General features: G+C 69.5%; 51 protein-coding genes and 1 pseudogene (2 of these 52 only partly in view). 24 read left to right on the top strand and 28 right to left on the bottom strand.

Annotated elements, in window-relative coordinates:
- From coaA to AC27L4_RS08275, 9 genes are all read right to left on the bottom strand, one after another.
- Positions 1–753 carry the 5' portion of a type I pantothenate kinase gene (gene coaA, locus AC27L4_RS08315; protein ID WP_487141613.1) on the bottom strand. Its footprint begins 201 nt before the window's first position, so only the first 753 of its 954 coding nucleotides appear in the window; its start codon is at positions 751–753; its stop codon lies beyond the left edge, outside the window.
- Between the two features lie 79 nt (positions 754–832).
- A complete protein-coding gene (locus AC27L4_RS08310; protein ID WP_487141612.1) occupies positions 833–1,153 on the bottom strand; it encodes a phosphoribosyl-ATP diphosphatase in 321 nt (106 codons plus the stop codon).
- A complete protein-coding gene (hisF, locus tag AC27L4_RS08305; RefSeq protein ID WP_487141611.1) occupies positions 1,150–1,932 on the bottom strand; it encodes an imidazole glycerol phosphate synthase subunit HisF in 783 nt (260 codons plus the stop codon). The genes AC27L4_RS08310 and hisF overlap by 4 nt, the downstream gene beginning before the upstream one ends.
- A gap of 119 nt (positions 1,933–2,051) precedes the next feature.
- Complete coding sequence (locus AC27L4_RS08300; RefSeq protein ID WP_487141610.1) at positions 2,052–2,915, bottom strand: arginase family protein; 864 nt, start codon at positions 2,913–2,915, stop codon at positions 2,052–2,054.
- Positions 2,912–3,667, bottom strand: a complete 756-nt coding sequence (gene hisA, locus AC27L4_RS08295; protein WP_487141609.1) for a 1-(5-phosphoribosyl)-5-[(5-phosphoribosylamino)methylideneamino]imidazole-4-carboxamide isomerase — start codon at positions 3,665–3,667, stop codon at positions 2,912–2,914. Before hisA ends, AC27L4_RS08300 begins: the two co-directional genes overlap by 4 nt.
- Positions 3,655–4,305, bottom strand: a complete 651-nt coding sequence (gene hisH / locus AC27L4_RS08290) for an imidazole glycerol phosphate synthase subunit HisH (protein WP_487141608.1) — start codon at positions 4,303–4,305, stop codon at positions 3,655–3,657. The genes hisA and hisH overlap by 13 nt, the downstream gene beginning before the upstream one ends.
- Complete coding sequence (locus tag AC27L4_RS08285; protein ID WP_487141607.1) at positions 4,302–4,775, bottom strand: DUF2628 domain-containing protein; 474 nt, start codon at positions 4,773–4,775, stop codon at positions 4,302–4,304. Before AC27L4_RS08285 ends, hisH begins: the two co-directional genes overlap by 4 nt.
- A 1-nt stretch (position 4,776) precedes the next feature.
- On the bottom strand, positions 4,777–5,370 hold the full coding sequence (gene hisB, locus AC27L4_RS08280) for an imidazoleglycerol-phosphate dehydratase HisB (protein WP_487141606.1): 594 nt from the start codon (positions 5,368–5,370) through the stop codon (positions 4,777–4,779).
- Positions 5,371–5,504: 134 nt separating this feature from the next.
- Positions 5,505–5,717: a hypothetical protein gene (locus AC27L4_RS08275; RefSeq protein WP_487141605.1), complete on the bottom strand. Its 213-nt coding sequence runs from the start codon at positions 5,715–5,717 to the stop codon at positions 5,505–5,507.
- 127 nt (positions 5,718–5,844) lie between these two features.
- Between AC27L4_RS08275 and AC27L4_RS08270 the strand changes: the two genes are divergently transcribed.
- The 10 genes from AC27L4_RS08270 to AC27L4_RS08225 all read left to right on the top strand — a co-directional run bounded on the left by AC27L4_RS08270 (position 5,845) and on the right by AC27L4_RS08225 (position 17,017).
- Positions 5,845–6,714 carry a LysR family transcriptional regulator gene (locus AC27L4_RS08270; protein WP_487141604.1) on the top strand — a complete coding sequence of 290 codons (870 nt, stop codon included), beginning with the start codon at positions 5,845–5,847 and terminating at the stop codon, positions 6,712–6,714.
- A gap of 169 nt (positions 6,715–6,883) precedes the next feature.
- Positions 6,884–8,134, top strand: coding sequence for a serpin family protein (locus tag AC27L4_RS08265; RefSeq protein WP_487141603.1), 1,251 nt, complete (start codon positions 6,884–6,886; stop codon positions 8,132–8,134).
- 138 nt (positions 8,135–8,272) lie between these two features.
- Positions 8,273–9,478 carry a multidrug effflux MFS transporter gene (locus AC27L4_RS08260; RefSeq protein WP_487141602.1) on the top strand — a complete coding sequence of 402 codons (1,206 nt, stop codon included), beginning with the start codon at positions 8,273–8,275 and terminating at the stop codon, positions 9,476–9,478.
- A 47-nt stretch (positions 9,479–9,525) separates the two neighbouring features.
- Complete coding sequence (gshB, locus tag AC27L4_RS08255) at positions 9,526–10,467, top strand: glutathione synthase (RefSeq protein WP_487141601.1); 942 nt, start codon at positions 9,526–9,528, stop codon at positions 10,465–10,467.
- Positions 10,468–10,635: 168 nt separating this feature from the next.
- Positions 10,636–10,956 carry a DUF2853 family protein gene (locus AC27L4_RS08250; protein WP_487141932.1) on the top strand — a complete coding sequence of 107 codons (321 nt, stop codon included), beginning with the start codon at positions 10,636–10,638 and terminating at the stop codon, positions 10,954–10,956.
- Positions 10,957–11,202: 246 nt separating this feature from the next.
- Complete coding sequence (locus AC27L4_RS08245; RefSeq protein ID WP_487141600.1) at positions 11,203–12,795, top strand: ABC transporter substrate-binding protein; 1,593 nt, start codon at positions 11,203–11,205, stop codon at positions 12,793–12,795.
- Positions 12,796–13,003: 208 nt separating this feature from the next.
- Positions 13,004–14,014, top strand: coding sequence for an ABC transporter permease subunit (locus AC27L4_RS08240; protein ID WP_487141599.1), 1,011 nt, complete (start codon positions 13,004–13,006; stop codon positions 14,012–14,014).
- Positions 14,004–14,909: an ABC transporter permease subunit gene (locus AC27L4_RS08235; RefSeq protein ID WP_487141598.1), complete on the top strand. Its 906-nt coding sequence runs from the start codon at positions 14,004–14,006 to the stop codon at positions 14,907–14,909. The genes AC27L4_RS08240 and AC27L4_RS08235 overlap by 11 nt, the downstream gene beginning before the upstream one ends.
- An 82-nt stretch (positions 14,910–14,991) precedes the next feature.
- Entirely contained in the window at positions 14,992–15,981 is a 990-nt protein-coding gene (locus AC27L4_RS08230; protein ID WP_487141597.1) for an ABC transporter ATP-binding protein, read from the top strand.
- Between the two features lie 73 nt (positions 15,982–16,054).
- Entirely contained in the window at positions 16,055–17,017 is a 963-nt protein-coding gene (locus tag AC27L4_RS08225; protein ID WP_487141596.1) for a dipeptide ABC transporter ATP-binding protein, read from the top strand.
- 376 nt (positions 17,018–17,393) lie between these two features.
- Here AC27L4_RS08225 and AC27L4_RS08220 read toward each other — a convergent pair whose 3' ends face one another.
- Positions 17,394–19,928, bottom strand: a complete 2,535-nt coding sequence (locus AC27L4_RS08220) for an Ig-like domain-containing protein (RefSeq protein WP_487141595.1) — start codon at positions 19,926–19,928, stop codon at positions 17,394–17,396.
- 284 nt (positions 19,929–20,212) lie between these two features.
- On the opposite strand from AC27L4_RS08220, the gene AC27L4_RS08215 reads away from it, so the two are divergent.
- Together AC27L4_RS08215 and AC27L4_RS08210 are read left to right on the top strand one after the other, a co-directional pair.
- Complete coding sequence (locus AC27L4_RS08215) at positions 20,213–21,667, top strand: S10 family peptidase (RefSeq protein ID WP_487141931.1); 1,455 nt, start codon at positions 20,213–20,215, stop codon at positions 21,665–21,667.
- Complete coding sequence (locus AC27L4_RS08210; protein WP_487141594.1) at positions 21,664–21,996, top strand: hypothetical protein; 333 nt, start codon at positions 21,664–21,666, stop codon at positions 21,994–21,996. The genes AC27L4_RS08215 and AC27L4_RS08210 overlap by 4 nt, the downstream gene beginning before the upstream one ends.
- Before the next feature lie 156 nt (positions 21,997–22,152).
- On the opposite strand, the pseudogene AC27L4_RS08205 reads toward AC27L4_RS08210, so the two are convergent.
- The 5 genes and pseudogenes from AC27L4_RS08205 to recD2 all read right to left on the bottom strand — a co-directional run.
- Positions 22,153–22,320 (bottom strand): annotated as a pseudogene (locus AC27L4_RS08205) (dimethylsulfonioproprionate lyase family protein); the annotation flags it as partial.
- Between the two features lie 424 nt (positions 22,321–22,744).
- Positions 22,745–24,118 (bottom strand): peptidoglycan-binding protein, encoded by a 1,374-nt coding sequence (locus AC27L4_RS08200; RefSeq protein WP_487141593.1) that lies wholly within the window; start codon positions 24,116–24,118, stop codon positions 22,745–22,747.
- 93 nt (positions 24,119–24,211) lie between these two features.
- Positions 24,212–24,658: a DUF6691 family protein gene (locus AC27L4_RS08195; protein WP_487141592.1), complete on the bottom strand. Its 447-nt coding sequence runs from the start codon at positions 24,656–24,658 to the stop codon at positions 24,212–24,214.
- On the bottom strand, positions 24,655–25,065 hold the full coding sequence (locus tag AC27L4_RS08190; RefSeq protein WP_487141591.1) for a YeeE/YedE family protein: 411 nt from the start codon (positions 25,063–25,065) through the stop codon (positions 24,655–24,657). The genes AC27L4_RS08195 and AC27L4_RS08190 overlap by 4 nt, the downstream gene beginning before the upstream one ends.
- Positions 25,066–25,089: 24 nt before the next feature.
- A complete protein-coding gene (gene recD2 / locus AC27L4_RS08185) occupies positions 25,090–27,312 on the bottom strand; it encodes an SF1B family DNA helicase RecD2 (RefSeq protein WP_487141590.1) in 2,223 nt (740 codons plus the stop codon).
- A gap of 192 nt (positions 27,313–27,504) precedes the next feature.
- Between recD2 and AC27L4_RS08180 the strand changes: the two genes are divergently transcribed.
- Positions 27,505–27,957: a hypothetical protein gene (locus tag AC27L4_RS08180; protein WP_487141589.1), complete on the top strand. Its 453-nt coding sequence runs from the start codon at positions 27,505–27,507 to the stop codon at positions 27,955–27,957.
- 36 nt (positions 27,958–27,993) lie between these two features.
- Here the strand turns inward: AC27L4_RS08180 and AC27L4_RS08175 are convergent, their stop codons facing one another.
- The 3 genes from AC27L4_RS08175 to AC27L4_RS08165 all read right to left on the bottom strand — a co-directional run bounded on the left by AC27L4_RS08175 (position 27,994) and on the right by AC27L4_RS08165 (position 34,901).
- Complete coding sequence (locus tag AC27L4_RS08175; protein WP_487141588.1) at positions 27,994–28,869, bottom strand: transglutaminase family protein; 876 nt, start codon at positions 28,867–28,869, stop codon at positions 27,994–27,996.
- On the bottom strand, positions 28,869–31,241 hold the full coding sequence (locus AC27L4_RS08170; RefSeq protein WP_487141587.1) for a circularly permuted type 2 ATP-grasp protein: 2,373 nt from the start codon (positions 31,239–31,241) through the stop codon (positions 28,869–28,871). Before AC27L4_RS08170 ends, AC27L4_RS08175 begins: the two co-directional genes overlap by 1 nt.
- A gap of 318 nt (positions 31,242–31,559) precedes the next feature.
- A complete protein-coding gene (locus AC27L4_RS08165) occupies positions 31,560–34,901 on the bottom strand; it encodes a transglutaminase family protein (protein ID WP_487141930.1) in 3,342 nt (1,113 codons plus the stop codon).
- Between the two features lie 195 nt (positions 34,902–35,096).
- On the opposite strand from AC27L4_RS08165, the gene AC27L4_RS08160 reads away from it, so the two are divergent.
- Complete coding sequence (locus tag AC27L4_RS08160) at positions 35,097–35,429, top strand: Ldh family oxidoreductase (protein ID WP_487141929.1); 333 nt, start codon at positions 35,097–35,099, stop codon at positions 35,427–35,429.
- 43 nt (positions 35,430–35,472) lie between these two features.
- On the opposite strand, the gene AC27L4_RS08155 is transcribed toward AC27L4_RS08160, so the two are convergent.
- The 3 genes from AC27L4_RS08155 to AC27L4_RS08145 form a co-directional block, all read right to left on the bottom strand.
- Entirely contained in the window at positions 35,473–35,838 is a 366-nt protein-coding gene (locus AC27L4_RS08155) for a hypothetical protein (protein WP_487141586.1), read from the bottom strand.
- Between the two features lie 463 nt (positions 35,839–36,301).
- Entirely contained in the window at positions 36,302–37,405 is a 1,104-nt protein-coding gene (locus tag AC27L4_RS08150) for a cobalt-precorrin-5B (C(1))-methyltransferase (protein WP_487141585.1), read from the bottom strand.
- A 27-nt stretch (positions 37,406–37,432) separates the two neighbouring features.
- Complete coding sequence (locus AC27L4_RS08145; RefSeq protein ID WP_487141584.1) at positions 37,433–38,347, bottom strand: pirin family protein; 915 nt, start codon at positions 38,345–38,347, stop codon at positions 37,433–37,435.
- A gap of 91 nt (positions 38,348–38,438) precedes the next feature.
- Between AC27L4_RS08145 and AC27L4_RS08140 the strand changes: the two genes are divergently transcribed.
- Together AC27L4_RS08140 and AC27L4_RS08135 are read left to right on the top strand one after the other, a co-directional pair.
- Positions 38,439–38,756 carry a hypothetical protein gene (locus AC27L4_RS08140; protein ID WP_487141583.1) on the top strand — a complete coding sequence of 106 codons (318 nt, stop codon included), beginning with the start codon at positions 38,439–38,441 and terminating at the stop codon, positions 38,754–38,756.
- Between the two features lie 81 nt (positions 38,757–38,837).
- Complete coding sequence (locus tag AC27L4_RS08135; protein WP_487141582.1) at positions 38,838–39,458, top strand: 2,3-bisphosphoglycerate-dependent phosphoglycerate mutase; 621 nt, start codon at positions 38,838–38,840, stop codon at positions 39,456–39,458.
- A gap of 134 nt (positions 39,459–39,592) precedes the next feature.
- Here the strand turns inward: AC27L4_RS08135 and AC27L4_RS08130 are convergent, their stop codons facing one another.
- On the bottom strand, positions 39,593–40,105 hold the full coding sequence (locus tag AC27L4_RS08130; RefSeq protein WP_487141581.1) for a DUF2244 domain-containing protein: 513 nt from the start codon (positions 40,103–40,105) through the stop codon (positions 39,593–39,595).
- Between the two features lie 22 nt (positions 40,106–40,127).
- On the opposite strand from AC27L4_RS08130, the gene nth reads away from it, so the two are divergent.
- Positions 40,128–40,877, top strand: coding sequence for an endonuclease III (gene nth / locus AC27L4_RS08125; protein ID WP_487141580.1), 750 nt, complete (start codon positions 40,128–40,130; stop codon positions 40,875–40,877).
- Positions 40,878–40,978: 101 nt separating this feature from the next.
- Here the strand turns inward: nth and ahcY are convergent, their stop codons facing one another.
- The 6 genes from ahcY to AC27L4_RS08095 form a co-directional block, all read right to left on the bottom strand.
- Entirely contained in the window at positions 40,979–42,379 is a 1,401-nt protein-coding gene (gene ahcY / locus AC27L4_RS08120; RefSeq protein ID WP_487141579.1) for an adenosylhomocysteinase, read from the bottom strand.
- A 111-nt stretch (positions 42,380–42,490) separates the two neighbouring features.
- On the bottom strand, positions 42,491–42,820 hold the full coding sequence (locus tag AC27L4_RS08115) for an HPr family phosphocarrier protein (protein WP_487141578.1): 330 nt from the start codon (positions 42,818–42,820) through the stop codon (positions 42,491–42,493).
- Positions 42,821–42,948: 128 nt separating this feature from the next.
- Positions 42,949–43,350, bottom strand: coding sequence for a PTS sugar transporter subunit IIA (locus AC27L4_RS08110; protein ID WP_487141577.1), 402 nt, complete (start codon positions 43,348–43,350; stop codon positions 42,949–42,951).
- Between the two features lie 228 nt (positions 43,351–43,578).
- Positions 43,579–44,037, bottom strand: coding sequence for an HPr kinase/phosphorylase (locus AC27L4_RS08105; protein ID WP_487141576.1), 459 nt, complete (start codon positions 44,035–44,037; stop codon positions 43,579–43,581).
- Positions 44,034–45,788, bottom strand: coding sequence for a stimulus-sensing domain-containing protein (locus AC27L4_RS08100; RefSeq protein WP_487141575.1), 1,755 nt, complete (start codon positions 45,786–45,788; stop codon positions 44,034–44,036). The genes AC27L4_RS08105 and AC27L4_RS08100 overlap by 4 nt, the downstream gene beginning before the upstream one ends.
- A 10-nt stretch (positions 45,789–45,798) precedes the next feature.
- Positions 45,799–46,497 carry a response regulator transcription factor gene (locus tag AC27L4_RS08095; RefSeq protein ID WP_487141574.1) on the bottom strand — a complete coding sequence of 233 codons (699 nt, stop codon included), beginning with the start codon at positions 46,495–46,497 and terminating at the stop codon, positions 45,799–45,801.
- A gap of 201 nt (positions 46,498–46,698) precedes the next feature.
- On the opposite strand from AC27L4_RS08095, the gene AC27L4_RS08090 reads away from it, so the two are divergent.
- From AC27L4_RS08090 to AC27L4_RS08060, 7 genes are all read left to right on the top strand, one after another.
- Positions 46,699–47,472 carry a HugZ family pyridoxamine 5'-phosphate oxidase gene (locus AC27L4_RS08090; RefSeq protein ID WP_487141573.1) on the top strand — a complete coding sequence of 258 codons (774 nt, stop codon included), beginning with the start codon at positions 46,699–46,701 and terminating at the stop codon, positions 47,470–47,472.
- Between the two features lie 142 nt (positions 47,473–47,614).
- Positions 47,615–48,802, top strand: a complete 1,188-nt coding sequence (locus AC27L4_RS08085) for a pyridoxal phosphate-dependent aminotransferase (protein ID WP_487141572.1) — start codon at positions 47,615–47,617, stop codon at positions 48,800–48,802.
- A 175-nt stretch (positions 48,803–48,977) separates the two neighbouring features.
- Positions 48,978–50,576 (top strand): 5-guanidino-2-oxopentanoate decarboxylase, encoded by a 1,599-nt coding sequence (locus tag AC27L4_RS08080; RefSeq protein WP_487141571.1) that lies wholly within the window; start codon positions 48,978–48,980, stop codon positions 50,574–50,576.
- Between the two features lie 374 nt (positions 50,577–50,950).
- The gene (locus AC27L4_RS08075; RefSeq protein ID WP_487141570.1) at positions 50,951–52,120 is read left to right on the top strand and encodes an acyl-CoA dehydrogenase family protein; all 1,170 of its coding nucleotides are present in this window, start codon (positions 50,951–50,953) and stop codon (positions 52,118–52,120) included.
- Between the two features lie 143 nt (positions 52,121–52,263).
- Positions 52,264–54,330, top strand: coding sequence for an acetate--CoA ligase family protein (locus AC27L4_RS08070; protein WP_487141569.1), 2,067 nt, complete (start codon positions 52,264–52,266; stop codon positions 54,328–54,330).
- Positions 54,331–54,664: 334 nt separating this feature from the next.
- Positions 54,665–56,347: a calcium-binding protein gene (locus tag AC27L4_RS08065; protein WP_487141568.1), complete on the top strand. Its 1,683-nt coding sequence runs from the start codon at positions 54,665–54,667 to the stop codon at positions 56,345–56,347.
- Between the two features lie 217 nt (positions 56,348–56,564).
- Positions 56,565–57,349 carry the 5' portion of an enoyl-CoA hydratase-related protein gene (locus tag AC27L4_RS08060; RefSeq protein ID WP_487141567.1) on the top strand. Its footprint extends 4 nt past the window's final position, so the window shows 785 of its 789 coding nt (coding positions 1–785); the start codon lies at positions 56,565–56,567; the stop codon falls past the right edge of the window.

Raw genomic sequence — 57,349 nt, 5'->3', positions numbered from 1 at the left:
GGCGGTCTCGCGCAGCGTCATGAAACGCTCGACATACCAGCGGCGCAGCAGAACCTCGTCGGCATCGAGATAGACCGAGAAGTCGAAGAAGTCGGAGACGAAGGGAATGGCCTTGCCGTCCCGGGGCAGGCGGGCCGGCTGCAGCACGTTGAGGCCCTCGACGATCAGGATGTCGGGCCGGTCGATGGTCACCGTCTGCCCCGGCACCACGTCGTAGACCAGGTGCGAATAGACCGGCGCCACCACATGGTCCTTGCCGGCCTTGATGTCGGCGAGGAAGCGCAGCAGCGTCGACGTGTCGTAGCTTTCGGGAAATCCCTTGCGCTCCATCAGGCCCTGGGCCTTGAGCACGGCATTGGGGAACAGGAAGCCGTCCGTGGTGATCAGGTCGACCTTGGGCGTGTTGGGCCAGCGCGCCAGCAGCTGCTTGAGCACGCGCGCCGTGGTCGACTTGCCGACCGCGACCGATCCGGCGACGCCGACCAGGAACGGTACCTTGCCGTCCTGGGTGCCGAGAAAGGCTTGGGTGGCGCGATGCAGACCCTGGGTTGCGGCAACATAGAGCGAGAGCAGGCGCGACAGCGGCAGGTATATCTGCTCGACCTCGGTGACCGACACCGGGTCGTTCAGCGAGCGCAGCCGGTTGAGGTCGTCGGCCGTCAGCGTCATCGGCGTGTCGGCGCGCAGACCGGCCCACTCGTCCCGCGAGAACACGCGATAGGGCGACAGGTCCGGCGTGATCACCTTGTCCAAGAGGTCCGCCCCATGCTCGTTGCTCCCGGCTGCCCGCGCCGTTGTCCAGGGGCCCGCCGATGCCGGGCCGATCCGCGCCTCATCTCGGCGTCCGCGCCGCTTTCTCGGCCAGACCCGAGCGCGCCGTCCGCTTCCCGAGCTCCGCCATCACCGCGTCCAGCGCCACGTCCCGTGCCCTGAGGGCGACCAGGAGATGGTAAAGCACATCGGCGGCTTCGCCGACAATCTGCTTCTCGTCCCCTTCGGCAATGGCGATGACGAACTCTACGGCTTCCTCGCCGAATTTCTTGGCCGTGCGCGAGGGGCCGGCGGCCAGGAGCTTCGCGGTCCAGGATTCCTCGGGAGAGGCCGCGGCGCGCGCCTCGACCCGCGCCGCCAGGTCGGAAAGGCTGAAACTCATGCGGCCATGTCCATGCGCATCGGCAGGCCGGCCGCCGCCATATGCGCCTTGGCCTCGCCGATCGTGAAGGTGCCGAAATGGAAGATCGAGGCGGCGAGCACGGCCGTGGCATGGCCTTCGCGCACGCCGGCGACGAGATGGTCGAGCGTGCCGACGCCGCCGGAGGCGATCACCGGCACCGGCACGGCGTCGGCCACGGCGCGGGTCAGGGCGATGTCGAAGCCGGACTTGGTGCCGTCGCGATCCATGGAGGTCAGCAGGATCTCGCCGGCGCCGAGGTCGACCACCTCGCGGGCAAAGGCGAGAGCATCGATGCCGGCGGACTTGCGACCGCCATGGGTGAAGATCTCCCAGCGGTCCGCCTCGCCCGGCTGCGAGACCTTCTTGGCGTCGATCGCCACGACGATGCATTGCTGGCCGAACTTCTCGGCCGCCTCGCCGACGAAGGCCCGGCGCGCCACGGCGGCGGAGTTGATCGACACCTTGTCGGCACCGGCCAGCAGCAGATTGCGGATGTCCTCGATCGTGCGCACGCCGCCGCCGACGGTTAGCGGCATGAAGCAGGCCTCGGCCGTGCGCCGCACCACGTCGAACATGATGCCGCGGTTCTCATGCGTGGCGTTGATGTCGAGGAAGCACAATTCGTCCGCTCCGGCCGCATCATAGGCGAGGGCGCAGGCGACGGGATCGCCGGCGTCGACGAGGTCGACGAAGTTGATGCCCTTGACCACCCGGCCGTCCTTGACGTCGAGGCAGGGAATAACGCGGGCTTTCAGCATCCGGAACGGAACCTTGGGACGATACCTGGCAGGCGGGAAGACGATGGTCCGCCTTCTTTGCACTGCATCATGACAGAAAACCAGCCCGGCGTCACTTCAGCCTGCCGCTGGGAGCCGGATCACAGCTTCACGGCGGCGCTGACGGCATCCCAGCGCCAGCGCTCGGCGACGGCGCCGACCAGGGCGGCGGCGAGCGTCAGCACGGCGGGCGGCGTCAGGCCGTCGGGGTCGACGGCCGGATCGTAGGCTGTGATCGCCGCCCCGGCGACGGGCACGGCCTGGGCCACGTCCCGCACTGCAGCATCGAGAGCCCCCGGGGCGAGGCCGCCGGGAACGGCGTAGCGGTTGACGGGCAGCCGCGCCGGATCGTGGACGTCGAGATCGAGATGCAGATAGGCGCGCCTCACCCCCGGTACGGCGGCGGCGGTCGCCGCGGCCCGGTCGGCCGGCACATGGCGGATGCCCTCGGCGGCGATGAAGGCGGCCTCGGCGGGATCGAGGTCGCGCGCATCGGCCAGCACCACCCGGTCGCCGGCGATCGGGGCGAAGCCCGGCACGGCCTCCGCCAGCTTCGGCCAGCAGCGGCCCATCACCGTCGCCAGCGCCATGCCGTCGAGCAGGCCGGATCCGGTGGTCTCGGGGGTGTTGACATCGCCGTGGGCGTCGAACCAGACGGCGGAGTCGGCGCCGACGCCGGCGCACACGCCCAGGGCCGACAGACAGTTGCCGGCGACGACCAGGGGAAAGCGGCCGCCGGCCAGGGCCGCCTGCGTGGCGCGGGCGATCTCCGCCACCACCGCAAAGCCGGTGGTGATCTCGCGCGGATCGGCGTCGCCCGGGAGGAGGACGGTCTCTGTGACGTTGTGGCCCGCCGCCGCCAGGGCGTCGGCGAGGCCGGCCTTGCGGATCGCGACGGGACCGAGACCCCACCGGGCCATGAACCGGCCGGAATCGTAGGGGACGAAGATCAATGCGACTTTCATGGGCGAGCCTCCCTGCCGCCGGCGCGAACCAGCGCCAGCGCCTCGCCCGGGTCGAGCCGCCTGTCGTAGAGCGCGCGTCCGGCGATCGCGCCTTCGAGCCTCAGGGCATCCGGCTGCATCAGCCGCCGGATGTCGGCGATCGAGGCGAGGCCGCCGGAGGCGACGACGGGGATGCGGATGGCCTCGGCCAACGCCAGCGTACCCTCCCAGTCGATGCCCTGCAGCATGCCGTCCCGGGCGATGTTGGTGTAGACGATCGCCGCCACACCCGCATCCTCGAAACGAAGGGCAAGCTCGGCGGCGGTCAGGGTGGAGGCCTCGGCCCAGCCTTCCACCGCGACCAGGCCGTCGCGAGCGTCGAGGCCGACGGCGACGCGGCCGGGATGAGCCCGGGCGGCCGCCTTGACGAAGGCCGGGTCGCGCACCGCCGCGGTGCCGATGATGACGCGCGCGACGCCCTTGCCCAGCCAGCCGTCCACGGTGGCCATGTCGCGGATGCCGCCGCCCAGTTGCACCGGCATGGCGACGGCGGCGAGGATGCCCTCGACCGCGGCCGCGTTCATCGGCCGGCCGGCGAAGGCGCCGTCGAGATCGACGACATGGAGATGGGTGAAGCCCATGACCTCGAAGGCCCTGGCCTGCTCGGCCGGGCTGTCGTTGAAGACGGTGGCCTGGGCCATGTCGCCCTGGACCAGGCGGACGCAGCGTCCTTCCTTCAGATCGATCGCGGGATAGAGGATCACGGCCGCCACGTCAGGAAATTGGCGATCAGGGCCAGGCCGAGGCGCTGGCTCTTCTCGGGATGAAACTGGGTGCCGGCGATGTTGTCGCGGCCGACGATGGCCGTCACCGGCCCGGCATAGTCGGCTTCGGCCACCACGACGTCCGGAGATGTCGGCACCATGTGATAGGAATGCACGAAATAGGCGTGCAGTCCGTTGGGGCCGGTCGGTATGCCCCGCAGCAGCGCATGGTCGCGATGCGCCCAGAGCGTGTTCCAGCCCATATGCGGGATCTTCAGGCCGGGATCGGCCGGGGTGAGGAGGCGGACATCGCCCGCGATCCAGCCCAGGCCCTCGGTGGTCTCGAATTCGAGGCCGCGCGCGGCCATGAGCTGCATGCCGACGCAGATGCCGAGGAAGGGCCGGCCGGCGCGGATCACCGCCTCGTCGAGCGCCGCGACCATGCCGGGCACGGCTGCGAGCCCCCGCTTGCAGTCGGCGAAGGCACCGACGCCGGGCAGGACGATGCGCTCGGCCCGGCACACTGCATCGGGATCCGCGGTGACGACGATGTCGGCGGCGAGACCTAAGTCGCGGGCGGCGCGCTCGAAGGCCTTGCGGGCGGAGTGGAGGTTGCCCGAGCCATAGTCGACGATCGCCGTGGTCATCGCGGCTGGCTCCAGGGCTGCGGGAAGACGCCGAGCACCGATTCATGCGCAGGCGGGGCCGGACGCATGGGCGGAGCTGGCGGAGGAGCCTGCTCTCGGCGCGCGAAATAGCGCTGCTCGGCCTCGAACCGGTCGGAGCCGGCGGCGATGCCGACGAAGCGCCAGCCCTGGCGCTGCAGCGTCCAGCGGCGCAAGGCGTTGGCCTCGAGCGCGAACCAGAGCGCGAAAAGCGTCTGGGCCGCTCCGATCAGCACGCCCGAGGCCGGGCTCGCGGCGGCGGCCAGGTTGATCGCCACCATGGCGAGGAGCCAGAGCAGGAACACCAGCCACATCCGCCGCCACAGCAGCCAGATCGGCGGAAGCAGCAGCGCCGGCCAGCACCAGCCATCCTTGACGAAGACGCTTTCCTCGGCGGCCTCGAAGGACCCGGGCGGCCTGGCCGGCGGCTCTAGGACGATCCAGGATGCCATGTCAGCCCCCGAGCCTGCCCTTGGTGGTCGGCAGTTCGCCGGCGCTGCGCGGATCGATCGACAGCGCCGCGCGCAAGGTGCGCGCCAGCGCCTTGAAGCAGCTTTCGGCGATGTGGTGGGCGTTGTCGCCGTAGAGCGTCTCGACGTGCAGCGTCACGCCCGCGTTCATGGCGAAGGCCTGGAACCATTCCCGAACCAGCTCGGTGTCGAAGGTGCCGATCTTCTCGCGCGGGAACTCGACCTTGAACACCAGGAAGGGACGGCCGGACACGTCGATGGCGACGCGCGTCAGCGTATCGTCCATCGGCAGATAGGCATGGGCATAGCGGGCGATGCCCTTCATGTCGCCCATGGCCTGGCGCACGGCCTGGCCGAGCGCGATGCCGACGTCCTCCACCGTGTGGTGGTCGTCGATGTGGAGGTCGCCCTTGGCGCGGGCCGTGATGTCGATGAGCGAATGGCGCGACAGCTGCTCGAGCATATGGTCGAAGAAGCCGACGCCGGTGGCGACGTCGTAGCGGCCCGCTCCGTCGAGATCGACGGAGACGGAAACCGAGGTTTCCTTCGTGGTGCGCTCGATGGCGGCGCTGCGCATGGACACATCTTCCTGGAGTCACGGACGGGGCCTTATATCGAGGCGCAGCGGCGTGAGGAAGGCGTAATCCGGCGCATCGCGGCAAACCGGACGTCTGACCGGCCGGACGAGCCACCGTCCGGCCGGCCGGAGATTCAGCTGCGGCCGTCGCGGACGGCGCCCTCGATCCCGCCGCGCGAGACGCCGAGATCGGACAGGGCGGAATCGTCGAAGGCGCCGAGCCGGCGAAGATCGTTGCGGATCCGAAGCTCGTGCACCAGCCGGCGCCATGCGGCGATCAAGCGGGCCCGAACCGGCACGCGGCCGATGACGACGATGGGGCGATGGGGCAGCGAGGACGCGATCATGGCAACCTCCTTGCGAGTTGACGACGAACCCTACCAAGGCAGCTTGAATCACGGAAACTAATATATATGATCGAAATCATAAGGCTTTGTTATTCAATGGCGGGCCGGCGAGAGTTGGGGGTGCCGTGTGATCCGGAATATCGATACGAGCCTGCTGCGCTCCTTCATCGCCGTCGCCGAGACGGCCGGCATGACGTCGGCCGCCAATGCGCTCAACCTGACCCAGGCGGCCGTCAGCCAGCAGATCAAGCGCCTGGAGGAGACCTTCGAGGCGCGGCTGTTCGAACGTGACCGCAAGGGACTGCGGCTGACCGGAGCGGGCGAGCGCCTGTTCGGCAAGGCCAGGCGGATGCTCGCCCTCAACGACGAGATCTTCGCGGAGATGACCATCCCGCTGCACACCGGCGAGGTCCGCCTCGGCGTACCCTACGACCTGGTCAGTGCCTATCTGCCCACCGTGCTCAAGACGTTCGCGCGGGCCTATCCGAACATTCGCATCAGCCTGGTGTGCGAGACCTCCGCGCGGCTGCTCGAATGCCTGCAGGCCGGCAAGGTCGATCTGTCCCTGGTGGAGGAGCTCCAGCCGGGTGCCGGGGCGGAGACGCTGGCGGTCGACCGCCTCGTCTGGGTCGGCGCCAAAGGCGGCGATGCCCATCGCAGCCGGCCGTTGCCGGTCGCCCTCGGTGCCGAGACCTGCGTCTTCCGCACGCCCGTCGTCACGGCGCTGGCCGAGCAGGATATTTCCTGGTGGGCGATCTCGGAGATCGGCGTCGAAGCGGTCACGGCGACGGTCGAGACCGATCTCGCCGTGACGGCGCAGCTCTCCACCACCGTGCTGCGGCACCTGGAGATCCTCGGACCGCAATCCGGGCTGCCGCCGCTGCCGCCGTTCTCGATCTCGCTCTACATGGCCCAGGCCCGGCAGAGCGCCATCGCCCCCGAGTTGGCCCGCTACATCCGCGAGGGATTCCGCGGCCGGCAGCGCCAGGCGGCGTGAACGGCCTTCCGGATTTTTCAACCCGCGCTGTGGGCGGCGTCGCCGTTTGCGCATAAGCTGACGCTCGGGCGTGGCCACCGTGCCAAACGGCACGGCGCCGCGGCTGGCGCCGTGCCGTGATGCGGGCCGGAAGCATCCGATCGGGAACTGGAACGCCATGCGCAGAGCCATGCTGTTGACGTCCCTGTGCGCCGGCCTCCTGGCCGGCACGGCGGGCCATGCCGTCCTTGCCGCCTCGAAATCCAGGCCGGCGACGGCCGAGCAGGGGGAGGCCAGGATGCAGGCAGAGGTGGTGACGCCCGAGACACGGCGGCTGGCGGCGCAGGACCGGCTCGGCTTCGGCCTGATCGGAGAGATCGCGCGCGACGCGAAGGCCCCCGTCAACATCATCGTCTCGCCCGCCAGCCTGGCCGCGCCGCTGGCCCTGCTCGATCTCGGCGCCAGCCCGCCGATGCAGGCGGCGATCCACAAGACCCTCGGCTTCTCCGGCAAGGGCGGCAAGCCGGCCGCCGACCTGGCAGCCCTGCGCCAGGCGCTGGCGCCGCTGACCGGACCCGCAGCGTCCGGGCCGCTCGCCTTTGCCGGGGCCGTGGTGTTCGATCCGTCCGTGAAGCCGTTCCCCGCGGCCATGGAGAAGCTGAAGGCGGCCGGCGCCGAGGTGTCGGTGGAAAGCCTCGACGACCCCGGCACACGCGACCGGCTCAACAGCCTGGTCGCGGAAAAGACCAGGGGGCTGATCCCGACCCTCCTGGAGGAGCCGCTGACCGGGGCGGGGCTGGTCGCGCTCAATGCCCTGCATTTCAAGGATGACTGGAAGGCGCCGTTCGATGCCGAGGCGACCCGGCCGGCTCCCTTCGCCACGGCCGACGGCGGCACGGCGACGGTGCCGACCATGCATGCGGCCGGCGCCGTGCGGCTGCGCCAGGACGAGCACTTCGTCGCCGTCGACCTGCCCTATGCGACGCCGGGCTACTCCCTGGTCGTCATGACCACCAAGGACAAGCCCGGCAAGCCGGACGCATTCGGCCCGGCCGCGGCCTGGCTCTCCGGCGAGGGCTTTGCCGAGACCCAGGCCGATCTCGCCTTGCCGCGCTTCTCGCTCTCGGGCAGCTTCGACCTGCTCGATGCCGCCGACAAGCTCGGCCTGAAGCCGGCGCGGGAGGCGAAGTCGGCGCTCGGCGGCCTGTCGCCGGTGCCGCAGCCCATCGCCAGCATCGTTCAGAAAACGGTGATCGGCGTCGACGAGAAGGGCACGGAGGCCGCCGCGGCGACCGCGGTGACGACGCTGCGCAGCCTGCCGCCCCGGCGCGTCGCGGTGAAGGTCGACAAGCCCTTCCTGTTCGCCCTGCGCCAGGCCGACACCGGGCTGGTGCTGGTGATGGGCTATGTCGGCAATCCCGAGGCCGCCGCCAGGCCGTGACCGCGAGGCGGGGCGCGCCGGCGCTGCCGGTTCGGCCGGCCGGACCGGGACAAACCGACACGGGGGACGTGTCGGGGCTGGCGGTTTGCCGCGTCCTGGCCCAGAAGGGGGCTCCTGCCAGGACAATCCGATCACCTCATGCTCCGCCCCGATACGTTCGCCCTGACGGCGCTGCTCGCGCTCCTGACCGCGCTCGGCCCGCTCTCGACCGACATGTACCTGCCGTCGCTGCCCGAGATCAGGCAGGCGCTGGGCGCCTCGACAGCCGACGTGCAGCTCACCCTCTCGGTGTTCCTGCTGGGCTTTGCTGCGGGCCAGGTGATCTACGGTCCGGTGGCCGACAAGATCGGCCGGCGACGGCCGCTGCTCGGCGGGCTGACGCTGTTCATCGCCGGGAGCCTGCTCTGCGCGGCGGCGCCTTCGATCGAATGGCTGATGGCGGCGCGGTTCCTGCAGGCTTTCGGCGCTTCCGGGCCGATCGTGCTGGCGCGCACCGTGGTGCGCGACCTCTATGAGGGACCGCGGGCCGCGCGCGAGCTGTCGCGCATGGGCACGATCATGGGGCTGGTGCCGGCGGTCGCGCCGGTGATCGGCAGCGTGCTGCAGACCGGATTCGGCTGGCAGGCGAGCTTCATCCTGGCGGCGGCGCTGGCGGGGGCGGGCAGCCTGGTGGTGGCGCGCAAGCTGCCGGAGACGCTGAAGGTTCCCAACCCGGCGCCGATCTCGCCGTTCGGCATCGCCAGGAGCTTTGCCGGCCTGACGCGCAGCCGCGGGTTCCTGGCCTATCTCGCTCTGATGTCGCTGACCTATGGCGGCCTGTTCGCCTGGATCTCCGCCTCCAGCTTCGTGCTGCAGGGCGTCTACGGCCTGTCGATCATGGCGTTCGGCATCGCCTTCGTCGTCGGCGTCGTGGGCTATATCATCGGCACGCTGCTGGCGCAGCGGCTCGTGCCGCGCGTCGGGCTGGAGCGGACCCTGGCGATCGGCGTGCTCTGCCTGGCGGCCGGCGGCGTCGCAATGCTCGCCCTGGTCATGGCCGGCATCGGCCATCCCGCCGAGATCGTGCTGCCGATGGCGCTCTATCTCGCCGGCGTCGGCCTGGTCATGCCGCAGGCGATGGCCGGGGCTCTGACGCCGTTTCCGGACAGGGCGGGCGCCGCCTCGTCCTTTGCCGGCTTCACGCAGATGCTGAGCGGCGCCGCCATCGGCGCCCTGGTCGGGCATGCGCTGGGCGCCAGCGCCCTGCCGCTGCCGATCGCCGTGGCCGCGACCGGCCTTGCCTCCTTCGTGATCTTCCATATGACGAAGGATGCCCGGGCGCGGGCTGTCGCACCGAAGTCCTGATGCTTATCTGAGAAGCCTGCGCTTTTGACTGCGAAGGGGGACTGCCCATGGCCTTGAACGTTGCCGTCCAGATGGACCCGATCGAGCGGATCAACATCCGGGGCGATTCCACCTTCGCCCTGATGCTGGAGGCACAGGCGCGGGGCCACGGCCTGTCGGTGTACGGGCCGGAGACGCTGTCCATGCGCGACGGCCGGATCTCCGCCAGCGTCAGGCCGGTCACGGTGCGCGACGTCGAGGGGGATCACGTCACCGCCGGCGCGGCCGCCCGAACCGATCTTGCCGGCTTCGACGTGGTGCTGCTGCGCCAGGACCCGCCCTTCGACATGGCCTATGTGACGACGACGCACCTGCTCGAGCGCGTCCACCCGGCAACGCTGGTGGTGAACGATCCCGGCTGGGTGCGCAACGCGCCCGAGAAGATCTTCGTCACCGAATTCCCCGAACTGATGCCGCCGACCCTGGTCACCCGCGATCGGGCGGAGATCGAGGCGTTCCGGGCCGAGCATGGCGACGTGGTGATGAAGCCGCTCTACGGCCATGGCGGCGGCGCAGTGTTCAAGCTGGCCCCCGAGGATCCGAACTTCGGCTCGCTGTTCGACCTGTTCTCGACGATGTCGCGCGAACCCTGGGTGGTGCAACGCTTCCTGCCGCAGGTGTCCGAGGGCGACAAGCGCATCATCCTGGTCGACGGCGTCGCCGCCGGTGCGGTCAACCGGGTGCCGCAGCCCGGCGACATCCGCTCCAACATGGTGCGCGGCGGCGCCGCCCGCCCCGCCGACCTGACGGCGCGCGAGCGCGAGATCTGCGAGCGCATCGGCCCGGCGCTCAAGCGCATGGGCCAGATCTTCGTCGGCATCGACGTGATCGACGGCAATCTCACCGAGATCAACGTCACCTCGCCGACCGGGATCCGGGCGATCAAGCGCCTGGGCGGGCCGGATCTCGCCGTGGCGATCTGGGACGCGATCGAGGCGAAGCGGGGATGAGGGGCGTCGAACGCCGCTGATCTTGTCAATAAATGGGGGAGATCCGCAGTTCCGCTGCTTTCGGGAATAAAACCCGTGGCGGAATTCGCGGACTCATGGCCTTATGTCCCCTCGCGTCAAAGTAGCGCGGGCACGGAAACTGCTGAGGAGACAGGAAGGATGGCGGATCTGGCTAGCTACATCGCCGATGTCAAGAAATACACCGGCAGCGTCGACGAAGCTGTCGTTGCCGGCCTGGCGAAGACCTACGCGCTCGTTCTGGGCAAGGCCGATTCCCGGTGGGTCGCCGCCAGCGATCCGGAAGAACTTGCCCGGGTGCGCGACAATTTCCTCAAGAAGAAGCTCGGGCTCAAGGACGCGGACGCGACGCTGGACGCCGCGATCAAGGCGGCGCTCGACAAGATGAAGGCCGACAGGACAAAGTCGCGGCTTACCGTCTACTACCTCCTGGCCGAACACTTCAAGAAGCTTGACCAGTTCAAGGCGTGACTGTCGGAAAGCGACCGCTGATCGGCATTTTCGGACATTTTCGGCACCCCGCGCTCCGGTCGCGGGGTGTTTTCTTTCGAAGACGCGCGAACGCGCCGGCAACGCCAAAAATCATTTGCTCCGTTGCCGCAAAAAGGCTTCCATGCGGCCTCAAGCGAGGCACAGACCGCGCGGCAGGGGCGTCAATTGGATGATTCGTTCCAGCGTCTTGCGCGGACCACGCTGCTAACAACAGATGGGGAAACCATGTCGAAGACCCTGAAAACCGGCTTGATGACGGCGGCGCTCGCGGCGCTGCTCGGCTCGACCGCCGTCAACGCCAAGACGCTCGTCTACTGCTCGGAAGGCAGCCCCGAGAACTTCACGCCGGCCCTGAACACCACCGGCACCTCGCTCGACGCCGCGCGCCCGGTCTACAATCAGCTGGTGGAATTCGAGCGCGGCACCACCAATGTCGTGCCCGGCCTCGCGGAGAAGTGGGACATCTCGCCCGATGGGCTGGAGATCACCTTCCATCTGCGCAAGGGCGTGAAGTTCCATTCCTACAAGGGCTTCAAGCCGACCCGCGAATTCAACGCCGACGACGTGCTGTTCTCGCTCAATCGCCAGTGGAAGGAGGACCATCCCTACCACAAGATCTCGGGCGGCGCTTACGACTACTTCAACGACATGGACATGCCCAAGCTGTTGAAGTCGGTCGAGAAGGTCGACGACCATACGGTGAAGGTGACATTGACCGAGGCGAACGCGCCGATCCTCGCCAACTTCGCCATGGACTTCGCCACCATCCATTCGGCCGAATATGCCGACTACCTGCTGAAGGCCGGCACGCCCGAGAAGTTCGACCAGGAGCCGGTCGGCACCGGCCCGTTCCAGTTCACCGGCTACCAGAAGGACGCGGTGATCCGCTACAAGACCTTCCCGGACTACTGGGCCGGCAAGTCCAAGCTCGACGGCCTGGTCTATGCCATCACCGCCGACGCGACCGCCCGCTTCGCCAAGCTGCAGAAGGGCGAGTGCCAGGTGATGGGCTATCCCAACCCGGCCGACCTCAAGGCGATGAAGGAGGACAAGAAGATCAACCTCCTGTCGCAGCCCGGCCTCAACATCGCCTACTGGGCCTTCAACATGGAAAAGCCGCCGCTCGACAAGAAGGAGGTGCGGCAGGCGCTGACCATGGCGATCGACAAGGATGCGATCATCCGCGACGTCTACCAGGGCGCCGGCCAGGCCGCGAAGAACCTGATCCCGCCGACGATCTGGGGCTACAACGACAAGATCGTCGACTACAAGTATGATCCGGCAGCCGCCAAGGAGCTGCTGCAGAAGGCCGGCATCACCTCGCTCGACATCGACCTGTGGTACATGCCGGTGCAGCGTCCCTACAATCCGGCGGCCAAGCGCATCGCCGAGATGATGCAGGCGGATCTGGCCAAGGTCGGCGTCAACGCCAAGCTCGTCACCTATGAGTGGGGCGAGTACCGCAAGCGCCTCCAGGCCGGCGAGCACATGACCGGCCAGCTCGGCTGGACCGGCGACAACGGCGATCCCGACAACTTCTTCTTCCTGCTCGGCTGCGCCGCCGCCCGTCCCGGCGGACAGAACCTGTCGAAGTGGTGCAACAAGGAGTTCGATGACCGCCTGATCAAGGCGCGCCAGACCTTCGACAAGGCCGAGCGCACCAAGCTCTACGAGGAGATGCAGCAGATCGCCCATGACGAGCAGCCGCAGATGACCATCGCTCATTCTGTGGTCTACGAGCCGATCGCCGCCAATGTGGAAGGCTACAAGGTCTCCCCCCTCGGCCGTCATGAGTTCTACGGCGTCACGCTGAAGTAAATCCGGCCCCGACCCTGCGGCCGCGCATGCCCGGATGCTCTGCATCCCGCCGGTGCGCGGCCGCTTCCCGTTCAAGGGGGCGCGCCGACGACACCGGCGTCATTCCAGAAAAATCGACAATCTGTTGAAGTGGCGAACGTTTCAGAGTTCACTGCACACGATGCGCTTTCGCATTGTGCGGTCGACCTGATCCGCCGAGGCGGCAAGAATGCTGAAATTCTTCGCGAAGCGGGTGCTCCTGACGCTCCCGATCTTCCTGGCGCTGATCGCGCTGACTTTCTTTGCGCTGCGCCTGGTGCCGGGCGACCCGATCGAAGTACGCCGCGGCGAGCGCGGTATCTCGCCCGAGCGCCTGGCCGAGCTGCGCCACGAGATGGGGCTCGACCAGCCGCTGTGGAAACAGTTCTTCGACTATGTCTGGCAGATCCTGCACGGCGATTTCGGCACCTCGCTGGTGACGCATGAGCCGGTGTTCCGCGAGTTCATGCTGCTGTTCCCGGCGACGGTCGAACTGACGCTCAGCGCCATGATCTTTGCCGTCGTGCTGGGCATCCCCGCCGGCGTGATCGCCGGCCTGAAGCGCGGCTCGCCCGCCGACTATGTCGTCACCGCCGCCGCGGTGACCGGCAACTCCATGCCGATCTTCTGGTGGGGCCTGCTGCTGATCCTGTTCTTCTCCGTCCAGCTCGACCTGACGCCGGTGTCCGGCCGCCTCGACCTGCTCTACGACATCGAGCCCGTCACCGGCTTCATGCTGATCGACAGCCTGCTGTCGGATCAGGAGGGCGCCTTCCTGTCGGCGTTGCAGCACCTGATCCTGCCGATGATCGTGCTCGGCACCCTGCCGCTGGCGGTCATCACCCGCATCACCCGCTCGGCCATGCTGGAGGTCCTGAACGAGGACTATGTCCGCACGGCCCGGGCCAAGGGCCTGTCCCCCCTTCGCGTCGTCGGCCTGCATGCGCTGCGCAATGCGCTGATCCCGGTCATCACCGTGATCGGCCTGCAGGTGAGCTCGCTGATCGCCGGCGCGGTGCAGACCGAGACCGTGTTCTCCTGGCCGGGCGTCGGCAAATGGCTGATCGAATCGCTGTCCCGGCGCGACTATCCCGTGCTGCAGGGAGGCGTCCTGCTCATCTCGATCGTGGTCGTGCTGGTCAACCTCCTGGTCGACCTGCTCTACGGCCTCGTCAATCCGAGGATCCGCCATGGCCGCTGACACCACCATCGCCCAGGCCCGTCCGGCCGCGCCGCCCTCGCTGATCGCCGAGACCTGGCACAGCCTGAGGGAGAATCGCGGCGCGGTCGCCGGCATGATCTTCATCGGCCTGATCATCCTCGTCGCCATCTTCGCCAACCTGCTGGCGCCGCATTCGCCCTACGAGCAGTTCCGCGAGCATGTGCTGCAGCCGCCGGTCTGGGAGGAGGGCGGGTCCTGGGTCTTCCCGCTCGGCACCGACGACGTCGGTCGCGACATGCTCTCGCGCCTGATCTACGGCGCCCGGATCTCGCTGTTCATCGGCGTGAGCGTGATGATCGCCTCGGTGCTGATGGGCGTGACGCTCGGCCTGATCGCCGCTTTCCGCGGCGGCGTGGTCGATGCGCTGATGATGCGCTTCATGGACCTCATCATGTCCGTGCCCGACCTTGTGCTGTCGGTCGTGGTGGTGGCCATCATCGGGCCGAGCCTGGTCAACACCATCATCGCCGTGCTGATCGTGTTCCTGCCGCGCTATGTCCGGCTGGTGCGCGCCTCCGCCCTGACGGAATTGTCCAAGGACTATGTGGTCGCGGCCAAGGTCGCCGGCGTCGGGCCGATCCGGCTGATGTTCGTCACGGTGCTGCCGAACTGCGTGGCGCCGCTGATCGTGCAGGCGACGCTCGGCATCTCCGACGCGCTGCTGCAGGCGGCGGCGCTCGGCTTCCTCGGCCTCGGCGCCCAGCCGCCGACGCCCGAATGGGGCTCGATGCTGGCTTCCGCCCGCGAGTTCCTGACGCGCGCGCCCTGGGTGGTGACGCTGCCCGGCATCGCCATCCTGGCCACGGTGGTGGCCATCAACCTGTTCGGCGACGGGCTGCGCGACGCGCTCGACCCGCGGCTCAAGCGCGGCTGAGGCCGCGGAACGGGCGGGGCGGTCCGGGCGGGCCGCGGCCCCGCCGTTTCTTCCCTGACCTTCGATTGGGACCTTCAGAACGATGCCCCTGCTCGAAATCCAGAACCTCACCGTCGAATTCCCGGTCCGGCACGGTTATTTCCGGGCGGTCGACGGCGTGTCCCTGAAGCTCGATCCCGGCGAGATCGTCTCGATCGTCGGCGAGTCCGGCTCGGGCAAGTCGGTGGCGATGCTGGCGGTGATGGGGCTCCTGCCCAAGACCGCCCGGGTCAGCGCCGACGCCATGCGTTTCGACGGCAAGGATCTCAGGACCATGTCTTCGCGCGCCCGGCGCGGCATCGTCGGCCGCGACATGGCGATGATCTTCCAGGAGCCGATGACCTCGCTCAACCCGTGCTTCACGGTCGGCTTCCAGATCGGCGAGGCGCTGCGCACCCACACCGATCTCAACCGGGCCCAGCGCCAGGCCCGGGCGATCGAGTTGCTCGAGCTGGTCGGCATCACCGATCCGGCGCGCCGGCTCGCCGCCTTCCCGCACCAGATGTCGGGCGGCATGAGCCAGCGCGTGATGATCGCCATGGCGATCGCCTGCAATCCCAAGCTGCTGATCGCCGACGAGCCGACGACGGCGCTCGACGTCACCATCCAGGCGCAGATCCTCGACTTGCTGGTGCGCCTGCAGCGCGAGCGCGGCATGGCGCTGGTGCTGATCACCCACGACATGGGCGTGGTGGCCGAGACGGCCCAGCGCGTCATCGTGCAATATGCCGGCCAGCAGGTGGAGATGGCGTCGACCCGCGACCTCTTCCGCGAGCCGCGCCATCCCTACACGGCGGCGTTGCTGGCGGCGTTGCCGGAGCGCGCGACCTCGCGGGTGCTGACCTCGATCCCCGGCGTGGTGCCGGGCCAGTACGACCGGCCGGCGGGCTGCCTGTTCTCGCCGCGCTGCGCCTTCGCGGTGGACGCCTGCCGCGCCGCGCCGCCCCGACGGGCCGGTCCCGAATTCGACCATGCGCTGTGCATCCGCCCGCTCGCCGGCGGCAAGCCGCAGGATCTGGAGGTGGCGGCATGAGCGGCATGCGAAGAGCCCGGGTGCGGGCTGATGTTTCGGCCATGATTGCCGGCCATTGCCGGAGGGGGATGCGATGACGGCTCTTCTCGAAGCCCGCGACCTCGCCCGGTCCTACGAGGTCAAGCGCGGCCTGTTCGGCGCGACCGGCACGGTGCGGGCGCTGGCCGGAGTCAGCTTCTCGCTGCAGCCGGGAAAGACGCTGGCCGTCGTCGGCGAGTCCGGTTGCGGCAAGTCGACCCTCGCCCGCCTCCTGACCATGATCGAGCCGCCGAGCGGCGGCTCGCTGACCATCGGCGGCGTCGACCTCAAGCTCGCGACCTCGGCCCAGCGCAAGGTGCTGCGGCGCGAGATCCAGATCGTATTCCAGAACCCCTACGGTTCGCTCAATCCGCGCCAGACCATCCAGCGGGCGCTGGAGGAGCCGCTGCTGGTCAACACGCGCATGAGCGCCGCCGAGCGCCAGGATGCGGCGCTGGCGATGATGGCGCGGGTCGGGCTGCGGCCTGACCAGGCGCAGCGCTATCCGCACATGTTCTCCGGCGGCCAGCGCCAGCGCATCGCCATCGCCCGGGCGTTGATGTTGCGGCCGAAGATCCTGGTTCTGGACGAGCCGGTCTCGGCCCTTGACGTGTCGGTGCGGGCCCAGGTGCTCAACCTGCTCGGCGAGTTGCAGCAGGAGTTCGGCCTCGCCTATGTGTTCATCAGCCACGACCTGTCGGTGGTGCGTCACATCGCCGATGACGTGATGGTGATGTATCTCGGCCGCGCCGTGGAGATGGGCACACGCGAAGCCCTGTTCGCCGCCCCGCAGCACCCCTACACACGGGCGCTGATGTCGGCGACGCCGCAGGCCGATCCGGAACGGGTGCGCCAGCGTATCATCCTGCAGGGCGAGTTGCCCTCGCCCTTCGCGCCGCCCCCGGGGTGCGCCTTCAACCCGCGCTGTCCGCTGGCGATGGACGTGTGCCGCAGGGAGCGTCCGGAACTGGTGAGCAAGCAGGGCCGAGCCGTCGCCTGCTTCGCGGTGGCGGCCTGAAAGGGGCGCCGGGATGGGGCCTGCCCGGACATCTGTCTCGGCAGCGTCTCCTTGCCCGGTCGCGGCGCACCAGCGCCCGCGAAACTGCGGGGAGGTCGTGCCGCTGCGGCCGTCCTCCCGCATGTCGGAGCGACCGCACCGGCTCGCCGGTCCGGGGCTCATGATTTCCCCGCGGGGCTCCTCGTCTGGCAGGCAGGTTGAACCGGGGCCAGTCTAGAGAAAAGCGCCTTTCGGTGGAAACGCGCTTTGCTCCAACTGCTTGTTTCGACGCGTCTTTGCGACTTGACGCGATTCCGTCAAATCGCAAAACGCTTTGGCTTGCGCCTCCCGCCCGTCCCGCTTCTTCCCATCCCGCTCCAAGGCCCGGCGGCAGGACTCACAGGATGAAATCGGCTGAGGCGATGGAGGCGACGCCGGCGAGTCGCAACGCGAAGTCGGCGACGGCGTCGCCGTTGGTGTCGGCATAGACGAAGACGTCGGCGCCCTGCACCGCATAGCGCAGCTCGCCGGCTTGGCCAGTGAAAGCGGCCGTGCCGACGAAGGTGAAGGCCTGGTCGCCGGCGACGCCGGCCTGGGCATCGATCGCGGCAAGGTCGATCCTGTCGCCCTCGGCATGGCTGAAGTCGAGGATGGCGTCGTAATTGCCGACGCCTGGCCTGCTGTCGAGGGCCGACGTATAGACGAAGCTGTCGGCGCCCAGCCCGCCGATCAACTTGTCCGCCTGCGCGCCGCCGTCGAGCAGGTCGTTGCCGTCGCCACCCCTGAGGACATCCATGCCGGCGCCGCCCAGCAGGGTGTCGTCGCCGGCATTGGCGGTGAGCGAATCGTCGCCGTCGGCGCCGCTGAGGACGTTCCTGCCGCTGTTGCCGGTCAGGGTGTTGGCCAGGGCATTGCCGGTGCCGTCGATGTCGGCCGTGCCGGTCAGCACCAGGCTTTCGACATCGCCGCGGGCCTGGGCCGTGCTCGCGAGGCTGAATCCGACAGAGGCATAGACCTTGTCGAGACCGGTGCCGCCTGTCTCGTCGACGACGTCGCCGGAATTGTCGACATAATAGGTGTCGTTGCCGTTGCCGCCGAGCAGCTTGTCGGCGTCCGTGCCGCCGTTGAGCAGGTCGTTGCCGTCGCCACCCTTAAGGACATCCTTGCCGGCGCCGCCCAGCAGGGTGTCGTCGCCAGCATTGGCGGTGATCACGTCGTCACCGCCGGCGCCGCTGAGGACGTTTCTACCGCTGTTGCCGGTCAGGGCGTTGGCCAGGGTGTTACCGGCGCCGTCGATGTCGGCCGAGCCGGTCAGCACCAGGACCTCGACGGCACCGCGGGCCTGGGCCGGGTCGGCGAGGCTGAAGCCGACCGAGGCATAGACCTTGTCGAGGCCGGCGCTGCCGGTCTCGTCGACGACGTCGCCGGAATTGTCGACGTAATAGGTGTCGTTGCCGTCGCCGCCCACGAGGACGTCGGCACCTGCGCCGCCGTCGAGCCTGTCATTGCCGGCGCCGCCCTCGATCCGGTCCTGGCCGTCGTCGCCGAAGAGGGTGTCGTCGCCGGCCCCGCCCAGGATCTTGTCGGCATCAAGGCCGCCGCGGATCCGGTCGTTGCCGTCGCCGCCGAGCAGTGTGTCCCGGCCGGCGCCGCCGGTGATGGTGTCGTCGCCGCCGGCGGCATCGATGTAGGAGAACTGGCCCGGCCCGGTCGGAGCCACGATGATGTCGTTCCCGGCCGTCACCGCCAGGACCGTGACGGCGACTGTGCCCTGGGCGGTGCCGTCGCCGTTGGTCACGGCATAGGTGAACGAACCGTCGCCGGCCGGCGTGAAGCCGAAATTGCCGGCTCCATCCTGGAACAGGGTGCCGCCCGTCGGGCTGCCGAGGCCGGTGATCGTCAAGGGCGCGCCGAAGGGGCCGGTGTCGTTCGCCAGGAGGTCGGTCAGGGGCAGGATGGCGGTTGTGCCGCTCGAGACGAAAATCCGGTCGTTGCCCGGCACCGGCGCGTCCGGCGTCGGGGTGATGTCGACGGTCACCGTCGACACGCTCGTGCCTCCTTCGCTGTCGCGGATCGACACCGAGAGCGAGCGCGACAGGGGCGAGGGCTCGAACGTGTTGGTGTTGGTGTAGGTGAGCGCCTGCACCAGCGCCTGCACCCGGGCGGCGTCGGCATTCGCGTTCAGCTGCACCGTCAGGTTCTCGCCGAGGGCGCCGGTCGCTCCGAACTCAATGGTGCCGATGGCCACGCCCGACACCGAGACGATGCTTCCGGCCGACATGCCGCTGGAGAGCCGTATCGCGCTGCCGGTGCGGATGCCGAGCACGTCCTCGGCATCGACGCCGTTGGCGGTGATGGCGACGGTGACCGCGCCGTCCTTGAAATTGTCGGCGTCATCGGTGACGGTCGCGTCCTGGCCGCGGTCGAGCAGGACGGGATCATCGCCCTCCGTATAGTGCACCGTGTCGCCGGAGAGCCCGGCCACGACGGGCGGCGCATTCCCCGACCGGACCGGCGCCGAGAAGTTGAGGTCGTCGAGGATGAGGTTGCCGCCGGTATAGGTGAAGCGGACTTCGTCGATGTTGGAGCTGAGCCCCGTCACGTCGGCAAAGACGGGCACCGTGTTCGTGAAGCTCGACCCCGCGACCACGACGCCGTCGCGCAGCAGCTCGACCGTGTAGCTGCCGGCGGAGTAGACCGAAAAGGATCCGAGCCCGTTGCCGCCGGTCGGGCTGAAATTGGAGCCGTCGGCGGACTTGTAGCCGACCACATGCGTGCCGGCCCCGGTGCCGAACGACAGGTGATGGTCTGCGGTCACGCTGATCGTCGCCGCCGGATCGTCGCTGTAGAGGGTCAGGCCGAACAGAGTGACCGAACCGGTGCCGAGGTCTCCGGTGAGGCTGCTGAAGGACTGGCTGGCGGGTATGGGCACGGCGGCGTTCCCCTGTTGCGATCACCTTGCGTAACATGGCTCAGCCTGAGCGCAAAATGATTGCCGATGCCGCGAGTGCCACGAGACGCTGCTTCGGCATCGACGCCGATCCGTGGCGCCTGCGGATCGGCTCCGGGACGGCCGCGCCCTCGGGACCGGGTTGACAGCCTCGGCAGGGCTCGCTTCAGTCCGGGCTCGCCGGGGGGCCGATGAGCTCGACGAGGGATGATTTGCGCTGGATTCCGTTATGCTCCGTTCTCGCCGGCGTTCTCGCCGCCTCGCTGATGGTCGCGCCCGGCCTGGCGCAGCGCCACGAGGGCGGAGAGCCTGCCGGGGCGAGCGCTGCAGGCGGCATCCTCGGGCTGCTGCCGGCCGACGCCGTCACCGAGCACAGCCTCGATCTCGGCGGCCGGCGGCTCGACTATACGGCGACGATGGGCACGCTGGCGCTGTTCGATCCGAACGGCGAGCGGTCGGCGGCGATCGTCTACACGGCCTATGTCGCCAAGGGCGAGCCGGCCGAGACGCGCCCCGTGACCTTCGTGTTCAACGGCGGCCCGGGCGCCGCCTCCGCCTATCTGCATCTCGGCCTGGTCGGCCCCAAGGTGGCCGATCTCGGCCCGGACAGGGATGCCGCGAAGGCCCGCCTGCACGACAATCCCGACAGCTGGCTCGCCTTCACCGACCTGGTGATGATCGATCCGGTCGGGGCCGGCTGGAGCCGCGCCGCCAAATCGGACAAGGCCGGCGACCATTGGGGCGTGCGGGCGGACGCGCAGGCGCTCGCCAAGGCGGTGGCGCTCTACCTCGCCAAGACCGGCCGCACCGGCTCGCCGAAATACCTGCTCGGCGAGAGCTATGGCGGATTTCGCAGCGTGAAGGTGGCGCGGGCGCTGCAGCAGGACCAGGGCATCGTCCTCGACGGCATCGTCATGGTCTCGCCCTTCCTGGAAGGGCCGCTGCAGTTCGGCGCCAGCCGTTTCCCGCTCGGCGCCGCGCTGCAGTTGCCCTCGCTGGCGGCGGCCGAACTCGACCGCCGCGGCCGGTTCACGCCGGAAGCGCTGGCGGAGGCGGAGCGGTTCGCCCTGACCGACTATCTCACCACCCTGGCCGGACGCCCGCCGGAGGGCGAGGCCGCCGGCCGCTTCTATCGGCGCGTGGCCGAGCTCAGCGGCGTGCCGCTTGCCGACGTCGTGCGCACGCGCGGCTTCATCCGCGACGCCTATGTCAAGCGCGAGGACGAGGGGGAGAGCCGGATCGCCAGCCCCTATGACGCGGCCTCGTCCGCGCCCGACCCGTATCCGGAGTCGCTCTCCGACGACGGCCCGGATGCGGTTCTCGACGGCTATACTCAGGCGCTGGGCGGCCTGTTCGTCGGCTATGCCCGCGACGTGCTCGGCTTTCGCACGGATCTGACCTTCAACCTGCTCAACCGGGAGGTGGCCCAGAAGTGGGACTGGGGCCGGGACGGCGGGCTCGGCCAGGCGAGCATCGGCCGGGATCTGCGCGAGGCGCTGGCGCTCAATCCCGGGCTGCGCCTCCTGGTGGTGCACGGGCGCAGCGACGCGGTGACACCCTATTCGGTCAGCCGATACGTCCTCGACCACCTGCCGCCAATCGGCCCGGCGGGCCGCACCGCGCTCAAGCTCTATCCCGGCGGCCATATGTTCTATTTCACGCCCGACGCCCGCACCGCCTTCACCGCCGACGCGGCGGCCTTCTACCGCGAGGAGCGGTGAGCGGACGCTGGATCCGCCTTGCGCGGCGGCCGGCCGATGGCCTTGCCGCGGGCGGCCGCGCGATCGACCTCGTCGACGGAGTTCTCGCCTGTCCGCCCGATATCCCGGTTCGTACGCTTGCGGCCGCCCTGTTCGCGCAAGGCGTCGAGGCCGACGACGTCGTCGAAGCCGGCCCGGACCTGTCCCACCCCTGTCGCCTCATCCGCTTCGACACCCACGGCACCGTGTTCGTGATCGCCGAGCCGCTGCCCGAACTGGTCGCCCTCCTGAAGCTGCTGAAGCTGGAGAGCGCCGTGCACAAGCAGGGCTACGAGGTGGAGCGGATGTGAGCCGGGTGTTCGCCGTGGCGCGGAGGCCCGCTCAGTCGAGCGGCAGGCACCAGATCGCCAGGAACGGCTTCTCGTCCGTGCGCATGGCGTGGATGATGTTGGCGGGGTGTGGATCAGCCCGCCGATGCCGGGGCGGTTCCAGGCGCCCGCCTCCTGTCACCATTGGCCGCCAGACAGGGCGATGTAGAGCTCTTCCGGCGGATGCCGATGGTCGGGATAGGTGGTGTGGGGCGCCATCACGGATACGCCGATCTCCACCGTGTCGCTCGGCGCGATCCCGCCCGGACCGATGATCATCGCGTCGGCGTAGGCCTCGGCCAGGGAGGCAGGGTGGGGTCGCCGCGGCTATGCCGGCGCAGCTCCGGCTCGATGGCGCGAAACGCGGCGGCGGACGGGCGCTTCGGCTGCGTCGAGCTCGCGATGGCACCGGTCGAGATGCGCGCATGCCGGAGGCCGTGGCGTCCGGGCCGGCGATCGATCCGCCGCGCCGCCATGGGCACCGGCGAAGATCGGGCGACAGGCCGCCTCCTGCGGACCCTTGTCCCCGGCGCGAACCACCATCGCGGCTTGCAGAACCTCCAGGAAGGCACCGAGGCTCGGGGGCGCGGCCGAAGGCATCGTCGAGAAATTCCCTGCTGCGACAGCTTTAGCACGAAGCTGCGGTCGGACAACGCCCTCGGAGCCGGCCGACGCGCCCGCGGCTTCGGCCGGGGAAGACTGCGCTGGCGATCGTGCGATGGCGGATCGGCTATGTCCCCGGCGTGCAGGTCAGCGCCACCGCGGCGCCGGCGGGATCGCCGCTCTCCGCCGTGGCGAGCGCCGCGCCGTTGGCGCGCAGGAAGGCGGAGAGGAACAGGGGCTTCAGCGCCACGGGGGCGGCGTCCGAGGCGACCAGGCCGGCGAGGGCGCCCTTGGCGTCGAACACGCCGCCGGGCGTGGCGGCGGCGAGGGTCAGGCGGCGCGTGTCGTCGCCCGGGCCGGCCAGGGCGGCGACCGTGGTGGCGCTGCGGCCGCCGGAGCCGATCACGTCCACCGCTTCGCCCACGCCGAGCGGGGCGAGGCGCAGCGGCAGGGGCGCAGCCTTGGCCGGCGCCGGCAGGCGGACGAGGGCCGGGCCGTTGGCGGCGTCGCCGGCCACCACCCGCGCCTTGGCGCCGTCGGCCGTGGCCACCGTGGTGCAGCCGGCGACGAGCGCGGCCGAGGTCAGCACGTCGCCCCTGGACGACACGAGGAAGCCGACGCCGCTCTTCGGCGTAGGCGGGGCGCCGGCCGCGAGCGGCACGGGCGGGCCGGCCGGCTTGGCGGGGGGCGGCGGGGTCGCCGGAGCCTGCTGGGCCGGCTGCTGCAGCGCGGCCGGGGCCTGCGGCGGCGCTCCCTCCAGCGTCAGGGAGCCCGCCATGGCGATCGGGATGCGGTCGAAGCCCGGCGACAGCGTTGGATCCCAGCCGACGACGAAGCCGCGGCTGTCGCTGCCGGTCCTGAGGAAGCGCATGTAGAAGCTCATGCCGTCGACCGTGCCGGAGATGACGAAGAAATCCGGCCGGAGCAGCGAATAGGGCACCTTGCGGCCGGGCCGCTCGGCCTTGAGCCGGGCGAACAACGCCTCGAACGCCTCCTCGGCGACGGGATAGCGCAGGATGTCGACGGTGACGTTGCCGGTGGGGGAGGCGTATTTGACGCCGTGCTCGGTCGGCGTCTTCTTCGTCAGCAGCTTGGCGGGATAGCCGACCGTGACGCCCTGGGCGGTGACGGCCTTGAAGCCATAGGCGGCAAGGGCCTTGGCGGCAGCCTTGCCGAGCTGGTCGCGTTCGGCCGGCAGCAGGATGCCGGTGTCCTTGGTCTTGAGCCGCTTCTGGAAGGCGCGGATGCCGTCATAAGTCCGCTTGCCGAACTCGCCGGAGGCCAGGCTGTTGAGGTCGCCCGTCCAGATCAGGTCGCGCTGGATGGCGGCGACGGCCTCGGGGCCGAGCGCGTCGGCCGCGGTCTTGGCGAGGTCGAAGCCGGCGTCGGCCGGCTTGGCCGCGGCGGGCTTGGGGGCATCCGCCGGCTTGGTCTGGGCCAGGGCCGGCCCGGCGCTTGCGGCGGCGAGCATCGCCAGACCGAGGGCCATCGTCATCCGCATCGTTTCTCTCCAACACCGCCGCCGGATTCGCGCGTGACCTTACCCAAGGATGTGGCGGCGACAAAGTGCGCGGCGGAACAGGCGGATGCGCAATCAGGTGCCGGATCGGTCGCGGCGGGCGGCGAACCAGCGGTCGTGCGCCACCATGCCGACGAGCATGGCGGCCACGAACAGGATCGTCGGCGGCAGGCCGAGGCTCAGCGAGGCAAGCGCCGGCCCGGGGCAGAAGCCGGCCATGCCCCAGCCGACGCCGAACAGCGCCGAGCCGAGGATGAGCGGCCGGTCGATACGCGTGGCCGCCGGCATATGGAACGTCTGGTCGAGCAGCGGCCCTCGCATGCGGCGCGATAGCCCGACGCCGATGAAGGCGACGGCGACCGCGCCGGCGAGGACGAAGGCGAGGCTCGGATCCCAGGCGCCGCCGATGTCGAGGAAGCCGCGCACGCGCACGGGGTCGAGCATGCCGGAGAGCGACAGGCCGAAGCCGAAGAGCGCGCCCGAGACCCCCGCGGCCAGGATGCGGAGCGGCGCGGCGTTCATAGCCCGGCCATCCGCATCGCGGTGACGGTGGCGACGCCCGTTGCCAGGAAGGTGGCGACGGCGGCCATGGATCGCGGCGACAGGCGGGCGAGGCCGAGGACGCCGTGGCCGCTGGTGCAGCCCGAGCCCATGCGGGTGCCGAAGCCGACGAGGAGGCCGGCCAGGACGATCAGCGGCCAGGACACCGGAATGGTTACCGCCGGCCAGCGGCCGAAGGCGGCGAGGAAGAGCAGCGGACCCGCCATGAGGCCGGCCACGAAGGCGGCGTTGACCGGGACCTGGGCGCCCTGGGCAAGGCGGCCGACGATGCCGCTGATGCCGGCGATGCGGCCGTTGACGAGCAGCAGCATGGCGGCGGAAAGGCCGATCAGCATGCCGCCGAGGAGCGAGGGCCAGTAGGATGTCATGGCGAGCCTCCGTCGGTGCCGGCGTCAGGATGCCAGCTTCTCGCGCAGCCGCGTCCAGCGCTTGCGCCCCATGGCATCCTCGGCCGCCATGCGCAGCGCCCGCCGTTCCGTGACCAGCACCACCAGGCGCTTGCCGCGCGTGATGGCGGTGTAGAGCAGGTTTCGCGCCAGCATGGGGTAGTGGCCGTTGGCGAGCGCGATCACCACGGCCGGATATTCCGAGCCCTGGGCCTTGTGGATGGTGGTGGCGTAGGCCGGCACCAGGCTGTCGAGCTGGTCGGCGGTGTAGAGCACGTCGCGGCCGTCATAGCTGACCGTGAGCGTGCCGGCGCGCGGGTCCGTCGACTTGACGTAGCCGATGTCGCCGTTGAACACCTCCTTCTCATAGTCGTTGTCGGTCTGCATCACCTTGTCCTGCGGGGCGAAGGTGCCGAACTCGCGGACGATGGCGCCCTCCCGGGCCGGGTTCAGCACTTCGCGCAGCGCCTGGGTCAGGGCGAGCGAGCCGAGCGGACCGCGGTTCATCGGCGTCAGCACCTGGACCTCGCGCACGGGGTCGAGGCCGAAGCGGCGCGGCAGGCGGCTGGTGACGATCTCGACGATCTTCTGCACGCCGTCCTCGGCCGAGTTCATCTCGACCACGAAGAAGTCGCCCTCGTCCGGGCTTCTCGCACCCTCGGGCACGACGCCCTCGTTCACGGCATGGGCGGCGGCGATGATCCGGCTCTCGCCGGCCTGGCGGAACACCTCGGTCAGCCGCACCACGGTGACGGCCTCGGAGGCGATGATGTCGGCCAGCACCTGGCCCGGCCCGACCGAGGGCAACTGGTCGGAATCGCCGACCAGGATCAGCGCCGCATGCGGCGGCAGGGCGTCGAGCAGGGCCTGCATCAGCTCCGCATCGATCATGCTCGCCTCGTCGGCGATGACGAGGTCGATGCCGAGCGGGTAGCTCCTCTGGCGGCGGAACTGCCCGGTGACAGGGTCGATCTCCAGCAGGCGGTGGATGGTCTTGGCTTCCCGGCCGGTGCTCTCGGACATGCGCTTGGCGGCGCGACCGGTGGGCGCGCACAGGGCGACGTCGACCTCGCGCGCCTCCAGCGCCTTGAGGATGGTGTCGATGATGGTGGTCTTGCCGACGCCGGGGCCGCCGGTGATCACCAGGCATTTGGAGGCGAGGGCGGTCTCGACCGCCAGGGCCTGCGCCGGGGCGAGGCGCTTGCCGGTGCGCGCCTCGGCCGCCAGCACCGCATGCGACAGGCCGTCCTGCCGCCAGGGCGGATGGCCGCCCGCCAGGAGCTTCAGCCGCTCGGCGACGGCGTTCTCGGCCTTCCACAGCGGCGGCAGGAAGTAGGACGGCTTGCCCTCGATGGTGTCGGCGATGATGGTGCGCGTCTGCAGGAAGCGGGAGGTGGCCTCATCGAGCAGGCTGTCGTCGACCCCGAGCAACCGGGCGGCACGCTCGAACAGAACCTCGCGCGGCACGCCGCAATGGCCGTTCATCGCGCCTTCCTGCAGGGCGGAATAGAGCCCGGCCGCCAGCCGTGCCGGATCCTCGCGCTCGCGCCCCAGGCTCATGGCGAACTGGTCGGCGGTCTGGAAGTCGAAACCCTTGATCTCGCGGGCGAGGCGATAGGGGTCTTCCCGGATCAGCTCGATGGCCCGCGGCCCGAACACCTTCTGCACCTTGGCGGCCCGGGTCGGGCCGAGGCCGTGCTCGGTGAGGAAGAGCAGCACGTCGCGGAAGCCCTGCTGCGCCGTCCAGCCCTCGCGGATGCGCCGCACCCGCTCGGCGGAGAGGCCCGGCACGGCGGCAAGCCGTTCGGGCTCCGAGTCCAGCACCTTCAGCGTGTCGCGGCCAAAGGCTGCGACCAGCTTCTTGGCGGTCTCCTGGCCGATGCCGCGCACCAGGCCGGAGGCGAGATAGCGCTCGATGCCGCTGGCGGAGGCCGGCGGCGTGGTCTCGATCGTATCGGCCTTGAACTGCGGGCCGCGGTCGCGGTCGATCACCCATTGGCCGGTGGCTTCCAGCCGCTCGCCCGGCGCCACGGCGGCGATGCGGCCGACGACGGTTGCCAGATCCTTGCGGCCCTTGGCTTTGACCCGGAGCACGGCAAAGCCGTTCTCCTCGTTGTGGTAGGTGACGCGGTCGATGACGCCCGACAGCGTGCGTTCCGCCGGAGCCTCGCCCGGCTGCGCCGCCTGCCGCTGAGCGCCCGAATCGCGCTGGAACTGCCTGTCTGCCATGGCTCTCAGGATGGGCAGACGCGCCGGGAATGTCGAGGCCGGAGCATCCTCGTGCGTCCGTCCGCGACGTCCGATCGGGCGCCGTTGGCAAAGCCCGCTGTAACAAAGGTAACACCACATGGTCAGGGGGACGCGGCCTGTGTGAAGCGGCACAGATCTGGGCCGGCGGCGGGCCTAGAACCGGACATGCCCATGCTGAGCCGGACCCCGGCCATTGGGATTCCGACAATTCAATCCAACCGAAGAGGTTCAGACATGCTTCGCCATGCATTGCTGGCCGTCGCCGCTTCCGTTGCGTTGTCCGGCGCCGCCAATGCCGGGACGACCGGTCATTCCGCGCTTCTGGCCACCGTTACGACCTACAAGCCGATCCAGGGTTTCAGCCAGATCGTCGGCGACAAACGTTTCATCGGCTATTTCCTGCCGGAAAACGGCGCCTGCTCCGTAACCGTCATGGTGGCGCTCGCGAACGACGAGCGCCTGGTGATGGCTCCGCAGCGCGTCACCCTCACCATCAAGGCGGCCGACCGCGCCGAGGTCGCTGCCGGCAACGGCGATGCCCTCGGCATCGCCTGCACGGCCGATGCCGACCGCATCGTCGTGGCGCCGCTGACGCTGCCGCATTCGGGAGCGCCGATCAACTGAGGGCACGGGCGGCGACGCATCCGTGGCGCCGGCCTCTCAATCCGGCGCCACGTCGACGGAAACGCGCAGGGTGTGGCCGGCCGATGCCATGATCACGCCGTCCACCGGAGCGACGTCGGCATAGTCGCGGCCGACGGCGAGGCGGATATGGTCCTCGCCGGCGAGGACGGCGTTGGTCGGGTCGAGGTCGACCCAGCCGGCGGCGCCGCCGCACCAGGCCGAGACCCAGGCATGGGTGGCGTCGGCGCCGATCAGGCGCGGCTGGCCCGGCGGCGGGCGGGTTCTGAGATAGCCGCTGACATAGGCGGCCGGGACGCCGAGCCCGCGCAGGCCGGCGATCATCCAATGGGCGAAGTCCTGGCAGACGCCGTGTCGGCGCTCGGCCAGTGTCTCGAGCGGGGTGGAGACGTCGGTGGCGCCGGCATCGTAGACGAACTCGTCCCGGATTCGCGTCATCAGCTCGACGGCAGCATCCAGCACCGGTCGCCCGGGGGCGAAGGACACCCGCGCATAATCCCGTGCCGCGGCGAGCAGCGGCACATGTCGGCTGGGGAAGAGGCCGTGGACCGGCGCGGTGCGCGACAGGTCGGCCATGGCGAGGGCTTCGCAGGCCGCTTCCTCCCAGGCCGGCGTCAGCAGGGCGTGCGGCGGCTCGAACGGCTGCACCTCGACCCGCACCCGCGACTCGAAGCGGTGCCGCGCCGCCGGCTCGGAGAAGCGGACGTGAGTGGTGCGGTTGCCGAAGAAGTCCTGCGTCTCGACATATTCGACGGGGTGCGGGTCGATGGCCAGAGACGCCGACAGCACATGCTGCCGGCCCTCGGTGGCGGGCAGGAGGTGGAGCACGCAGCGCCCCGAGGAGACGTCGGCGGGGTAGCTGTAGAGAGTGGTGTGGCGCACGGTATAGCGCATCAGCCCAGGCCTTCCTGCGTCTCCACCGGAGCCTCGCCCTGGCCGAAGTAGCGGGCCGTGACTTCGTCGGAGAGGGCGAAGAGCCGGTTCTCGATCGACAGGATCATCGTCTCGTCCACATCCCGGGCTTCGCTGACCTCGACGGCTGTCCTCAGGGTGCGGATGGTCTTGCCCGGCGGGTCGATGCTGCCCTCGCCGGCGAGGTCGGGAAGGTGGGCGAGGTGGTCGGCCAGGCGTTCCAGCTGGAACGCCACGGAGCGCGGATTGCCGTCGTCGAGCAGGACCAGGTCGAGCACCGGCAGGCGCAGCGTGCCCATCAGGTAACGGGCGCGATAGGTGATGCGGCTGTCGGTGACCTTCAGCAGGGCGTCGAGGGCGCCCTCGGAGGCGTCGGGATCGGCGAGCCGCCGCGCCATGCGGCAAGTGAGGGCGCCGCGCTCGATGCGCCGCCCGATCTGCATGAAGCGCCAGCCGGAGATGCGGTTCATGTTCTCCTGCGCCAGGCCCGACAGGGCGGCGAGGACGCGCAGCGCCCGGTCGGCTCGGTCGACCGGCGCAAGCTCGGCGTCGTCCTCGATGCCCTGGCGCAGGTCGGCCAGGGCACGGGTGGCGTCGGGCGACAGGCGTTCGCGGATGACCGAGGCGGTGCGGCCGGCGGCTCGCACCATCACCGGCACCGCGCCGATACCCTCGCCGCCGAGGGCCTGGCGGACGACCTCGTCGGCGTCGACGGTGAGGCCGCCGCCGAGCCGGGCCAGCACCTTGCGCGGGGCGGCGAGGTTGTCGGCGTCGCGCGCCGCAGCGCCCCAGGAGATCAGCAGGTTGGCGAGGCGCGCCGGGGCGTCGCCGGTTTCGTCCGGTGCCTCCACGGCGAGCTCGGCCAGGGCGCGCACCAGGCGCAGCGTCGCTTCGATGCGCTCGAGATAGCGCCCGAACCAGAACAGGTTGTCGGCGGCGCGGCTCGGCAGATGGCCGAGGCGGCGGCGAATGGCGACGCGGCCGGGCTGGGGCAGCAGCGACACGGTCTCGACCGGACCGTCGGCGGTGACCCAGACGTCGGCGGAACGGCCGCCGCGCTGCATGGAGAGGGCGTGGGCATCGCCGCTGTCGGCGACGCGGCAGAAGCCGCCATGCATGACGCGCCAGCCCTGCGGCGTGGCGACGGCGAAGACACGCAGGGTGAAGGGGCGCGGCTCCAGCCGGTCGCCGGTCCACACCGGCATGGTGGAGAGCTTGACCACCTCCTGCGCCACGATGTCGAGGGCGTGGGCTTCGACCAGTCCGTCGAGGCCGGCGGCCGGTGGGCCGCCGTCGCGCGCCAGCCCGGGCAGCGGCCGGGCGAAGGCGGGCGACACCGCCAGTTCGCCGAGGCGCTCGCGCACCCCGGCGCGCACCGTCGCATCGCCGCACCACCAGGTGGCGACATTGGGCAGGAGCAGATCCTCGCCCAGGAGGCGTCGCGCCAGGGCCGGAATGAAGGCCAGCATGGCGCGGGCCTCGACCAGGCCGGCGCCGAGGCTGTTGGCGAGCGCCACCGAGCCGGCACGCACCGCCTGCACCAGTCCGGGCACGCCGATGCGCGAGGACGAGGCGAGCTCGAGCGGGTCGCAATATTCGGCGTCGAGGCGGCGCAGCAGCACGTCGATGCGCTTCAGCCCCTCGATGGTGCGGACATAGACGACATCGTCCTGCACGGTGAGGTCGCCGCCCTCGACCAGCAGGAAACCGAGATAGCGGGCGAGATAGGCGTGCTCGAAATAGGTCTCATTGGCCGGTCCGGGCGTCAGCAGCCCGATGCGCGAGCCCTCGCGCCCGGCCTTGGCGGCGAGGGCGCTGCGCATGGCCTGGAAGAAACCGGCAAGCCGTTCGACATGCATGTCGCGATAAAGGGCGGGCAGGGCGCTGGAGATGGCCAGCCGGTTCTCCACGGCATAGCCCATGCCGGACGGCGCTTGGCAGCGATCGCCGAGCACCCACCAGCGTCCGTCCCGGGCGCGGGCGAGATCGACGGCATGGACCAGCAGATGCTCGCCGCCCTTCTGCATCACCCCGGCGAGCGGGCGCAGGAAGGCGGGGTTGCCGGCGACGACGGCGGCCGGCAGCGCACCCTCGCGCACCAGCCGGGCCGGGCCGTAGAGGTCGGCCAGGATCATTTCCAGCAGCCGGGCGCGCTGGATCACGCCGGCCTCGATGCCACGCCATTCCGTGGCCGGGATGACCAGCGGCACATGGGCGAGCGGCCAGGGCCGCTCGCCGCCGTCCTCTGCATCATAGATGCGGTAGTAGACGCCGGAGTCCCGCAGATGCCGGTCGGCCCGGGCAAAGCGCTGCCGCACGCCCGCGCTGCCGGCGCGGGCAAGGTCGGCGAGCACCGGTGCCCAATGCGTGCGGACCTGCCCGCGCGCATCGACGAGCTCATCCGCAGTATCGGCAATAGGTGAGTAGCCGGCTAACAGGCGGCTCCAGGCCGCGGATTTAGGGGCGGAGAGCATGGGCGGGCGCTGCGGCCCCAGGGGCCTGTTCGCGAACGGGTGAAACGGTTGGGCGTCGAGCCTGGCGCCTGTGCGGGACGCCGCAGCTCCAGCCTCGCGGCGACGCCGGAGTCATTCCGGCTTGACGGGGGAAGGGATCGGCTGGCGTCGCGCCTGAAGCAGTCGACTGCCGGCCTGCCGGCGGTGCGGTGCGAGCCCTCATCCGCGCGGCCGCCGCAGATCCAGGGTCAGCGGGAATTCGAGCGAGGGCTCGAGCGGCGGCGGGGCGATCGGGCCGGGCGTGTGGCCGATGCTCTCGAAGCGGGCCAGGCGCCGGGCCTCGGCCTCGTAGGCGTTGACCGGGAAGGTATCGTGGCTGCGCCCGCCGGGATGGGCGACGTGATAGACGCAGCCGCCCAGCGAGCGGTTCGACCATCCGTCGATCACGTCGAAGGTGAGCGGCGCATGCACGGGAATGGCCGGATGCAGGCCGGAGGCGGGCTGCCAGGCCTTGAAGCGCACGCCCGCCACCGCCTCGTCGGCACGGCCCGTCGGCTTCAGCGGCACGCGGCGGCCGTTGCAGGCGACGACATGGCGCTGCGGATTGAAGCCGTCGATCTTGACCTGCAGGCGCTCGACGGAGCTGTCGACGTAGCGCACGGTGCCGCCGGCCGCGCCCTCTTCGCCCAGGACATGCCAGGGCTCGAGCGCCTGGCGGATCTCGATGTCGACGCCATGGCGGTCGACGCTGCCGCAGAGCGGGAAGCGGAACTCGCGCTGCGCCTCGTACCAGACGGGGTCGAAGGCGTAGCCGGCGCGGTCGAGGTCGCCCAGCACCTCCAGGAAATCCGCCCAGACGAAATGCGGCAGCATGAAGCGGTCGTGCAGCGACGTGCCCCAGCGGGTGAAGCCGCCGGTCTGCGGCTCGCGCCAGAACCAGGCGACCAGCGCCCGCAACAGCAGTTGCTGGGCCAGGCTCATGCGGTGGTCCGGCGGCATCTCGAAGGAGCGGAACTCCAAAAGGCCGAGCCGGCCGGCGGTGCCGTCGGGCGAATAGAGCTTGTCGATGCAGATCTCGGAGCGGTGGGTGTTGCCGGTGACGTCGACCAGGAGGTTGCGGAACAGGCGGTCGACCAGCCAGGGCGGCGGGGTCAGGCCGCCGGGGCCTTCGACCTGCGCCAGGGCGATCTCCAGTTCGTAGAGGCCGTCGTGCCGGGCCTCGTCGATGCGGGGCGCCTGGCTGGTCGGGCCGATGAACAGGCCGGCGAACAGGTAGGAGAGCGAGGGGTGGCGCTGCCAGTACAGCACCAGGCTCTTCAAGAGGTCCGGGCGGCGCAGGAACGGGCTGTCGGCCGGCGTCGAGCCGCCGAGCACCACGTGGTTGCCGCCGCCGGTGCCGACATGGCGGCCGTCGACCATGAACTTCTCGGCGCCGAGGCGGGTCTGGCGCGCATCCTCGTAGAGCGTCTGCGTGATGCGCACGCAGTCGCGCCAGGAGGAGGCGGGCTGGACGTTGACCTCGATCACGCCGGGATCGGGCGTCACCTTGATCACGTCGATGCGCGGGTCGAAGGGCGGGGGATAGCCCTCGATGTGGACGGCGAGATCCTCCGCCTCGGCGGTGTCCTCGACCGCGGCCAGCAGGTCCAGGTAGTCCTCGATGGTCTTCACCGGCGGCATGAAGGCGCAGAGCACGCCGTCGCGCATCTCGAAGGCGATGGCGGTGCGCACCACGCCGAACACCATGTCGGCGGCCGCCTCCTGCCCGACCTGCTGCTGGCGGACTTCGGCGGGGGCCTCGACCTTGCGATGGGGCTGGCTGAGGGCGTCGCGCGTCGGCAGGTCGCCGCGCGGGGCGAGCGGGTCGGCCTCGACCATGTAGGGATAGGAGGCGGCGGGAACATGGGGCAGGGAGGACAGCGGCATGCGGAAGCCGACCGGCGAATCCCCGGGCACCAGGAACAGCCGGCCGCGCCTGAGCCTCCAGTGCTCGCTGATCCAGTCGCCGCCGCCGCGCGCATCGGCGTTCCACTTCTGCACCGGCAGGACATAGCCGGCCGGCTGGTCGAAGCCGCGGTCGAAGACGCGGGCGATGCGGGCCCGCTCCTCAGGGTCCTTCAGCCGGGAATCGATCGGGTCGACATTGTCGGGCAGGCTGGCTTCCTGCATCAGCCAGTGCGCCGTGTCCTCGTAGGCGGGGACGACATAGTCGGAGCCGATGCCGAGCCGCTCGGCGACGCCCTGGGCCAGGATGCGGATCGGCCGCGGATCCTCCCGGCGGCGCTGGCCGTTCCGGGGCGGCCCGGGTTCGCGGGCGATGCGCTCGGGGTTGCGCCAGATCGGCTGGCCGTCCTTGCGCCAGTAGAGCGCGAAGGCCCAGCGCGGCAGGCTTTCTCCGGGATACCACTTGCCCTGGCCGTGATGCAGGAAGCCGCCGGGGGCGAAGGAGGCCTGAAGGCGGCGAACCAGCGAGTCGGCGAGGCCCCGCTTGGCCGGACCGACGGCGGCGGTGTTCCATTCCTCGCCCTGATAGTCGTCGATCGAGACGAAGGTCGGCTCGCCGCCGAGGGTCAGGCGCACGTCCTGCGCAGCGAGATCGCGATCGACGATCTCGCCGAGGGCGTCGAGGGCCTGCCAGCTCGCCTCCGAGAAGGGCAGGGTGATGCGCGGGGTTTCGGCGATGCGCGTCACGCTCATCTCGAAGCCGAACTCGGTGTTCACCGGGCCGAAGGCGCTGATCGAGCCGGTGATCGGCGCGGCCGAGCCGTAATGCGGCGTCGAGGCGAGCGGGATGTGGCCCTCGCCGGTGAGCAGGCCGGAGGTGGGGTCGAGGCCGATCCAGCCGGCGCCGGGGATATAGGCCTCGCACCAGGCGTGCAGGTCGGTGAAGTCGGTGTCGGTGCCGCGCGGGCCGTCCAGCGCCTTGAGGTCGTGCTTGAGCTGGATGAGATAGCCGGAGACGAAGCGGGCGGCGATGCCCAGGCGCCGCAGGATCTGCACCATGAGCCAGCCGGTGTCGCGGCAGGAGCCGGAGCCCAGCGTCAGCGTCTCGTCCGGGGTCTGCACGCCCGGCTCCATGCGCACGGTGTAGGAGATGTCCTGCTGCAGCCGCTGGTTCAGGTCGACCAGGAAGTTGACGGTGCTGGGGGCGCTCCTGTCGACCGTGGCCATGAAGGCGTCGAGCGGGCCGCCGGCCGGATCGAGCTCGAGATAGGGCGCGAGTTCGTGCTTCAACTCGGCCGGATAGGCGAAGGGGAATTTTTCGGCGGTCTCCTCGACGAAGAAGTCGAACGGGTTGACCACGGCCATGTCGGCGACGAGGTCGACCTGGATGTCGAGGCGGGTGGCCTGCTCGGGAAAGACCAAGCGGGCCAGCCAGTTGCCGTGCGGGTCCTGCTGCCAGTTGATGAAGTGCCCGGCCGGCTCGACCTTCAGCGCATAGCTGATGATCCGGGTGCGCGCGTGGGGGGCCGGCCGCAGGCGGATGACCTGGGGGCCGAGCGAGACCGGACGGTCGTAGCTGTAGGTGGTGCGGTGATGCAGCGCTGCGACGATCGACAAGGAACAGGCCCGCGAGAAGGTTGTACGCGCCATAACCTATCGGAGCCCAGTGGTTAGGCAAGCCTAATAGGAAGGCAGCGTTCCCGATGCTCCTCGATCTCCTCCGTATTGCGACCGACGCGGCGACCTGTCGCGGCCTAACCGCTGCGGCCTGATGCAGGGCCGGCGCATCTGCGTCAGCCGTTATAGTCGGCCATCGCCCTGATGATCGAGTTCCTCGCCGGACCGCTGATGGGCGAATGCCTGTCCTTCGAGGCGGCCGAGGCCGACAACCGCGACGGCGGCCCGCCCCGTGGCGGCGAGCTGATCATTGCGATCGATCCCGCCCGCTTCGGCGATCCGGCGGGATATCTCGCCCATGGCGAGCGCCTGTTCGCGGCGATGCTGGCGCAGGAGGGCGTGCGCCTGCCCGGCGCGCGCCGCCAGGCCGAGCGCGCCCGGACGCAGGTGCAGGGCATCGCCGTCGAGGCGACGCTGCACGAGACGATCCTGGCACTGGCGGAGGGCGAAGGACGAGCCGGTGCATGATGCCTCCGGCACGCGCTGCTCTCCCGCCGGGCCGAAGCTCCGCTCAACGCAAATCGGCCGGGACGAGAGGCTGGCTGGCCGCTTCGATCGCCTGTCGCAGACGACGGGCCTTGATCTCGCCGCGCGGCCATCCGACCGGCGTTCGGCCCTTCGCTTCCGGATAATAGCGCCATCCGGCGAGGTCGGGAGCAGGCTTCACGCTCCGCAGCTCGCCACGCCCGATCTTTCTCGGAACGAGGACCTGGAAGCCGAAGACATCATCCCTGTCACGAAAGAGTGCGACGGCCTGCGCGGCGCTGACTTCGACGTGGGGCTGATGGAACCGTCCGACCAGGACCGGCTGGTCGTCCGGGATCACGAAGGTGACGGCGCAGGACGACCTGTATCCACGACGCTTCAGTTCCCGCACCCATTGAAAAACTCGGACGTAATCGGGGACAATCGGTACGCAGAAGACATATCGCGGCTGTCCGGGAGGACTCCGCGACGGCCGCAGGCCACCCCGCGCAATCCTGGAGGCAAAGCGGGCATCGGTGACGTACAGGAAACGGGCGATGGCTTCGGCTCCTCGATAGCCCTTTGGTGGTGATTGGCGCGTTTGTCCGCGAGTTGGTCATCGTGGGCAGACCGTTGCTCGCCGATCTGCAAGGTCAGGTCCGGGACGATGTCTCGTGACCCAGGCCGATCCTCGCCAGCCGGATCAATTCGGGCAGGACAGTTCTTACCTCCGCGATCAACGCCACATTTGACCTCGGTTCCGCAGGGATCGTCCGCGCTTCTCGCATGGATCAGAGACCCTGTCACGCAGCGTCAACCTGAGGTGATGGCCCGGCGCTCTTGGACGCACAGCAGGCGCCGCGGCAGGAGCCGGGTCATTCGGCGATCCGCGGCTCGGTGCATGCCAGCAGGCCGCCGCCCCGGTCGAACACGACGATGTCGAGGCCGATGCCGGTGCCCTGCAGCACCCTGGCCGCGGTGGTCCAGCCCTCGGCGGCGACGGTCGGGGCCAGCGCCAGGCCGGCGCGGGCGGCGATCTCCAGGGCGTCGACCGCGGTGTTGGCCTGCGCCACCTCGGCCACGACGGCCGGATCGGCGCCCAGCGCCGCGGTGCGCTCGGCCAGCCAGCGGAAATCGACGGCACCGGAGCGCGAATGCAGGTCGAGGAAGCCCTGCGCCAGCTTGGTCATCTTGGCGAAGCCGCCAGCCACGGTGACGCGGCCGACCGGATGCTTGCGGATATATTTCAGCATGCCGCCGACGAAGTCGCCCATGTCGATCAGGGCGATCTCAGGCAGGCCATAGAGCCGCGCCACCGCCTCCTCCGAGGCCGAGCCGGTGGCGCCCGCCACATGGTCGAGGCCGGCGGCGCGGGCGACGTCGATGCCGCGATGGATCGAGTGGATCCAGGCCGAGCAGGAGAAAGGCACGACGATGCCGGTGGTGCCGAGCACCGACAGGCCGCCGACGACGCCGAGGCGCGGATTGAGCGTCTTGCGGGCGATGGCCTCGCCGCCCGGGATCGAGAGGGTGACGAGCACGTCGCCCGAGCCGCCATGGGCCGCCGCCGCTTCGGCGATCGCCTGCCGGATCATCGCCCGCGGCGCCGGGTTGATCGCCGGCTCGCCGACCGCGAGCGGCAGGCCGGGGCGCGTCACCGTGCCGACGCCCTCGCCGGCGGCAAAGCCGACGCCCGAGCCGGGCGGTCCGTGGCGCACGCAGGCCTTGACCACGACGCCATGGGTCACGTCCGGGTCGTCGCCCGCATCCTTGACGATGCCGGCCATGGCCTCGGTGTCCGTCATCTCGTGCAGCGCCAGGGCAAAGGCCGGCGTCTGGCCCTTGGGCAGGGTGATGGCGACGGGGTCGGGGAAGGTGCCGCCGAGCAGGGCGGCATAGGCGGCCTTCGCCGCGGCGGCGGCGCAGGTGCCCGTCGTCCAGCCATAGCGCAACGGGCCGTCCGGCAGGTCAGCGGCCATGGCGAGACCCGTGGGGAGGAAGCCTCGTCATTCCGGCAGGGGAATGAACTCCGGGTCGCCCGGCACCGTGTCGAAGCGGCCGAGCTTCCAGTCGGCCTTGGCCTGCTCGATGCGCTCCTGCGACGAGGAGACGAAGTTCCACCAGATGTGGCGCGGCCCGTCCATGGTGGCGCCGCCGAGGACGGCGAAGCGCGCCGCGGTGACGGCCGTCACCATGAGCCGGTCACCTGGCCGCAGCACCAGCAGCGAGCCGACGCCGAAGACGTCGCCGGCGATGTCGATCTCGCCGGCGACCACGTAGATCGCCCGTTCCTCGCAGTCGGCATCCAGCGGCAGCTTCGCGCCGGGCTCCAGCGCAGCGTCGACATAGAGCGTCTCCCAGTCGGTGCGCACCGGCGCGGTCAGCCCATAGGCGGAGCCCATCAGCACGCGCGCCACCTTGCCCTCGGCCCTGAGTTCCGGCATGGCCTCGGCGGGATAGTGCCGGAAGGAGGCCTCGCTCTCCTCCACGTCCCTGGGAAGGGCGACCCAGGCCTGCAGGCCCATCATCGAGAAGCCGGTCCTGCGCGCCTCGGCGCCCGTGCGCTCGGAATGGACGATGCCGCGGCCGGCGGTCATCAGGTTGATGGCGCCCGGCCGGATCGCCTCGGCGGTGCCGAGGCTGTCGCGGTGCATGATCTCGCCGTCGAACAGGTAGGTGACGGTGGACAGGCCGATATGGGGGTGCGGGCGCACGTCGAAGGCCTCGCCGGGGCGGAAGGTCGCCGGCCCCATCTGGTCGAGGAAGATGAACGGGCCGACCATGCGCCGGCGGGCACTCGGCAGGGCCCGGCGCACGGAGAAGCCGCCGAGGTCGCGGGAGCGGGCGACGATCAGGCTCTCGATGGCATCGCAGGCGAACGCATCGCCCGGGGCGGGATCTTCGGCTGGCATGACGGACATTGCGCACGGTCCTTTCAAGGCGAGCGAAACCGGTGAGAGTGTGTCAACATACGATCCCTATGAGATGCGGCAAAACCGTTTGTGAGGCCATATGCGGGTCGGCTCGGCGCTCGATGCCCTGGATTTCGTCATCTCCGGCATGCCGTCGCTCGACCGGCGCCAAAAGCTCGATGCCTATGGCACGACGCAGGCCCTGATCGAGCGCCTGCGCGGCATCGGCCGCGCCCGCGGCCTGCCGGCGAGCCTGATCAATGCGCAACTCCTGAAGATTCAGTTCTCCGTCGAGACCCTGGCCGGTCTCGGCGGCGGCAGCGCTTCCGACGAGCAGCAGCTCGGCGACGTGCATGAAGCGCTCGGCGCGCTCGCCGGTCCGACCTGCTTCGGGCAGCATCTCGACGCGATCGAATAGGGCACGCCCGCGAAGTTGATGGGTGCAAGGCCGGCCGATCCCGGCTATGAGGCGGGGCCCCACACCGAAGGATTGCATCGAATGACCGCGACGCTCGTGCTCTGCCGCCACGGCCAAAGCGACTGGAACCTGAAGAACCTGTTCACCGGCTGGCGCGATCCCGACCTGACCGAGAAGGGCGTCGCCGAGGCGCGCGCGGCCGGACAGCGCCTCGCCGCCCTCGGCATCACGTTCGACATCGCCTTCACCTCGGCCCTGGTGCGCGCCCAGCACACCTGCCGGCTGATCCTGGAGGAGGTCGGCCAGCCCGGGCTCGAGACCATCCGCGACCAGGCGCTGAACGAGCGCGACTACGGCGACCTCTCCGGCCTCAACAAGGACGAGGCCCGGGCCAAGTTCGGCGAGGAGCAGGTGCATATCTGGCGCCGGTCCTACGACGTGCCGCCGCCCGGCGGAGAGAGCCTCAAGGACACGGCGGCGCGGGTGCTGCCCTATTACGTCCACCGGGTGCTGCCGCAGGCCATGGCCGGCAAGACCGTGCTGGTCGCCGCCCACGGCAATTCGCTGCGCGCCCTGATCATGGCGATGGAAGGCCTGACCAGGGAGCAGATCCTCAAGCGCGAGCTGGATACCGGCGTGCCGATCGTCTACCGCCTCAACCCGGACACGACGATCGCCGAGACGCTCGAACTGCGCGGGTAGGCTTCCTCCCGGAGGCGGCAGTGCCCGCCCGCAAGCCAAAGCGTTTTGCGATTTGACGGACTCGCGTCAAGTCGCAAAGACGCGTCGAAACAAGGAGCTGGAGAAAAGCGCGTTTCCACCAAACGCGCTTTTCTCTAGGGCGCGCCATAGTCCGGGCCGCGCCTGGCGATCGCCAGCGCCCTGGCAAATTCGTCGGCAAAGCCCGCTTTCTCGGCCGCTCCGAGATAGCGGGCGATCTCGACGGCGCTGCCGCGCTGCACCAGCGCCAGGCGCGTCACGCCGAATTCCTCGATCTCGTCGCGCTGCAGGCGGACCCAGCGCGGGTTGAAGCTCCATTCGCGCTGTCTGCCGGTGGGGTCGCTGCGCCAGAACATGAGCCTGACATGGGTGAGCAGCAGGCGTTCATGCCGCCGCGCGTCCCGGTAGTTCAGGCGGAAGAAGATGTAGAGCAGCGCCACGTCGACGCCGAAGAAGCCGATCACCGGCCAGGCGCCGAGCAGGTAGAAGGGGATGCTGAACAGGGTGGAGACCGTGCCCACCGCCAGCAGCAGGATGCGGAAGCCGCGGCGGCCGAGCGAGCGGTGCGGGATCAGCACCGCGTCGAAAACGGCCTCCTCGGCCTCGGCTTTCCGATTGTCTGGGCTCATGCGGCGCCATTATAACCCAAGCATGCCGCCCCGCCAGACCAAGCCTTCCGCACCGATCCCGATCTCCGCCGCGACAAAGCCGCGCGCCAAGGCGAAAGCCAATGCCGAAGCGGCCCGTGCGGCCTCCGGGCGGGATGCGCTGCCGTCCGCCGAGATCGCCGAGATCTTCCGACGTTTCCAGGCGCACGACCCCGAGCCGAAGGGCGAACTCGACTACGTCAACCCCTACACGCTGCTGGTGGCGGTGGTGTTGTCGGCACAGGCGACCGACGCCGGCGTCAACAAGGCGACAGGGCCGCTGTTCAAGGTGGCCGACACGCCGGCCAGGATGGTGGCGCTGGGCGAGGAGCGGCTGCGCGACCATATCAAGACCATCGGCCTCTATCGCAACAAGGCCAGGAACGTCATCGCCCTGTCGGAGCGGCTGATCGCCGACTACGGCGGCGAGGTGCCGCAGACGCGCGAGGCGCTGGAGACCCTGCCCGGCGTCGGCCGCAAGACGGCGAACGTCGTGCTCAACATCGCCTTCCACCAGCCGACCATCGCGGTCGATACGCATCTCTTCCGCATCGCCAACCGCACCGGCATCGCGCCCGGCAAGGATCCGCTGGCGGTGGAACTCGCCCTGGAGAAGGTGGTGCCGCCGGCCTATCTCCTGCACGCCCATCACTGGCTGATCCTGCACGGGCGCTATGTCTGCAAGGCGACGAAGCCGGACTGTCCGTCCTGCCTGATCCGGGACATCTGCCTGTACGAGGCGAAGACGATGTAGGGAGGGGCAGATAGGCGATCGAGATGGCAATTTCGGCGGAACCGGCGGGCATTGCCCCTTCTCCTGCGGGAGAAGGGGCGCCGTCGCGCCGGATCGGGCCGTCAGTAGCGGTAGAGGTCCGGCTTGAACGGGCCGGCCTGCGGCACGCCGATATAGGCGGACTGCTTCTCGGAGAGCCTGGTGAGCTTGGCGCCGACCTTCTCCAGGTGCAGAGAGGCGACCTTCTCGTCGAGGTGCTTGGGCAAGGTGTAGACCTGCTTGCCGTACTGGCCGGGATTGGTCCACAGCTCGATCTGCGCCAGCGTCTGGTTGGTGAAGGAGGCCGACATGACGAAGCTGGGGTGGCCGGTGGCGTTGCCGAGGTTCACCAGGCGGCCTTCCGACAGCAGGATGATGCGCCGGCCGGAGGCGAACTCGATCTCGTCGACCTGCGGCTTGACGTTGGTCCACTTGTAGTTGCGCAGCGCCGCGACCTGGATCTCTGAATCGAAGTGGCCGATGTTGCAGACGATCGCCCGGTCCTTCATCGCGCGCATGTGCTCGATGGTGATGACGTCGACATTGCCCGTGGCGGTGACGAAGATGTCGGCCTTGGGCGCCGCCTCTTCCATGGTCACCACCTCGTAGCCTTCCATCGCCGCCTGCAGGGCGCAGATCGGGTCGACCTCGGAGACCATGACGCGGCAGCCGGCATGGCGCAGCGAGGCGGCCGAGCCCTTGCCGACATCGCCGAAGCCGGCGACCATGGCGACCTTGCCCGCCATCATCACGTCGGTGCCGCGGCGGATGCCGTCGACCAGCGACTCGCGGCAGCCATAGAGATTGTCGAACTTCGACTTGGTGACGCTGTCGTTGACGTTGATGGCCGGGAACAGCAGCGTGCCCTTCTTGGCCATCTCGTAGAGGCGATGCACGCCGGTGGTGGTCTCCTCGGTGACGCCGCGGATGGCCAGGGCATTCCTGGTGTACCAGCCGGGCTGCTCCGCCATCCGCTTCTTGATCGCGGCGAAGACGACCTCTTCCTCCTCGTTGCCGGGCTTGTCGAGGAAGGCGCTGTCGCCCTTCTCGGCGCGCAGGCCCAGATGCATCAGCATGGTGGCGTCGCCGCCGTCGTCGAGGATCATGTTCGGCGTGCCGCCGTCGGCCCACTCGAAGATCTTGTGGGTGTAGGCCCAGTACTCCTCCAGGCTCTCGCCCTTGACGGCGAAGACGGGAGTGCCGGCGGCGGCGATGGCCGCGGCGGCGTGGTCCTGGGTCGAATAGATGTTGCAGGAGGCCCAGCGCACGTCGGCGCCGAGCGCGGTCAGCGTCTCGATCAGCACGGCGGTCTGGATGGTCATGTGCAGCGAGCCGGCGATACGCGCGCCCTTCAGCGGCTGCCGGGCGCCGTATTCGGCGCGAGTCGCCATCAGGCCGGGCATCTCGGTCTCGGCGATGTCGATCTCCTTGCGGCCCCAGGACGCAAGGCTCAGGTCCTTGACGATGTAGTCGTGCTTGCTCATCGGCGGCTTCCTCGGAAAGGTCGAGGGCCTCTACCACGCCGGCGAGAATGAGGCAATCAAGATATAAGGATTTCTTTATGTGCTGGCGGGGCTGCCGGTTCCGGTCGGCGCTCAGGCCTCTTCCCCGAACTTGTCGGCCACCAGGGCCTCGATGGCCGCCATGCAGGCGGCGGCCTCGCGGCCGCGGGTCTCGACGGTGATCGTGGTGCCGCGGGCTGCGGCCAGCATCATCAGGCCCATAATCGACAGGCCGCCGACGGTCTCGCCGCATCGCGATACCTTGACATCGGCGTCGAAGCGCTCGGTCGTCTGCACGAATTTCGCCGAGGCACGCGCATGCAGGCCCTTGTTGTTGACGATCGGAAGGACACGGACGATGGAGCCATCCGCTGCGATCGGGGTGGGATCGTCGCAGCGCTCGCCCGTACCGTTTGCTTCCATCTGCCGACTCCCGTGAAATTCCGCCTGCATCTGCACCGGTGCGAGGGAACCGGAGGAGCAGGGACCCCAGCATTCCGCCCAAGGATTGGTGAAGGTAGCATTCGTCGCACGAGAAGCAAAACTGGACATCATTGACCCGACAGAACTCGGCTGGCGATGTTGATATATTTACGACCCGCCTCCTGCGCCACGGCCACCGTCTCGGCCAGCGGCTTCTCGCCGCGGACCCTGGCAAGCTTGACCAGCATGGGCAGGTTGATGCCGGCCAGTACCTCGATCGAGGGGCCGCTCATCACGGATATGGCGAGATTGGACGGCGTGCCGCCGAACATGTCGGTGAGCAGGACGACCCCGTCGCCGCTGTCGACCTGGGCGACGGCAGCGATGATGTCGCGGCGACGCTGCTCGACATCGTCCTCGGGCCCGATATTGATGGCTTCGATCTGTTTCTGCGGGCCGACGACATGCTCGAGCGCCGCACGGAATTCGGTCGCGAGCCGGCCATGGGTGACGAGCACGATGCCGATCATCGACCGATCCGAGCAGGCCCGCCGAGTCGATCCGGACACGCTGCGCCGCGCCGCACCGGACATTCGCTTTCGCGCCGTCGAAGCATGGGCAAAGTGGAACGGTGCCTCCGCGACGCGGGTCCATGCGCTGCTGAGCGCGCAGGGAACGGACCTCGCAATGAGGCGGGGATCATATTCTCGCGCTGCACAAAAACAAGTCTTCCCGCGAACCAGATTGTCGCAGTTTGGTCATAAAAATGCCGGCTGGCCATCCCCCCGCAGGATGGCGAGAATCAGCGGCACGGCGCGGGCCGGATCGCCCGGCACGGCCAGCCGCGCCAGGCCGATGCCGGCGATGTCCACGCGGCGAGCCGCCTGCGCCGGCAGGCGCTCCAGCTCCGTTTCTTCAACGATATCAACGACCAGGGATATCACCGCGGCGGGCTCCGACGGCACGGGGGCGATGCCGAGGCCGCGGCGCTCGACCAGCCCGGCGATGGCCTGCGGTGCCCGGGCGACCAGCCGGCCGTGAATCGCTTCGAGCCGGATGCGGTCGTCGCCGACGAGACGGGCTAAATTTCCTTGCACCGCGGCATGGTCGATCAGGGCGAGCGCCAGCCGGCTCTTGCCGGCACCGGAGGCGCCGCGAATCAGCACACCCTCCGCTCCGACCAGCAAACAGGTGGCGTGGCTGGTCGGCGCCGTCATGCCGCCGCCGCCGGCAGGCGCACGACGAAACGGGCGCCGAGGACGCGCTGCTCGCTGTCCTTGCGGTTCTCGGCCCAGAGGCGGCCGCCGTGAGCGTCGATGATCTGCTTGGAGATCGACAGGCCGAGGCCGGAGTTCTGGCCGAAGCCCTGGTCGTCCGGCCTGTCGGTGTAGAAGCGCTCGAAGATGCGGGTGAGGGCGTGCTCGGGAATGCCGGGGCCGTCGTCGACCACGTGGATCTCGACATTGGCGCGGTTGCGCTTGAGGGTGACGCGCACCACGCCCCCCTTGGGCGAGAAGGAGCGGGCATTGTCGATCAGGTTGTTGACGACCTGGCCGAGGCGCGAATCATGGCCGTTCACGAACAGCGCCGCCTCCGGCAGGCCCACGGCGACCTGCAGCTTCACCGTCACGCCGTCGCCGCGCTCGACGCCGTTGGCGATGGCGACGACGGCGCGCACCAGCTTGGCCATGTCGACCGGGTCGGACTGGCGGCGCTGCAGCTCCGCATCCAGGCGCGAGGCGTCGGAAATGTCGCTGATCAGGCGGTCGAGGCGGCGCACATCGTGCTGGATCACGTCGAGGAGCCGCTTGCGCGAGGTGTCGTTCTTGGCCAGCGGCAGGGTCTCGACGGCCGAGCGCAGCGAGGTCAGCGGATTCTTCAGCTCGTGCGCCACGTCGGCGGCGAAACTCTCGATCGCCTCCATCCGGTCGAAAAGCGCCTTGGTCATGTCGCGCAGGGCGCCGGAAAGGTGGCCGATCTCGTCGGTGCGGTTGGTGAAGTCCGGGATCGCCTCGCGTTCCTTGACGCCGTGGCGCACGCGCTCGGCCGCTTCGGCGAGGCGCCGCACCGGGCCGGCGATGGTGCCGGCCAGCAGGAACGACATCATCATGGTCACGCCGGCCGCCACGGCGAAGACGCGCAGGATGCCGACGCGCTCGGCGGTGACGATCTTGTCGACCTCGCCCGGGCGCGTGGACAGCAGCAGCACGCCCAGCACCGCCTTGAAACGCTGGATCGGCACGGCGACCGAGACGATCGACTCGCCCTTCTCGTTGACCTGCACCAGGGTCGAGGGCGAGCCGGCGAGGGCGTTGGCGACCTCGCTGTAGCCCTTGCCGTTGCGGGCGCCGAGTTCCTTGTAGGCCGGGAGGTTGCTGCGGGCGAAGGTCTGGCGGACCCAGCCCCAGGCCCTCTGAAAGATGTTGGGATCATCCTCGCGCGGCGGCAGGTCGGAGCGCACGATGTCGCTGTAGAGGAACAGCGCCCTGGAATCGATCACCAGATTGCCGTCGCGATCATAGACGCGGGCGCGCAGCCGCGTCGGCGAAATCAGACGGCGGAGCAGCGGCGCCACCTTTTCCGGGTTGATCGGAAACTCCAGCGCCGACATCCCCTCGTCGGATGGGGATTCCTCCTGCGCCGCCTGCTGCTCGAGCAGTTTCTCCGGGTCGATGCGGATCGCTCCGGTCTCGACCGTGGCGGAGGCGGCGACGGCGCTGGCCATGATCTCGCCCTGGGTGAGCAGCGCCTGCACCCGGGCGTCGATCAGGCCCTCGCGGAACTGGTTGAGATAGAGGATGCCGCCCACCAGGGCGACCAGTCCGGCCAGGTTGAGGATGACGATGCGGCGCGTCAGGCTCGAGAACGGCTGGATGCCGGTCGCGCGCATGGCGTTCCATACCCGCGCACGCCAGGTCAGCGGGGCTTCGTTCTCGATGGCCGGGGCCTGGTCGACCTCCGCGGTCATGCCTCCCAGCTCATGCTTCCTTGAAGCGGTATCCGACGCCATAGAGGGTTTCGATCATCTCGAAGTCATCATCCGCCTGCTTGAACTTCTTGCGCAGGCGCTTGATATGGCTGTCGATGGTGCGGTCGTCGACATAGACTTGGTCGTCATAGGCCGCGTCCATCAGGGCGTTGCGGCTCTTCACCACGCCCGGGCGCTGGGCCAGGGCGTGCAGGATCAGGAACTCGGTGACGGTCAGCACCACCTGCTCGCCCTTCCACGTGCAAGTGTGACGCTCGGGGTCCATACGCAACTGGCCGCGGTCGAGGATCTTGGCGTCCGAGGCCTTGGCCGCCGCCGCGTCCTTGGGCTGGGCGCGGCGCAGCACCGCCTTGACGCGTTCGACCAGCAGGCGCTGGGAAAAGGGTTTGCGGATGAAGTCGTCGGCGCCCATCTTCAGGCCGAAGAGCTCGTCGATCTCCTCGTCCTTGGAGGTGAGGAAGATCACCGGCAGCTCCGACTTCTGGCGCAGGCGGCGCAGCAGCTCCATCCCGTCCATTCGCGGCATCTTGATGTCGAAGATGGCCAGATCCGGCGGGCTTGCCTTCAGACCCTCCAGCGCGGCGACGCCGTCATTGTAGGTCTGGATGCGGTAGCCTTCGGCTTCGAGAGCAATCGAAACCGAGGCGAGAATGTTGCGGTCGTCGTCGACGAGGGCGATGGTCGGCATGGCGATCTCGCATCTTATGTACGTGGCGAAAGGGGCGATGCCCGTGCATTCTACGCCCAAATCGGCGGAAATGTGACACCCCCTATACAGAATCCCCATGGTGCGGGATAGAGTTCAGTCGGGGACGGAGCCTGCCGCGTGGTCGCAACCGTCGCACCGGGCTCCTCCGACGCCTCCCGACCGACGAAAAGTGACGCCGCCATGGACCGCTCCGACACCACCCGACAGCCCGGCCAAGCGCCGCTGCCCGGCCAGCCGGCCGACTTCGATCCGGTGAGCGAGGCGAGGCTGCTGCTGCGTAGCGTCAGGGCGGGGGCGCTGGCAACGCTGGAGGCCGGCGACGGCCACCCCTTCGCCACCCTGGTCACCGTGGCCACCGACAGCGACGGCGCGCCGCTGCTGCTGCTGTCCGGACTGTCGGCGCATACCCGCAACGTCCTCGCCGACGGGCGCGTCTCGCTGCTGCTCGCGGAGGGGGGCAAGGGCGACCCGCTGGCCCATGCGCGCCTCACCGTCATCGGGCGGGCGGCAAAGACGGAGGATCCGGCGGTCCGGGCCCGTTTCCTGGCCCGTCACCCGAAATCGGCCCTCTATGCCGATTTTCCCGATTTCGCCTTCTTCCGCATCGCGGTCTCCGGCGGCCATCTCAATGGCGGCTTCGCCCGGGCGGCGAGGCTCTCGGCGGAGGAACTGCTGCTCGACCTCGGCGATGCGCAGGCGCTGGTGCAGGCCGAGGCGGGCGCGATCGAGCACATGAACGCCGACCATGCCGACGCGATCCGGCTCTATGCCACCGCGCTGCTCGGCCGCCAGGACGGGCCGTGGCGGATCACCGGCCTGGACCCGGAAGGCTGCGACCTGGCGCTCGGAGACCAGACGGCGCGGCTGCCCTTCTCCCGCCGCGTGACCAATCCGGGCGACCTGCGCGGCGCCTTGGTCGAACTGGCGAAGCAGGCGCGGGACAAGGCGGCCTGAGGCGGGATTCAACGGCGCACGGAGAGGAGCCGGCTGCCGCTTCCATCGGCGACGATGCGAGGCCGGTCCTGGGCGCGGGGGTTACGTTGCCTTCGCCGCCATGGTATCGCAGCGGTCAAATCCAACCTTTTCGGAGCAGATCTTGCGCTTCGCATCCGTCACCAGCCGCCTGAGCGGGCTCGGCGCCGACAAATGGGCCGTGCACCACGAGGCGCGCCGCCGCGCCGCCGAGGGCGGGGCCGTCATCGAACTGACCATCGGCGAGCCGGACACGCCGCCGCCGCAGGCCGTGATCGAGGCGGCGGTCGAAAGCCTGCGCCACCGCCGCACCAAATACAGCAACGGGCGCGGCGAGGCCGCGCTGGTCGAAGCCCTGGCCCGCAAATATGCCCGTCGCACCGGCCGCGACATCGATCCCCGCAACATCGCCTATCTGCCGGGCACCCAGACCGCGCTCTACACCGTCATGATGACGCTGGTCGAGGCGGGCGACGAGGTGCTGGTCGGCGACCCGCTCTACGCCACCTATGAGGGCGTGATCCGTGCCGCCGGCGCCACGCCGGTGTTCGTGCCGCTCGATCCGGCCAACGGCTTCCACATGCGCGCCGCCGACATCGAGGCGCTGGTGACGCCGCGCTCGCGGGCGCTGCTGCTCAACACGCCGCACAACCCGAGCGGCGCGACGCTGTCGGCCGAGGAGATCGACGCGATCGTCGCGGTCTGCGCCCGGCACGATCTGTGGATCGTCTCGGACGAGGTCTATGAGACGATGGCGTTCGGCGCCGGCTTCGCCTCGCCCTTCGACCGGCCGGGCGGCGCCGAGCGCACGGCCGTGGTCTCCTCGATCTCCAAGTCGCACATGCTGCCGGGATTGCGGGCCGGCTGGTGCGCCGGGCCGGTGGAGTTGATCGACCGCCTGCTGCCCCTGTCGGAAATGATGCTGTTCGGCGCCCAGCCCTTCATCCAGGATGCGGCGACCGTGGCGGTCGAGGGCGATTTCGAGGAATGCCGCGCCATGGTCGAGATCTTCCGCCGCCGCGCCGCCGTGCTGCCGGAGATGCTCGCCAATGCCCCGGGCCTCGCCTGCCCCATGCCGGAAGGCGGCATGTTCGCCATGGTCGACGTTTCGGGCACCGGCCTCGACGGCGAAGCCTTCGCCTGGCGGCTGCTCGACGAGGAGCAGGTGGCAGTGATGCCGGGCTCTTCCTTCGGTCGCCAGGCAGCCGGGCACATCCGCGTCAGCCTTTCGGCGGAGGAGCCGGTGCTGCGCGAAGCGGCCGCGCGCATGGTGCGACTGGCGATCCGGCTGACCCGGGACAAGGCAGCCTGATCCCGGTCGGGCGGAGAGGGCGGATCGAAGCATGTCGGACGTCCGCACGGGCAGCGTCCGCCACGATTGATTTTGCAGTCCCGATGCAAATCAATGCCACACGGGGCGGTCGAAGCGGGCAGGTTCGGAAAAACCTGCCGAGGCGGCCCCCGCGAAACAACCGGCGGAGATTCCGATGACCGACCTTCCCCCTCTCGGCACCGCCATCCCGGCGCTGCTGGCCGCACGCGGCATCGATACCGTGTTCGGCATCCCGGGCGTGCACACGGTCGAGCTCTACCGCGGCCTGCCCGGCTCGGGCCTGACCCACGTCACGCCGCGCCACGAGCAGGGGGCCGGCTTCATGGCCGACGGCTATGCCCGGGCCACCGGCAAGCCCGCCGCCTGCTTCATCGTCACCGGTCCGGGCTTGCTCAACATCGCCACGGCCATGGGCCAGGCCATGGCCGATTCCGTGCCCATGCTGGTGATCACCACCCTCAACCGGCGCCCGACGCTCGGGCGCGGCGAGGGGCAGCTGCACGAACTGCGCGGCCAGTCCGCGGTCGGGCGCGAGATCTCGGTGCTGGCGCTGACCGTGCTGACGGCGAGCCAGCTGGTGCCGGCCCTCGACGAGGCCTTCGCCGTGTTCGCCTCGAGCCGGCCGGGGCCGGTGCTGATCGAGCTGCCGATCGATCTCCTGTCCGAGCCCTATGCGCCGCCCGCCGGCGCCCCGGTCAAGCCGGCCGGCCCCGGCGGCCCCGACCCCGAGGCGGTGGCGGCCGCGGCCGCCATGCTGAACGCCGCCCGGCGTCCGCTCCTCATCATCGGCGGCGGCGCGGTCCGCGGCGCCGCTGCGGTGCGGGCGATGGCCGAGGCGCTCGGCGCGCCGGTGCTCGCCACCGCAAATGCCAAGGGCATCCTGCCGGCCGGCCATCACCTGCTCGGCGGCGGCTGCCTGCTCTCGCCGGCGCTGCAGCGCCTGGTCGCCGATGCCGACGTGGTCCTGGCGCTCGGCACCGAACTCGGCGAGACAGACTTCTGGTACGAGACCGACGGCATCCGGATGAACGGGGCGGTGATCCGCGTCGATATCGACCCGCGCCAGCTTTCGCGCAACGTCACCCCGGCCTTGCCGGTGGTCAGCGACGCCCGGCTCTTCGCCCAGGCGCTGACGCCGTTGCTGGCGCCCGCGGCCACAGACGGCGCGGCGCGGACGCAAGCCTTCCGCGCCGCCCTGATCGAGGGCGCGGATCCGCGCTATGCCCGGCACCGGCCGCTGCTGGACGCGATCTGGCGCGTGCTGCCGGAGGCCGTGGTGGCGGCCGACTCGACCTCGGCCAGCTATGGCGGCAACTTCCTGGCCGAGCCGCCGGCTCCGCGGCGCTGGATGAGCGCAGCCACCGGTTTCGGCACGCTCGGCTATGCACTGCCGGCGGCGATCGGCGCCAAGGCCGGCAAGCCGGAGGCGCCGGTCATCTGCATCGTCGGCGATGGCGGCCTGCACTACACGCTGCCCGAATTCGCCGCCGCCACCGAGGCCGGCCTGCCGGTGATCGTGCTCTTGTGGAACGACCGGCGCTACGGCGAGATCGAGAACTACATGATCCTGCGCCAGATCGCGCCGCTGGGCGTGGAACTCTATCCGACCGACTTCTCGCTGATCGCCCGCGCCTTCGGCTGCGAGCATGTCGCGGCCAACTCGCTGGCCGATGTCGAGGCGGCGCTGCGGGCGGCGGCGGCAAGGCCGGTGACGACGGTCATCGAGATGGATGCGTCGCGATTCGCATCATGAATGTCGCGCCGCGCAATAAGGTGGGGCACGGCCGCACGTAAGGTCGATCCATGGCGCCATATCGATCCTCCCGAGGCTGATCCGTTCGGCCCGGTGCGGGCATGGCGCCGTTCCCGAAGCGTCCTGCGATCCGACGGAAGCGTCGAACCGCGAAGATGCTCCGAAGCAAGGGGTTAGAGCAACGTTCGCTTCATCGAACGCGCCTTGCTCCGGGGAGCGGCGTCCTGCGGCTCCTGACCTGTCCCGGGAAGCGCGAGATGCCTCGCGTTCCGGGAGAGGCGCAGGGCCATGGTGGCGGCTGCAATTCCGGCTTCCCGCAGCAGTCCGTCCGCCCGCGACTGGACCGGCCTGCCCAGCACAAGAGGATCGCTTCCGTGCAGTTCGCCCTCTCCGAAGAGCATGAGATGCTCGTTGATACCGTGCGGCGGTTCGTCGAGGAGGAGCTCTATCCGCATGAGGACCTCGTCGAGGCCACCGACGAGGTCCCCGAGGATTTGGCTCGCCGGATCCAGGCCAAGGCGATCGAGCTCGGCCTCTATGCCGCCAACATGCCGAGCGAGCTGGGCGGCGGCGGTCTCGACGCGCTCGGCCTCGCCTTGCTGGAGCGCGAGCTCGGCCGGGCCAATTACGGCCTGCAGATGCTGGTGGCGCGTCCGTCCAACATCCTGCGGGGCTGCTCGCCCGAGCAGCGCCAGCGCTACCTGCTGCCGTCGATCCGCGGCGAGCGGCACGATTGCCTGGCCATGACGGAGCCCGGCGCCGGTTCCGACGTCCGCTCGATGAAGACGCGGGCGGTGAAGCAGGGCGACCACTACGTCATCAACGGCCAGAAGCACTTCATCAGTCATGCCGACAAGGCCGACTTCATCATCCTGTTCGCGGTGACCGGTACCGAGGAGACCAGGCGCGGGCCGCGCAACCAGATCTCCGGTTTCCTCGTCGACAAGGACACGCCCGGCCTGACGGTCAGGCGCGGGCCGAACGCGGTGTCGCATCGCGGCTACCACAATTGCGAGCTGTTCTTCGACGATTGCCGGATCCCGGCCAACCAGTTGCTGGGGGTCGAGGGCCGCGGCTTCGACCTGATGAACGAGTGGCTGGGAGCCACCCGGCTCACCGTCGCCGCCACGTCCGTCGGCCGGGCGCGGCGCGTCATGGACACGACGCTGGAATGGGCCGGCCAGCGCAAGCAGTTCGGCCAGACGATCTCGCAGTTCCAGGGCGTGGCCTTCCCGCTGGCCGACCTGATGGTGGAGCTGGAGGCCGCGGATCTCCTGACCCTGCGCGCCGCCTGGCTGCTCGACCAGGGCAAGGCCACCGACGCGGACTTCGCCATGGCCAAGCTCGCCGCTTCCGAAATGCTCGGCAAGCTGACAGACCGGGCGATCCAGACATTCGGCGGCATGGGGTTGATGGACACCCTGCCGATCGCCCGCTGGTGGAAGGACGCCCGCGTCGAGCGCATCTGGGACGGCACCAGCGAGATCCAGCGCCTGATCATCTCGCGGCAGCTGCTGCGCCCGCACGAAGCCAAAATGCGCTGAGGCCGGGCGGACGTGCTTGACGGGGCGGTAGAACCGCTCGATCCTGCACGCTTCCGCCTCAGGCCGTCGCCTTCCGCCCCGCGATCCCCCCGCAGGGCCGGACGTGTCCGGTATTGCTCCCTGTCGAGATTCGGGTTCTGGGTATGACGATCGTCGATGGCCTCCGCCGCCTCCTCAAGCCCCGCCATATCGCCGTGGCCGGCGGCCGTCTGGCCTCGGTCATCATCCGCGAGAGCGAACGCATCGGCTATGCCGGTCCGATCTGGCCGATCCACCCGGAGAAGACCGAGATCAGCGGCCATCGCGCCTATGCGACGGTGGCGGACCTGCCGGAGGCCCCGGACGCGGTGTTCATCGGCGCGCCGCGCCAGCCGACCGTCGACCTCGTCGGCGCGCTGTCGCGGCGCGGGGCCGGAGCGGCGGTCTGCTATGCCGCCGGCTTCGCCGAGGTCGGCGGCGAGGGCGTCGAGTTGCAGAAGCGCCTGGTCGAGCAGGCCGCCGGCATGCCGGTGGTGGGGCCGAACTGCTACGGCGTGCTCAACCTGCTCGACGGCTGCGTGCTGTGGCCGGATACCCACGGCGCCGAACGCTGCGAGCGCGGGGTGGCCATCATCACCCAGTCCGGCAACATCGCTCTCAACATGACGATGCAGCGGCGCGGCCTGCCGGTGGCCTATGTCATCGCCGTCGGCAACAAGGCGATCGGCGATCACGGCCACTATATCGAGGCCCTGCTCGCCGACGAGCGCGTCACTGCCATCGGCCTGCACATCGAGGGCATCGGCGACGCGGCGCTGTTCTCCAATGCGGCGATCCTGGCGCTGGAGAAGGGCGTGCCGCTGGTGGTGCTCAAGACTGGGCGCTCGCGCATCGGAGCGGAGATGGCGATGAGCCACACCTCCTCGCTCGCCGGACCGGACGGGCTCTACGACGCCCTGTTCGCCCGCTACGGCGTCTCGCGCGTCGCCGACGTGCCGGCCTTCGTCGAGACGCTGAAGCTGATGCACATGTTCGGCGGCCTGCCGGGCCGCCGCATCTCATCGATGAGCTGCTCGGGCGGCGAGGCGGCGCTGATCGCCGACCTCGCCGAAGACCACAAGCTCGACTTCGCGCCGATCCCGGAGGAGCACGCCGCACGGCTGCAGGAGTTGCTGACCGAGAAGGTCCACGTCGCCAATCCGCTCGACTACCACACCTATATCTGGGGCGACGCCGCCGCCAACGAGGCGGTGTTCGGCGAGATGCTGGCCGCCGGCTACGACCTCAACCTCCTAGTGCTCGACCAGCCGCGCACCGATCGCGGCCTCGTTCCGGACGGAGGCTTCGCCGCCGCGCGGGCCGCCGTCGCCAAGGCCTCGCAGCAGACCTCGGCGCGGGCCGCCGTGGTGGCCTCGCTGCCCGAGAACATGCCGGAAGGCGACGCCAAGGCCCTGATGGCGCTCGGCGTCGCGCCGATGCAGGGGATTGGCGATGCCCTGACGGCGATCGCGCATTCCGCCGCCTTCGGCGCGGCCCGGGCTCGGCGCCAGGACCTGGTGGCGCTGAAGCCGCCGGCGGCGATCGACCTCGCCAAGGCGCGCGTGCTCAGCGAGCACGAGTCCAAGCGCCTGCTCGCCCGGCATGGGCTGGAGGTGCCGCCGAGCCGCCTGGCACGGGCGGTCGAGGCCCCGTCCACCGCGGCTGCCCTCGGCTTTCCCGTCGCGGTCAAGGTCCATTCGGAGAGCATCGCCCACAAGTCGGATGTGGGCGGGGTCAAGCTCGGCCTGCGCTCGCGCGCCGACGTGGCCGACGCGATCGACGCCATGTCGCATCTGTCGGACCGCTTCCTGGTCGAGCGCATGGTCGAGCGGCCGGTGGCGGAGCTGATCGTCGGGGTGGTGCGCGACGCCCAGTTCGGCCCGACGCTGACGGTGGGCGCCGGCGGCATCATGGTCGAATTGCTGCAGGACGCGACCACCATGCTCCTGCCGGTGACGGCCGAGGAGGTGCGCGAGCGGCTGATGAGCCTGCGTGCCGCCAGGCTGCTGGAGGGGTTCCGCGGCAAGCCGAAGGGCGATATCCGCGCCACGGTGCGGGCGATCCTGTCCGTGGCCGACTTCGCCCAGCGCCATGCCGACAGGCTGGTGGAGCTCGACGTCAATCCGCTGTTCGTATTGCCGGAGGGCTACGGGGCCGTCGCGGCCGACGCCCTGATCCGGATGGTGGATTAGCCGGCCGTCGTCTTGCGCGCCTCATCCGGGGCGGATCGCCCGGCAATGCCTCCAACGACCGACTCGATGACGGCCGTGGCGTCGCTACCATGCGCGGCCGGCGGCGCCGAGCCCGGTTCCACTCTTCAGGATTGATCATTTCGGTCGGACAGACAGGGCTTGGCGCTGTAATATTTATAACGATTTTGTGCGCTTTCGCACAGTGCGAAATGGACGGTTCGCCTACATACCGTCTCCCGGAACCGCTCACCCCATGAGGCAGGCAGCAAGGCGGGCCGGCAGCAAGGCCGGACCGTGGCCGTCCCTCCCATAGGGCCATCCATCACTCTCAAGCGTGCGAGTCTCGCGACGGCTTGGGGGCTCCGCGCAACGACGCCGGTCGAGGATCTCATCCTTTGGTCGACGCGCAGAGCAGCGTCGCCGACGATGGCGGCGCTCGATCATCCCTGCGTGCCACGGCGGGGCGACAACGACGTCCGGATGCCGCGGCGCCCTTCGCATCCGACCACGCAATTCGAAGAATCCACCCATCAGGAGACGAGCCATGGTCGAAATTCCGGCGAATGTCGCGCAAATCATCTGGGACCCCGCGCACGCGACCGGTTCGACAAACGGGACCATCGACGATTTCGACACGCAGAGCTTCATCCGCCTCGACGTCAGCGCCGGCGTAACCTACAATCTATGCGCGAATACCACTGCTTTCATGAGCAATGACGCGACGATTTCCGTCTATGATCATGCCGGAAATCTGCTGGCCCATGGCAATCCCAGCAGCGACACCACAGTGCTGTCCTATGCTGCGACCGCGACAGGCATCGTCTATGTCGCCATTGGCGGTTATAGCGGAAATCCGGGTCCCTACGACGTCTTCGTATCGACGTCTGCCGCGACCAGCCATGTCCTGAGCCCGCTGAGCGGTGCGGACGACAATTATACCGGCGTCGCCAATGAGCGCATTCTGGCCGGAACGGGCGACGACACCATTCATCTTGGTGCCGCTCTTGAAGCGGTTGGCGGCGGCGGCGACGATTCCATCTACGGCAACAATTTCGACAATCGCATCGCCGGTGGCGCCGGCAATGACTACATCGACCTCGGAACCGGCAACAATGTCGTCTGGGGCAATGAGGGCGTCGACTTCATCCTCGGTGATACGAGCGGCGGCAATGACATCATCTACGGGGGCGAAGGATCCGATCACCTTTTTGGCAATGCCGGGAACGATCTGCTCCATGGCGGCACCCAAGCCGACGAGATCGACGGGGGAACCGGCATCGACAAACTTTACGGCGATGACGGCAATGATCACCTCTACGGCAAGGCCGGGGCCGACATTCTCATCGGCGGCGGCGGTGCCGACCTCATGGTCGGCGGCGACGACAACGATGCCTACTATGTCGACAATGTCGGCGACATCGTCGACGAGACCGCGACGACCGGTATCGACAAGGTCTACGCCTCGATCAGCTTCTCCCTCTCGAACGCAACCCGTGTCCTGGGCAATGTCGAGGCCCTCGTCCTGACCGGCTCGGCCGCACTTAACGGCACCGGCAACGCCTTGAACAACGCCCTGACCGGCAACAGCGGCAACAATGTCCTCAACGGCGCCGCCGGCAATGACAGCCTCAATGGCGGGGCCGGCGCCGACAAGCTGACCGGCGGGGCGGGAGCGGACCGGCTGACCGGCGGCTTGGGTGCCGATACCTTCGTCTACGCTGCCCAAATCGAAAGTGCGTGGGGCATCGGCAAATACGACACCATCCTCGACTTCAGCCATGCGCAAGGCGACAGGATTTCGCTCTCCGGCATCGACGCCAAGTCGACCGCCGCCGGCGATCAGATCTTCGACTTCATCGGCTCGGCCGCCTTCTCGCACCATGCCGGCGAATTGCGCACGGAGAAGCAGGGCGCGGACATCTTCGTCTATGGCGACACCAACGGCGACGGCAAGGCCGACTTCGCGCTCGATCTCCACAATGTTGCCTCGCTCCTGGCGAGCGACTTCCTGCTGTAAGGCGTGGCCCCCGGACCGACTCGTCCGCCCTTGGCCGGCCTCCGGCCGTCGTCGACCAGGGCAGGTCCCGATCGCCGATCCGCCCATGGCGCGAAGGGGGCGTGCCGACGATGGAATCCTGGGCCTTGTGTGTTAATGCCTTCGACCGGGCGGTCGCGAACGAGTCCATCGCGGGCGACCTCGTCCACGCCGTGTCGATGATCGCAGGAGCAAGCCGATGACCGAGGCCGTCAAGCTGGAGCGCCGGGGCGCGGTGCTGGAAGTCACGCTCGACCGTCCCAAGGCCAACGCCATCGACCTCGCCACCTCCAAGGCGCTGCACGCGGCCTTTCGCACCTTGCAGGACGACCCGCAGCTGCGCGTCGCCATCCTCACCGGCGCCGGCGACCGGATCTTCTCGGCGGGCTGGGACCTCAAGGCTGCCGCGTCCGGCGCCGAAAGCCCGGACACCGATTTCGGGCCCGGCGGGTTCGCCGGCCTCACCGCCTTCTGGCATCTGTCGAAGCCGGTGATCGCCGCGGTCAACGGCGTCGCCATCGCCGGGGGCTGCGAGCTGGCGCTGGCGGCCGACCTGATGGTCGCCGCCGACCATGCCGAGTTCGCCCTCTCGGAGGTGACGGTCGGCCTGGTGCCCGATGCCGGCGGCATCCAGCGTCTGCCGCGCCGCATCCCGGCGGCGATCGCGGCCGAACTGCTGCTCACCGGCCGGCGATTCAGCGCCCGGGAGGCCGGTGCCTGGGGCCTCGCCAATGCGGTGGTACCGGGCGCCGAGCTGATGGCCACGGCCCGCGCCATGGCCGACCGGATCGTCGCAGCCGCCCCGCTGGCGGTGGCGGCGGTCAAGGCGATCCTGGCCGATACCGAAGGCATGGGCGTGCGGCAGGCCTATGAGCACGTGGTGTCCGGCAAGGTGCCGGCGCACCGGGCCATGCAGCTCTCGGAGGACTCGCGTGAGGGCGCCAGGGCCTTCGTCGAGCGCCGGGCGCCGGTCTGGAAGGGGCG

The sequence above is a fragment of the Labrys sp. Lb11 genome (assembly GCF_057554225.1).
Note: the sequence above shows the minus strand (reverse complement) of the source record. Positions and strands in the feature narration are given on the sequence as shown.

Bases quoted from the DNA above. Each gene is read 5' to 3' on its own strand.
- AC27L4_RS08145 (WP_487141584.1), bottom strand. From the start codon at position 38,347: ATGTCCGTCATGCCAGCCGAAGATCCCGCCCCGGGCGATGCGTTCGCC.
- nth (WP_487141580.1), top strand. From the start codon at position 40,128: ATGCCGCCCCGCCAGACCAAGCCTTCCGCACCGATCCCGATCTCCGCC.
- AC27L4_RS08225 (WP_487141596.1), top strand. From the start codon at position 16,055: ATGACGGCTCTTCTCGAAGCCCGCGACCTCGCCCGGTCCTACGAGGTC.
- AC27L4_RS08100 (WP_487141575.1), bottom strand. From the start codon at position 45,788: ATGACCGCGGAGGTCGACCAGGCCCCGGCCATCGAGAACGAAGCCCCG.
- ahcY (WP_487141579.1), bottom strand. From the start codon at position 42,379: ATGAGCAAGCACGACTACATCGTCAAGGACCTGAGCCTTGCGTCCTGG.
- AC27L4_RS08265 (WP_487141603.1), top strand. From the start codon at position 6,884: ATGCTGTTGACGTCCCTGTGCGCCGGCCTCCTGGCCGGCACGGCGGGC.
- AC27L4_RS08195 (WP_487141592.1), bottom strand. From the start codon at position 24,658: ATGAACGCCGCGCCGCTCCGCATCCTGGCCGCGGGGGTCTCGGGCGCG.
- AC27L4_RS08105 (WP_487141576.1), bottom strand. From the start codon at position 44,037: ATGACGGCGCCGACCAGCCACGCCACCTGTTTGCTGGTCGGAGCGGAG.
- AC27L4_RS08300 (WP_487141610.1), bottom strand. From the start codon at position 2,915: ATGAAAGTCGCATTGATCTTCGTCCCCTACGATTCCGGCCGGTTCATG.
- AC27L4_RS08110 (WP_487141577.1), bottom strand. From the start codon at position 43,350: ATGATCGGCATCGTGCTCGTCACCCATGGCCGGCTCGCGACCGAATTC.
- AC27L4_RS08245 (WP_487141600.1), top strand. From the start codon at position 11,203: ATGTCGAAGACCCTGAAAACCGGCTTGATGACGGCGGCGCTCGCGGCG.
- AC27L4_RS08115 (WP_487141578.1), bottom strand. From the start codon at position 42,820: ATGGAAGCAAACGGTACGGGCGAGCGCTGCGACGATCCCACCCCGATC.
- AC27L4_RS08175 (WP_487141588.1), bottom strand. From the start codon at position 28,869: ATGCGCTATACCGTGCGCCACACCACTCTCTACAGCTACCCCGCCGAC.
- AC27L4_RS08080 (WP_487141571.1), top strand. From the start codon at position 48,978: ATGACCGACCTTCCCCCTCTCGGCACCGCCATCCCGGCGCTGCTGGCC.
- AC27L4_RS08190 (WP_487141591.1), bottom strand. From the start codon at position 25,065: ATGACATCCTACTGGCCCTCGCTCCTCGGCGGCATGCTGATCGGCCTT.
- AC27L4_RS08130 (WP_487141581.1), bottom strand. From the start codon at position 40,105: ATGAGCCCAGACAATCGGAAAGCCGAGGCCGAGGAGGCCGTTTTCGAC.
- AC27L4_RS08140 (WP_487141583.1), top strand. From the start codon at position 38,439: ATGCGGGTCGGCTCGGCGCTCGATGCCCTGGATTTCGTCATCTCCGGC.
- AC27L4_RS08150 (WP_487141585.1), bottom strand. From the start codon at position 37,405: ATGGCCGCTGACCTGCCGGACGGCCCGTTGCGCTATGGCTGGACGACG.
- AC27L4_RS08310 (WP_487141612.1), bottom strand. From the start codon at position 1,153: ATGAGTTTCAGCCTTTCCGACCTGGCGGCGCGGGTCGAGGCGCGCGCC.
- gshB (WP_487141601.1), top strand. From the start codon at position 9,526: ATGGCCTTGAACGTTGCCGTCCAGATGGACCCGATCGAGCGGATCAAC.
- AC27L4_RS08285 (WP_487141607.1), bottom strand. From the start codon at position 4,775: ATGGCATCCTGGATCGTCCTAGAGCCGCCGGCCAGGCCGCCCGGGTCC.
- AC27L4_RS08200 (WP_487141593.1), bottom strand. From the start codon at position 24,118: ATGCGGATGACGATGGCCCTCGGTCTGGCGATGCTCGCCGCCGCAAGC.
- AC27L4_RS08090 (WP_487141573.1), top strand. From the start codon at position 46,699: ATGGACCGCTCCGACACCACCCGACAGCCCGGCCAAGCGCCGCTGCCC.
- AC27L4_RS08235 (WP_487141598.1), top strand. From the start codon at position 14,004: ATGGCCGCTGACACCACCATCGCCCAGGCCCGTCCGGCCGCGCCGCCC.
- AC27L4_RS08230 (WP_487141597.1), top strand. From the start codon at position 14,992: ATGCCCCTGCTCGAAATCCAGAACCTCACCGTCGAATTCCCGGTCCGG.
- hisB (WP_487141606.1), bottom strand. From the start codon at position 5,370: ATGCGCAGCGCCGCCATCGAGCGCACCACGAAGGAAACCTCGGTTTCC.
- recD2 (WP_487141590.1), bottom strand. From the start codon at position 27,312: ATGGCAGACAGGCAGTTCCAGCGCGATTCGGGCGCTCAGCGGCAGGCG.
- AC27L4_RS08260 (WP_487141602.1), top strand. From the start codon at position 8,273: ATGCTCCGCCCCGATACGTTCGCCCTGACGGCGCTGCTCGCGCTCCTG.
- AC27L4_RS08180 (WP_487141589.1), top strand. From the start codon at position 27,505: ATGCTGAGCCGGACCCCGGCCATTGGGATTCCGACAATTCAATCCAAC.
- hisF (WP_487141611.1), bottom strand. From the start codon at position 1,932: ATGCTGAAAGCCCGCGTTATTCCCTGCCTCGACGTCAAGGACGGCCGG.
- AC27L4_RS08215 (WP_487141931.1), top strand. From the start codon at position 20,213: ATGGTCGCGCCCGGCCTGGCGCAGCGCCACGAGGGCGGAGAGCCTGCC.
- AC27L4_RS08070 (WP_487141569.1), top strand. From the start codon at position 52,264: ATGACGATCGTCGATGGCCTCCGCCGCCTCCTCAAGCCCCGCCATATC.
- AC27L4_RS08135 (WP_487141582.1), top strand. From the start codon at position 38,838: ATGACCGCGACGCTCGTGCTCTGCCGCCACGGCCAAAGCGACTGGAAC.
- hisH (WP_487141608.1), bottom strand. From the start codon at position 4,305: ATGACCACGGCGATCGTCGACTATGGCTCGGGCAACCTCCACTCCGCC.
- AC27L4_RS08240 (WP_487141599.1), top strand. From the start codon at position 13,004: ATGCTGAAATTCTTCGCGAAGCGGGTGCTCCTGACGCTCCCGATCTTC.
- AC27L4_RS08095 (WP_487141574.1), bottom strand. From the start codon at position 46,497: ATGCCGACCATCGCCCTCGTCGACGACGACCGCAACATTCTCGCCTCG.
- AC27L4_RS08275 (WP_487141605.1), bottom strand. From the start codon at position 5,717: ATGATCGCGTCCTCGCTGCCCCATCGCCCCATCGTCGTCATCGGCCGC.